The organism is Ruegeria sp. HKCCD7251, assembly GCF_013031165.1.
Lineage (GTDB): Bacteria > Pseudomonadota > Alphaproteobacteria > Rhodobacterales > Rhodobacteraceae > Ruegeria.
Genome location: NZ_WPZC01000006.1, coordinates 1 through 57,078, shown reverse-complemented (window position 1 = coordinate 57,078; position 57,078 = coordinate 1). Strand labels below are relative to the sequence as shown.

Annotated in this window: 52 protein-coding genes, 1 other RNA gene and 1 riboswitch (1 of these 54 only partly in view); of the genes, 35 read left to right on the top strand and 18 right to left on the bottom strand. The window is 57.9% G+C overall.

The features are described 5' to 3' along the window. Together xsc and GOX75_RS14925 are read right to left on the bottom strand one after the other, a co-directional pair. Window positions 1-29 carry the start of a sulfoacetaldehyde acetyltransferase gene (gene xsc, locus GOX75_RS14930; protein ID WP_171124675.1) on the bottom strand. Its footprint begins 1,750 nt before the window's first position, so the window shows 29 of its 1,779 coding nt (coding positions 1-29); the start codon lies at window positions 27-29; its stop codon lies beyond the left edge, outside the window. Between the two features lie 125 nt (window positions 30-154). Beyond that, entirely contained in the window at window positions 155-1,615 is a 1,461-nt protein-coding gene (locus GOX75_RS14925; RefSeq protein WP_171124379.1) for a PLP-dependent aminotransferase family protein, read from the bottom strand. 124 nt (window positions 1,616-1,739) lie between these two features. Between GOX75_RS14925 and GOX75_RS14920 the strand changes: the two genes are divergently transcribed. Both GOX75_RS14920 and GOX75_RS14915 read left to right on the top strand, forming a co-directional pair. Then, window positions 1,740-2,048, top strand: a complete 309-nt coding sequence (locus tag GOX75_RS14920) for a helix-turn-helix transcriptional regulator (RefSeq protein WP_171124377.1) — start codon at window positions 1,740-1,742, stop codon at window positions 2,046-2,048. Next, window positions 2,041-3,072, top strand: coding sequence for a permease (locus GOX75_RS14915; RefSeq protein WP_171124375.1), 1,032 nt, complete (start codon window positions 2,041-2,043; stop codon window positions 3,070-3,072). Before GOX75_RS14920 ends, GOX75_RS14915 begins: the two co-directional genes overlap by 8 nt. 82 nt (window positions 3,073-3,154) lie before the next feature. On the opposite strand, the gene GOX75_RS14910 is transcribed toward GOX75_RS14915, so the two are convergent. After that, window positions 3,155-3,544: a hypothetical protein gene (locus tag GOX75_RS14910; protein ID WP_171124372.1), complete on the bottom strand. Its 390-nt coding sequence runs from the start codon at window positions 3,542-3,544 to the stop codon at window positions 3,155-3,157. A 52-nt stretch (window positions 3,545-3,596) separates the two neighbouring features. Further along, window positions 3,597-4,358 carry a DUF1013 domain-containing protein gene (locus GOX75_RS14905; protein ID WP_171124370.1) on the bottom strand — a complete coding sequence of 254 codons (762 nt, stop codon included), beginning with the start codon at window positions 4,356-4,358 and terminating at the stop codon, window positions 3,597-3,599. A 130-nt stretch (window positions 4,359-4,488) separates the two neighbouring features. Between GOX75_RS14905 and GOX75_RS14900 the strand changes: the two genes are divergently transcribed. After that, window positions 4,489-5,130 carry a ribonuclease T2 gene (locus GOX75_RS14900; protein WP_171124368.1) on the top strand — a complete coding sequence of 214 codons (642 nt, stop codon included), beginning with the start codon at window positions 4,489-4,491 and terminating at the stop codon, window positions 5,128-5,130. On the opposite strand, the gene GOX75_RS14895 is transcribed toward GOX75_RS14900, so the two are convergent. Continuing rightward, window positions 5,127-5,615 carry a hypothetical protein gene (locus tag GOX75_RS14895; RefSeq protein ID WP_171124367.1) on the bottom strand — a complete coding sequence of 163 codons (489 nt, stop codon included), beginning with the start codon at window positions 5,613-5,615 and terminating at the stop codon, window positions 5,127-5,129. The two genes, GOX75_RS14900 and GOX75_RS14895, sit on opposite strands and share 4 nt — an antisense overlap. A gap of 100 nt (window positions 5,616-5,715) precedes the next feature. On the opposite strand from GOX75_RS14895, the gene GOX75_RS14890 reads away from it, so the two are divergent. Further along, window positions 5,716-6,237, top strand: a complete 522-nt coding sequence (locus tag GOX75_RS14890) for a hypothetical protein (protein WP_171124365.1) — start codon at window positions 5,716-5,718, stop codon at window positions 6,235-6,237. 34 nt (window positions 6,238-6,271) lie between these two features. Here GOX75_RS14890 and recR read toward each other — a convergent pair whose 3' ends face one another. The 3 genes from recR to GOX75_RS14875 all read right to left on the bottom strand — a co-directional run bounded on the left by recR (window position 6,272) and on the right by GOX75_RS14875 (window position 9,268). Then, complete coding sequence (recR, locus tag GOX75_RS14885) at window positions 6,272-6,865, bottom strand: recombination mediator RecR (protein ID WP_171124363.1); 594 nt, start codon at window positions 6,863-6,865, stop codon at window positions 6,272-6,274. Window positions 6,866-6,929: 64 nt separating this feature from the next. Then, window positions 6,930-7,274: a YbaB/EbfC family nucleoid-associated protein gene (locus GOX75_RS14880; RefSeq protein ID WP_170386032.1), complete on the bottom strand. Its 345-nt coding sequence runs from the start codon at window positions 7,272-7,274 to the stop codon at window positions 6,930-6,932. A gap of 233 nt (window positions 7,275-7,507) precedes the next feature. Next, a complete protein-coding gene (locus GOX75_RS14875) occupies window positions 7,508-9,268 on the bottom strand; it encodes a DNA polymerase III subunit gamma/tau (RefSeq protein ID WP_171124361.1) in 1,761 nt (586 codons plus the stop codon). A gap of 169 nt (window positions 9,269-9,437) precedes the next feature. Between GOX75_RS14875 and GOX75_RS14870 the strand changes: the two genes are divergently transcribed. After that, the gene (locus tag GOX75_RS14870) at window positions 9,438-9,935 is read left to right on the top strand and encodes a dual specificity protein phosphatase family protein (RefSeq protein ID WP_254428820.1); all 498 of its coding nucleotides are present in this window, start codon (window positions 9,438-9,440) and stop codon (window positions 9,933-9,935) included. A 2-nt stretch (window positions 9,936-9,937) separates the two neighbouring features. Here the strand turns inward: GOX75_RS14870 and GOX75_RS14865 are convergent, their stop codons facing one another. From GOX75_RS14865 to GOX75_RS14855, 3 genes are all read right to left on the bottom strand, one after another. Beyond that, the gene (locus GOX75_RS14865; protein WP_171124359.1) at window positions 9,938-10,345 is read right to left on the bottom strand and encodes a hypothetical protein; all 408 of its coding nucleotides are present in this window, start codon (window positions 10,343-10,345) and stop codon (window positions 9,938-9,940) included. A gap of 82 nt (window positions 10,346-10,427) precedes the next feature. After that, window positions 10,428-10,651: riboswitch (cobalamin riboswitch) on the bottom strand. Between the two features lie 119 nt (window positions 10,652-10,770). Next, an RNA gene (ffs, locus tag GOX75_RS14860) (signal recognition particle sRNA small type) lies at window positions 10,771-10,869 on the bottom strand. 39 nt (window positions 10,870-10,908) lie between these two features. Continuing rightward, on the bottom strand, window positions 10,909-12,753 hold the full coding sequence (locus GOX75_RS14855) for a bifunctional 2',3'-cyclic-nucleotide 2'-phosphodiesterase/3'-nucleotidase (RefSeq protein WP_171124357.1): 1,845 nt from the start codon (window positions 12,751-12,753) through the stop codon (window positions 10,909-10,911). Window positions 12,754-12,953: 200 nt separating this feature from the next. Between GOX75_RS14855 and nudC the strand changes: the two genes are divergently transcribed. Further along, window positions 12,954-13,934 carry an NAD(+) diphosphatase gene (nudC, locus tag GOX75_RS14850; protein ID WP_171124355.1) on the top strand — a complete coding sequence of 327 codons (981 nt, stop codon included), beginning with the start codon at window positions 12,954-12,956 and terminating at the stop codon, window positions 13,932-13,934. Between the two features lie 40 nt (window positions 13,935-13,974). Continuing rightward, a complete protein-coding gene (locus tag GOX75_RS14845) occupies window positions 13,975-14,442 on the top strand; it encodes an SRPBCC family protein (protein ID WP_171124353.1) in 468 nt (155 codons plus the stop codon). A 32-nt stretch (window positions 14,443-14,474) separates the two neighbouring features. Here the strand turns inward: GOX75_RS14845 and GOX75_RS14840 are convergent, their stop codons facing one another. After that, entirely contained in the window at window positions 14,475-15,308 is an 834-nt protein-coding gene (locus GOX75_RS14840) for a prephenate dehydratase (RefSeq protein ID WP_171124351.1), read from the bottom strand. Window positions 15,309-15,427: 119 nt separating this feature from the next. Here GOX75_RS14840 and GOX75_RS14835 point away from each other — a divergent pair, with 119 nt between their 5' ends. From GOX75_RS14835 to GOX75_RS14815, 5 genes are all read left to right on the top strand, one after another. After that, window positions 15,428-15,937 carry a cytochrome c family protein gene (locus GOX75_RS14835; protein ID WP_171124671.1) on the top strand — a complete coding sequence of 170 codons (510 nt, stop codon included), beginning with the start codon at window positions 15,428-15,430 and terminating at the stop codon, window positions 15,935-15,937. Window positions 15,938-16,110: 173 nt separating this feature from the next. Further along, window positions 16,111-18,021 (top strand): extracellular solute-binding protein, encoded by a 1,911-nt coding sequence (locus tag GOX75_RS14830; RefSeq protein WP_171124349.1) that lies wholly within the window; start codon window positions 16,111-16,113, stop codon window positions 18,019-18,021. A gap of 1 nt (window position 18,022) precedes the next feature. Beyond that, on the top strand, window positions 18,023-19,117 hold the full coding sequence (locus GOX75_RS14825) for a microcin C ABC transporter permease YejB (RefSeq protein ID WP_171124347.1): 1,095 nt from the start codon (window positions 18,023-18,025) through the stop codon (window positions 19,115-19,117). Then, window positions 19,118-20,224: an ABC transporter permease gene (locus tag GOX75_RS14820; RefSeq protein WP_171124345.1), complete on the top strand. Its 1,107-nt coding sequence runs from the start codon at window positions 19,118-19,120 to the stop codon at window positions 20,222-20,224. Further along, complete coding sequence (locus GOX75_RS14815) at window positions 20,221-21,798, top strand: ABC transporter ATP-binding protein (protein ID WP_171124344.1); 1,578 nt, start codon at window positions 20,221-20,223, stop codon at window positions 21,796-21,798. Before GOX75_RS14820 ends, GOX75_RS14815 begins: the two co-directional genes overlap by 4 nt. 19 nt (window positions 21,799-21,817) lie before the next feature. Here GOX75_RS14815 and GOX75_RS14810 read toward each other — a convergent pair whose 3' ends face one another. Both GOX75_RS14810 and hemN read right to left on the bottom strand, forming a co-directional pair. After that, window positions 21,818-23,746: an elongation factor G gene (locus GOX75_RS14810; RefSeq protein ID WP_171124342.1), complete on the bottom strand. Its 1,929-nt coding sequence runs from the start codon at window positions 23,744-23,746 to the stop codon at window positions 21,818-21,820. A gap of 205 nt (window positions 23,747-23,951) precedes the next feature. Beyond that, a complete protein-coding gene (hemN, locus tag GOX75_RS14805) occupies window positions 23,952-25,307 on the bottom strand; it encodes an oxygen-independent coproporphyrinogen III oxidase (RefSeq protein ID WP_171124339.1) in 1,356 nt (451 codons plus the stop codon). A gap of 61 nt (window positions 25,308-25,368) precedes the next feature. On the opposite strand from hemN, the gene fnrL reads away from it, so the two are divergent. Together fnrL and GOX75_RS14795 are read left to right on the top strand one after the other, a co-directional pair. Then, entirely contained in the window at window positions 25,369-26,112 is a 744-nt protein-coding gene (fnrL, locus tag GOX75_RS14800; RefSeq protein ID WP_171124337.1) for a transcriptional regulator FnrL, read from the top strand. A gap of 61 nt (window positions 26,113-26,173) precedes the next feature. Continuing rightward, window positions 26,174-26,428: a GlsB/YeaQ/YmgE family stress response membrane protein gene (locus GOX75_RS14795; RefSeq protein WP_171124335.1), complete on the top strand. Its 255-nt coding sequence runs from the start codon at window positions 26,174-26,176 to the stop codon at window positions 26,426-26,428. A 42-nt stretch (window positions 26,429-26,470) separates the two neighbouring features. Here GOX75_RS14795 and GOX75_RS14790 read toward each other — a convergent pair whose 3' ends face one another. Then, window positions 26,471-27,310, bottom strand: a complete 840-nt coding sequence (locus GOX75_RS14790; protein ID WP_171124333.1) for a universal stress protein — start codon at window positions 27,308-27,310, stop codon at window positions 26,471-26,473. A gap of 196 nt (window positions 27,311-27,506) precedes the next feature. Between GOX75_RS14790 and ccoN the strand changes: the two genes are divergently transcribed. The 11 genes from ccoN (at window position 27,507) to nusG (ending at window position 37,532) form a co-directional block, all read left to right on the top strand. Next, window positions 27,507-29,114, top strand: a complete 1,608-nt coding sequence (gene ccoN / locus GOX75_RS14785) for a cytochrome-c oxidase, cbb3-type subunit I (protein ID WP_171124330.1) — start codon at window positions 27,507-27,509, stop codon at window positions 29,112-29,114. Window positions 29,115-29,128: 14 nt separating this feature from the next. After that, window positions 29,129-29,857 carry a cytochrome-c oxidase, cbb3-type subunit II gene (ccoO, locus tag GOX75_RS14780; protein WP_171124328.1) on the top strand — a complete coding sequence of 243 codons (729 nt, stop codon included), beginning with the start codon at window positions 29,129-29,131 and terminating at the stop codon, window positions 29,855-29,857. Window positions 29,858-29,868: 11 nt separating this feature from the next. Further along, window positions 29,869-30,081, top strand: coding sequence for a cbb3-type cytochrome c oxidase subunit 3 (locus GOX75_RS14775; protein WP_171124326.1), 213 nt, complete (start codon window positions 29,869-29,871; stop codon window positions 30,079-30,081). Continuing rightward, window positions 30,078-30,941 (top strand): cytochrome-c oxidase, cbb3-type subunit III, encoded by an 864-nt coding sequence (ccoP, locus tag GOX75_RS14770; protein ID WP_171124325.1) that lies wholly within the window; start codon window positions 30,078-30,080, stop codon window positions 30,939-30,941. The genes GOX75_RS14775 and ccoP overlap by 4 nt, the downstream gene beginning before the upstream one ends. Before the next feature lie 383 nt (window positions 30,942-31,324). Next, entirely contained in the window at window positions 31,325-32,200 is an 876-nt protein-coding gene (locus tag GOX75_RS14765; protein WP_171124323.1) for a LysR family transcriptional regulator, read from the top strand. Window positions 32,201-32,300: 100 nt separating this feature from the next. Then, window positions 32,301-33,728 carry a cytochrome c oxidase accessory protein CcoG gene (gene ccoG, locus GOX75_RS14760; protein WP_171124321.1) on the top strand — a complete coding sequence of 476 codons (1,428 nt, stop codon included), beginning with the start codon at window positions 32,301-32,303 and terminating at the stop codon, window positions 33,726-33,728. Between the two features lie 2 nt (window positions 33,729-33,730). Further along, the gene (locus tag GOX75_RS14755) at window positions 33,731-34,189 is read left to right on the top strand and encodes a FixH family protein (protein WP_171124320.1); all 459 of its coding nucleotides are present in this window, start codon (window positions 33,731-33,733) and stop codon (window positions 34,187-34,189) included. A gap of 3 nt (window positions 34,190-34,192) precedes the next feature. Next, window positions 34,193-36,370, top strand: a complete 2,178-nt coding sequence (locus tag GOX75_RS14750) for a heavy metal translocating P-type ATPase (protein WP_171124318.1) — start codon at window positions 34,193-34,195, stop codon at window positions 36,368-36,370. Window positions 36,371-36,374: 4 nt separating this feature from the next. After that, window positions 36,375-36,533, top strand: coding sequence for a cbb3-type cytochrome oxidase assembly protein CcoS (ccoS, locus tag GOX75_RS14745; protein ID WP_171124316.1), 159 nt, complete (start codon window positions 36,375-36,377; stop codon window positions 36,531-36,533). Window positions 36,534-36,601: 68 nt separating this feature from the next. Continuing rightward, a complete protein-coding gene (secE, locus tag GOX75_RS14740) occupies window positions 36,602-36,799 on the top strand; it encodes a preprotein translocase subunit SecE (RefSeq protein WP_171124314.1) in 198 nt (65 codons plus the stop codon). Between the two features lie 199 nt (window positions 36,800-36,998). After that, window positions 36,999-37,532 carry a transcription termination/antitermination protein NusG gene (nusG, locus tag GOX75_RS14735; RefSeq protein WP_171124312.1) on the top strand — a complete coding sequence of 178 codons (534 nt, stop codon included), beginning with the start codon at window positions 36,999-37,001 and terminating at the stop codon, window positions 37,530-37,532. 128 nt (window positions 37,533-37,660) lie between these two features. Here the strand turns inward: nusG and gntH are convergent, their stop codons facing one another. Further along, window positions 37,661-38,917, bottom strand: coding sequence for a guanitoxin biosynthesis MBL fold metallo-hydrolase GntH (gene gntH / locus GOX75_RS14730; RefSeq protein ID WP_171124310.1), 1,257 nt, complete (start codon window positions 38,915-38,917; stop codon window positions 37,661-37,663). A 333-nt stretch (window positions 38,918-39,250) separates the two neighbouring features. Between gntH and rplK the strand changes: the two genes are divergently transcribed. After that, complete coding sequence (rplK, locus tag GOX75_RS14725) at window positions 39,251-39,700, top strand: 50S ribosomal protein L11 (protein ID WP_113791694.1); 450 nt, start codon at window positions 39,251-39,253, stop codon at window positions 39,698-39,700. A 1-nt stretch (window position 39,701) separates the two neighbouring features. Continuing rightward, complete coding sequence (gene rplA / locus GOX75_RS14720) at window positions 39,702-40,400, top strand: 50S ribosomal protein L1 (protein ID WP_171124308.1); 699 nt, start codon at window positions 39,702-39,704, stop codon at window positions 40,398-40,400. A gap of 70 nt (window positions 40,401-40,470) precedes the next feature. Here rplA and GOX75_RS14715 read toward each other — a convergent pair whose 3' ends face one another. Further along, a complete protein-coding gene (locus GOX75_RS14715) occupies window positions 40,471-41,448 on the bottom strand; it encodes a phosphotransferase (protein WP_171124307.1) in 978 nt (325 codons plus the stop codon). 452 nt (window positions 41,449-41,900) lie between these two features. Between GOX75_RS14715 and rplJ the strand changes: the two genes are divergently transcribed. From rplJ to GOX75_RS14690, 5 genes are all read left to right on the top strand, one after another. Continuing rightward, a complete protein-coding gene (rplJ, locus tag GOX75_RS14710; protein ID WP_171124304.1) occupies window positions 41,901-42,419 on the top strand; it encodes a 50S ribosomal protein L10 in 519 nt (172 codons plus the stop codon). 80 nt (window positions 42,420-42,499) lie between these two features. Beyond that, window positions 42,500-42,877 (top strand): 50S ribosomal protein L7/L12, encoded by a 378-nt coding sequence (rplL, locus tag GOX75_RS14705; protein WP_170485701.1) that lies wholly within the window; start codon window positions 42,500-42,502, stop codon window positions 42,875-42,877. Window positions 42,878-43,125: 248 nt separating this feature from the next. Continuing rightward, a complete protein-coding gene (gene rpoB / locus GOX75_RS14700) occupies window positions 43,126-47,262 on the top strand; it encodes a DNA-directed RNA polymerase subunit beta (protein WP_171124302.1) in 4,137 nt (1,378 codons plus the stop codon). A gap of 50 nt (window positions 47,263-47,312) precedes the next feature. Beyond that, window positions 47,313-51,554 carry a DNA-directed RNA polymerase subunit beta' gene (gene rpoC, locus GOX75_RS14695; RefSeq protein ID WP_171124300.1) on the top strand — a complete coding sequence of 1,414 codons (4,242 nt, stop codon included), beginning with the start codon at window positions 47,313-47,315 and terminating at the stop codon, window positions 51,552-51,554. Window positions 51,555-51,911: 357 nt separating this feature from the next. Then, window positions 51,912-52,799 (top strand): DMT family transporter, encoded by an 888-nt coding sequence (locus tag GOX75_RS14690; RefSeq protein ID WP_171124298.1) that lies wholly within the window; start codon window positions 51,912-51,914, stop codon window positions 52,797-52,799. Here GOX75_RS14690 and GOX75_RS14685 read toward each other — a convergent pair. Next, a complete protein-coding gene (locus tag GOX75_RS14685; RefSeq protein ID WP_171124297.1) occupies window positions 52,741-53,547 on the bottom strand; it encodes a putative rhamnosyl transferase in 807 nt (268 codons plus the stop codon). The genes GOX75_RS14690 and GOX75_RS14685 overlap by 59 nt on opposite strands. 398 nt (window positions 53,548-53,945) lie before the next feature. Between GOX75_RS14685 and rpsL the strand changes: the two genes are divergently transcribed. Genes rpsL through fusA form a run of 3 tightly spaced genes read left to right on the top strand, consistent with a single transcriptional unit; the run spans window position 53,946 to window position 56,939 of the window. After that, window positions 53,946-54,317: a 30S ribosomal protein S12 gene (rpsL, locus tag GOX75_RS14680; RefSeq protein WP_005621086.1), complete on the top strand. Its 372-nt coding sequence runs from the start codon at window positions 53,946-53,948 to the stop codon at window positions 54,315-54,317. Between the two features lie 15 nt (window positions 54,318-54,332). Next, window positions 54,333-54,803, top strand: a complete 471-nt coding sequence (gene rpsG / locus GOX75_RS14675) for a 30S ribosomal protein S7 (RefSeq protein WP_010441203.1) — start codon at window positions 54,333-54,335, stop codon at window positions 54,801-54,803. 18 nt (window positions 54,804-54,821) lie between these two features. Further along, window positions 54,822-56,939, top strand: a complete 2,118-nt coding sequence (gene fusA, locus GOX75_RS14670; RefSeq protein WP_171124295.1) for an elongation factor G — start codon at window positions 54,822-54,824, stop codon at window positions 56,937-56,939. Window positions 56,940-57,078 lie beyond the last annotated feature (139 nt).

Here is a 57,078-nt window from a genome sequence, read left to right as displayed (position 1 = left end):
ACAAAGGCCTCTTCCGTGGTCATTTTCATCTGAATGATCTCCGCGCATATGTGGAATGGCTGGGTCATTCGCCCCGCCTTTAGATATGGTTTTGACGGATGGGGAAGAGTGACGTTAGGGCCAGAATGCGCAGCGGAATAGGTCCAGTATTCCGCTAATAGTCGCGGATCGCCTCGGCGATGCGTTTTACGCCCGGTGCGATGCGATCCGGCGCGATTGAGGAATATCCCAGACGGTAGAAATTCCGGGGCCGATCGGGTTCGGAAAAGAATGGCGCGCCGGGTTCGATGTGGACGCTTTGGCCTTGCAGGGCCTTAGCCAGCCGGGTTGTGTCCACATGATCCGGTGCCGACATCCAGATTGATGAACCGCCCAGAACGCCGCGCCCGGCGACAGTCAGGCCATTCTGTTCGACGGCCTGATCTAGCGCCGTGCGCCGTTGGGCCAGCGCCTTGGACATCCGCCTGATCTGCGCGTCATAGTGGCCAAGCGACAGGAAATAGGCGGCCGTGCGCTGGATATGTCCTGGCGGGTGGCGCAAGACCAGTGATCGCAGGGCGCGGGCCTCGCGGATAAAAGGCTCGGACCCTACCATGTAGCCAAGGCGCAAGCCGGGAAAGAGCGATTTCGAGAAGCTGCCCACATAGATCACCCTCCCGTCCCGGTCCATCGACTTGAGCGCGGGCGAGGGCGCACCCAGAAAGGCCATCTCGAATTCATAGTCATCCTCGACCACCATCGCGTCCAATTCGCGGGCATGGGCCAGCAGAGCGGTGCGCCGGTCCACAGGCATGGTCGCGGTGGTCGGGCTTTGGTGGCTGGGGGTGGTAAAAATCACATCGGTCTGGTCGGGCAATGCCTCGGGTGGCAAGCCGTCGCGGTCCACGGCGACCGGGGCCACTTTGCAATCGGAATGGTTCAGCAGGTCGCGAAGGGCATAGTAGCACGGGTCTTCGATCACCGCCGTCCGGTTGCGGTTCAACAGAATGCGCGAGGCTAGCCAAAGCGCGTTTTGCGCGCCCATTGTAATCAGAATCTCTTCGGGTCGGGCTGCGATGCCGCGGCGGGGCAGGGTGTGGCGGGCGATGAACTCGACCAGCAGGGGGTCGTCCTGATCCACGTAATCCCCGGTCAGGGAATCGAAATCCTTATGTCCCAGCGCCCTGACCGCGCAAAGTCGCCAGTTGGCGTGGTCAAACAGCGACCGGTCGGCCTGACCATAGATGAACGGATAGCGGTAATCGCGCCAATCTGCGGGTTTGGTCAGGGTATCCCCGTCCGAAAAACGCCGGGCCAGCGCCGTGTTCCAATCGACCGTTTCATTTCCGCGCGGAGTGGGCGTGTATTTCGGCGGCACCGGCGCATTTTCCGACACATAATACCCCGACCGCCCTTTGGAGGTGAGGTAGTCATTGGCCAGCAACTCCGTATAGGCCAGCGTTACCGTGATCCGGCTGACCCCCAGATGTGCGGCCAGTTTGCGGGATGACGGCAGTTTCTCACCCACGTGGAAACGGCCCGACAGGATACCCTCGGCAATCATCTGCTGGATCTGCGCCTGCAGCGTGCCCTGACCGTTGAGTTCCAGAAAGAAAGTGTCGACCGAAATGCCCATAGGGCTTTATAGGGTGGACTTATGGGGTGAGCAATCTGGACTTACTGGTTTTTGATCATTTTCATTGACACCAGAAATCGACTCGCCTAAATAACTAGAAATCTAGTTTAATGGAGTACACGAAATGTGGGAAACCGCCGCTGCGGGATTTTCGGCCATGGGGTCCGAGGCCCGGTTGAAGGTTCTGAAAACTCTGGTCCGTGCAGGTGAAGCCGGGCTGACCGTTGGGGAAATACAGGAACGCACGGGTATCGCGCCTTCTACGCTGGCCCATCACCTGCGGTTTCTGGCAGCCGGAGGCGTGGTGCAGCAGGAAAAGATCGGGCGCACCACGATCAACCGCGCCAGCTATGACGAGTTGCGAAACCTGGCGCAGTTCATCCTGTCCGAGTGCTGCGTGGACGAAGAAGGAAAGGCCGCGAACGATGGCTGAACTGACAAAGAACCCGAAGATTTCGGGAAAAGCCGCGCTGGACGTGATTAAAACGCCTTGGGCTGTGATCGTTGCGATCTTGATTGCCGTGGCGGTTCTGGACCCCGGAAACTGGGCAGAGGTTGTCACATTCGCAGGCAAGGCCCTTGCCCACACCGGTCAATATATCTTGTTTGCCGTCCTGCTTCTGTCTTACCTGAAGGCGACAGGGGCCGAAGTCATGGTCGCGCGCGCCTTTGAGGGGCGCGAGACACGGATGATTTTCCTCGCCGCTCTGTTTGGTGGGTTGGCACCATTTTGTTCCTGCGAGGTGATCCCGTTTATCGCCGGTCTGCTGGCGCTGGGTGCGCCCTTGTCGGCGGTGATGGCGTTCTGGCTCAGCTCGCCTTTGATCGACCCGCCCACATTGCTGATCACCGCAGGTGCGTTGGGCTGGCCGTTCGCGATCGGTAAAGCCGTAGCCGCCGTTGCCTTGGGATTGTTCGGTGGTTTTGTCGTGCGCGGTCTGATGCGCAGCGGCGCATTCGCGCAACCGCTCCGGGAATACAAACCCGCTGGATGCTGCGGGTGCGGCCCAAAGCAAGACGACAAACCCGTCTGGCGGTTCTGGCAGCAGCCCGAGCGTCGTCAGCGCTTTCGCACCGAGTTTGTTCACAACGGTCTGTTCTTGCTGAAATGGCTGGCCCTTGCCTATGTCCTTGAGGCGCTGCTGGTCAGCTATGTGCCCGCCGATCTGATTGCCCGCGTGGTTGGTGGTGAGGGTGTCGTGCCCATCGTTATCGCAGCCCTGGTTGGAATGCCGGCCTACCTGAACTCATACGTCGCACCGCCGCTGCTGGCCGGTCTGACTGAACAAGGGATGAGCGTCGGTGCCGCCATGTCCTTCATGGTTGCAGGTGCGGTCAGTTCGATCCCGGCCATGGCAGCCGTCTGGTCGCTGGTCAAGCCGAAGGTGTTTGCGACCTATCTGGGGCTGGGCATAACCGGCGCCATTATCGCAGGGATCATCTTTCAGATGGTTTAGTGCGATTTGGGTGCCAAGCTGAACCCCAGACGCGTAAAAGGAAAAACCGCCCGGTGTTTTCTCACCGGACGGTTTCGCGTGATCAGCTTGCGTCGCAGTAGCGTGGCAGCTTGAAGCGGTATCGCGGTTCACCACTTTCGACATACACGCGTTTTTCTATGCAGGCGCTGTCGCCAACGGTCTGGGAAATCGGTGATTCTGTCGACGAGATCGACGTTGCAGACCCGTCCGGCAACCGTACCGAGGCAATGACCCCATTCTTGAGATCTCCGTTGATCGGCGTGGCAGACAGGACCGGAACCGTCATGAATGCTTCGTGTTCGTGGCGCCCGTCATCGTTGAGAAGCAATAGGGCCGCTGCAACGGCAACGACTCCGACACCTCCGAGCACAGCCAGACCCTTGGTTTTCATAAAAGCATAGATCGACACGGCACGGTGTGGACCAAATAGGGCAGACAAGACATTCAGCATGGGGGTACCGTCAAAAAAGCCCCGGCCTGTTCAGGCAGGGGCTGTCTGTAGATTAGGGGCGCAGATCGTCTTCGTCTTCATCCTCGGCCCCGCCTTTAGGCAGGTTGAAGAAGCTATCCGCGTCGATGACCGGTTCGTCGTCTTTTTCTTCGACCGGCTCGTCAGACAGCGAGAATGTCTCGAGGCCCTCGATGGCGGTCGGGATTTTTGGCGCGGAGTCCATTTCCAGCGACTGCTCGGTCGAAACCAGCTTGCGGCGTTCGTCATCGCTCATGACGCCACCTTCGGCGGCTTTCTTGGCGGCCGCCTTCTGCACGATCGCATCCAGTTCGGACTGTTTGCACAGGCCCAGGGCAACCGGGTCGATGGGTTGCATGTTGGCGATGTTCCAGTGGGTGCGCTCGCGGATCGACTGGATGGTGGGCTTGGTGGTGCCGACCAGCTTGGCGATCTGGCCGTCGCTCAGTTCAGGGTGGAACTTGACCAGCCATAGGATCGAGTTCGGACGGTCCTGACGCTTGGACAGCGGGGTGTAACGCGGGCCACGGCGCTTTTCCTCGCCTGCCGCAGCAGCGTTGAACTTAAGCTTGAGCTTGTGCAGCGGGTTGTTCTGCGCGGCGTCGATCTCGTCCTGGGTTAGTTGGTTATTGGCGATGGGGTCAAAGCCTTTGACGCCAGCGGCCACGTCGCCGTCGGCGATGCCCTGCACCTCAAGCTCGTGCATACCCACGAAATCCGCGATCTGCTTGAAGCTGATCGTGGTGTTGTCCACCAGCCATACGGCTGTTGCCTTGGCCATAAGCGGTTTTGCCATCAGCCCGTCTCCTTTAAATACATCTGTCCCGTCGCCGGAATTCGGCGGCCCCGTGGTCTTGGGGCAGGTTTCCGTTGTCGGGGAACTTGGCCCGTATATAGTCGCGCAAGGTCAAGAAGGGAAGAGGCGAATGCGCCAAGGGATTCTGGGGCTGTTATTATGCGTTCTGAGTGCGGCGACGGTGCTGGCCGAGGGCGAAAAGGCAGGGGAATTCGACTATTATGTTCTGTCCCTCAGTTGGTCGCCCAACTGGTGCGCGCGTGAAGGGGATGCGCGTAGCTCGGATCAATGCGATGCGCGTCACGATCATGGTTGGATCCTGCACGGGTTGTGGCCTCAGTTTCATCAGGGCTGGCCGTCCTATTGCCGAACCGCCGTGGCGCCACCCACCCGTCGTATGACGCGGGAAATGGCGGATATTCAGGGCACGTCCGGTTTGGCGTGGCACCAGTGGAAGAAACACGGAACCTGCTCGGGCCTGTCCGCGCCGGACTATTTCGCGCTGTCGCGCCAAGCATATCAGCAAGTCGCGCGGCCCGAGGTCTTTCGCAAACTGGATGCCGCCGTCAAACTGCCGGCTTCGGTGGTTGAGGAGGCGTTTCTGAAAGCTAATCCGGGACTAAAACCGGACATGATCACCATCACCTGCAAACAAGGGTACATTGAAGAAGTCCGTTTGTGCCTGTCGCGCGATCTTAAACCCGTTCCTTGCGGCCGGGACGTGATCCGCGATTGTGCAGCCAAGGACGCTCTGTTCGATCCGATTCGCTAGAGTTTCTTGTTCTGACAGTCGCGCGCGTATTCCAGCGCCTTGGCCGTGCCCTTCAGGTCTATGGCCATGACAGTTTCCCCTGCCGGATTGTAAACGGTCATCGTGCGGTTCTGAGCGATCGCATTCACAAAGTTCCGGTCGGTGAAAAACACGGTCGCACCCGGCACGCGGTCCAATTTGAACCCCGTGGCCGTGGCATCAAAACTTTTGCCATCCAGTTCGAACCGGATGGGATAGCTTTGGCCCTGTTCGATGTCGCCCCACGCCTTGTTGAAAACCGTAAAATACCCGCGATTGTTCAGCGCGTCGTAACCGATCCGAACCACCGAGAGGTCTTCATACACCGTCTGGATCAAGCACCCGTTGCCAAGCGCAGGGTCCATCATGATGTTCCAACCCTCGGCAAAGCCTTTGTCGACGAGTTCCTGCGACCAGGCGACGGTTGCTGTGAAGGCGGCGAGGGTAAGGGCGAGAAGGCGGGTCACTAAACAACTCTACAGTTAACGTGGCACAGTTGAGGTTAGTGACTTTTTATTGAATTACAAAGACATAATTTCTTTGTGTGGAATAAGGTAATTGGGAGCAATGAAACTACTGCTCGCCTTTTTTTGCAGTGCTTTTGCATACGCTGCAACGGCGCTTATCTTGTTCGGAAATGTTCTTCAGCCAATTGCATATGTAACATTTTGGAGCGATCGATTGGGCGCCCCTTTTTGGCCGTTTCTCGTGTTCTTTGGCGGTTTTTTGGGTTTATCGGTCAGTGCGTTCTTTAGCAGGTTAAATTTCGAAGCCCATATCACTCTGCCGGTGTTCATTGTCTTGGCCATGAGCCTATCAAGCGTCTTTGTCGGATCTTATGCAAGCGTCCTGCGCGCTAGATCGATCAACGTTTTTGATGCGGATGCGGAGTTCAGAAACTCATTCTTTCAGACGCTTCGAAATGCGCCAAGAGAGTTTCAGTTCTATTTGCATGCGGCTGCGCTTAAGGACTGCGTTCCTTATGCTTGGAGCTACCGAACCATGTCGTTTTACCAACTGCCAAACAACATCGCAGTCAATGTTTTGCCGCACGAATGGGTGGTACAATGTGGAATCACAAGAGACTAGCCGGAGCATTTGTCACCCGGAACTTTTGGTAAGATCAAAGTTCTTTCCGCGCCCGCAGCGCCGCTGTAATCGTCCCGTCATCCAGATAATCCAGCTCTCCGCCAATCGGCACGCCCTGCGCCAGAGAGGTCAGTCGGACCTGCCTCTCTAGCTGATCGGCGATGTAATGCGCTGTTGTCTGGCCATCGACTGTGGCGTTCAGGGCGAGGATGACCTCGGTAACTCCTTCGGCGACCACCCGGTCCTTGAGGCGCGGAATGCGCAGCTCGTCCGGGCCGACGCCGTCCAGTGCCGACAATGTGCCGCCCAGCACGTGATAGCGGCCTTTGAACACGCCCGCGCGCTCCATCGCCCAAAGGTCGGCGACGTCTTCGACCACGCAAAGCTCACCAGTCGCGCGGGCCTCGCTGTCGCAGATATCGCAGATATCGGTGGTGCCGACGTTGCCACAGTTCAGGCATTCGCGGGCGGTGATGGCGACCTGTTGCATGGCGTCTGACAGGGGCGTCAGCAGCAGGGCACGCTTGCGGATCAGGTGCAGCACTGCGCGGCGGGCCGAGCGCGGACCCAGACCCGGCAGCTTGGCCAACAGGTCGATCAGGTTGTCGATGTCGCTGTTCGAACTCACTGAGCGCGCTCCTGCAAATGGGCCGGGCATGCGCGCCCGGCCTGTGTTTCGTCAGGAATGTCTATCAGAAAGGCAGCTTGATGTCTGCGGGCAGGCCCATGCTTTCGGTGAGCTTTGCCATTTCTTCCTGCGACCGCTCTGCGGCTTTGGTCTGTGCGTCCTTGATGGCAGCAAGGATCAGGTCCTCGACCACTTCCTTGTCGTCGCCATTGAAGATCGACGGGTCGATGTCCAGACCTTTCAGCTCGCCTTTTGCAGTTGCGGTGGCCTTGACCAGCCCGGCACCAGATTCGCCGACAACCATGATGGTGTTCAGTTCTTCCTGCATGTCGGTCATCTTGGTCTGCAAATCCTGTGCGGATTTCATCATCTTGGCCATGTCGCCCAGACCGCCGAGTCCTTTGAGCATCGTGTTTCTCCTGTAAGTCCGTTTGAAGCCTAAATACGGACGGCACCCGCGCGGCACAAGGGCCGTGGGGCTCCCGCCTGTCGTCAAGGTCTTTGGCAAGACCTTTCCTCCCGTTGGGCCCGGCAGCGCGGGCCTTGCCCACGCTGCCGGGCCCAAGTCCGCTCAGGGCTGTCGGCGTCAGCCGATGGTCCGTCGCGGGTGCGGGAGTATTTCGGGTTTTTTACGCGAAGGGTTCAGTCCTCTTCGAACGGGTCCCATTCGTCTTCGACTTCGGGCAAGGCTTCGGTTTCGACCTTTGCGGCGCGTTCCTCGGGCGTTTCGATCCTTTTGATCCGAGCCTTGGGGAATTGTTTCAGCACCGCCTGAACCAGCGGATGCTGCTCGGCCTCAGCGCGCAGGGCGAGGTCTGCCGCGTCCCTGACTTCGGCAATTGTCGCCATGTCGCCGTCCGATACGACCGATACCGCCCAACGATTTCCGGTCCAGCGTTGCAACGCTGACCCCAGTCGTTGCGCCAAATCCGTCGGAGCGCTGTCGGCCGGAGTAAATTCGATCCGCCCCGGCTGGTACGAAACCAGACGCACGCCGTTTTCAACCTCGACCAGCAGTTTCACATCCCGGTTTGTGCGGATCAGTTCAACCACATGTTCGAATGTCGGATACCGGGCCAGAGCGGTCTGTGTGTCCCGCGCCAAAGCCGCGCTGGGTGCGCCCGCGCCACCACCCGCTGGCGCCGCGTAGGATTGTGCCGCTGGCGCATGTGCCTGAACGGTGCCCTGTGTCGGCGCTGACATTCCACCGCCGGGCCCGCCGTTCGGGGCAGGGGGCGGGGCGTCCTGAAGACGTCTGATCAGCTCTTCCGGGGTGGGCAGGTCGGCGACATGGGTCAGCCGGATGATAGCCATTTCTGCGGACATCATGGCATTGGGCGCTGCCGAAACTTCTTCGAGTGCTTTCAGCAACATCTGCCACATCCGGGTCAGAATGCGCATGGGAAGGGCCTCGGCCATCTGGACGCCCCGGGCGCGTTCGTCAGGCGAGACTGTCGGATCTTCGGCTGCGTCCGGCGTAATCTTGACCACCGAGACCCAATGCGTGATCTCGGCCAGATCGCGCAGTACGGCCAGCGGGTCGGCACCTTCGGCATATTGACCGCCAAGCTCCGTCAACGCTCCGGCGGTATCGCCGCGCAGGATCATGTCCATCAGGTCCAGCACACGCCCGCGATCAGCCAACCCCAGCATGGCCCGCACCTGATCCGCGCTGGTTTCCCCGGCACCATGCGAAATGGCTTGATCCAGCAGCGAGGTCGCATCCCGGGCCGAACCTTCCGCCGCACGAGTGATCAGCGCCAAGGCGTCCTCGGCAATCTGAGCGTTCTCGGCAGTTGCGATTTTTTTCAGCAGGCCGATCATGTCCTCGGGTTCGATCCGGCGCAGGTCGAAGCGTTGACACCGCGACAGGACCGTCACCGGAACCTTGCGGATTTCGGTTGTGGCAAAGATGAACTTCACATGCTCAGGCGGTTCTTCAAGGGTTTTGAGCAAAGCGTTGAACGCGCTGTTCGACAGCATGTGAACTTCGTCGATGATGTATATCTTGTAGCGCGCACTGGCGGCACGATAGCGGACGCTTTCGATGATCTCGCGAATGTCGTTCACACCGGTGCGGCTTGCGGCGTCCATCTCCATTACGTCGACATGGCGGCCCTCCATGATGGCCACGCAGTGTTCGCACTGGCCGCAGGGTTCGATTGTCGCTTTGCCTTCACTGTCTGGTCCGATGCAGTTCATGCCCTTGGCAATGATCCGCGCGGTGGTGGTTTTGCCGGTACCGCGAATGCCGGTCATGACAAAGGCCTGCGCTATCCGGTCGGCCTCGAACGCGTTTTTCAGGGTGCGTACCATGGCGTCCTGGCCCACGAGGTCGGCAAAAGTTTCAGGACGGTATTTGCGGGCGAGCACCTGATAGGCGGGGCTTGGTGTTTCGGTCATGTCTGCTCTGTCGGATTCGTATCAGCTTTGCAGCGTAGTGACCCCTGCCGCTCACGTCCACCGCAGGGAGCGATGAAATTCGATTTGGATTACTGCGGCACATTGGATACAGGTTCGGGTGGGCGTGTATCGGCTTGCCCAGCCATTTCCTTCGGGCAGAGTGCGCACCTTGGACAGGTTTGAAATTTACTCAATGCCGGTTCGGTCCGGTCTGTTGGGCTTGGCGCAAATGCCAGGTCGGCACGGCGACTTTGCCGGGGATCTTGAGCGGATCATGCAATGGCGGCCGGCAATGGTCATTTCGATGACCACTTCCAATGAGTTGGAGGCCGTAGGAGCGCACCATCTCGGGCGCGACCTGCAGAGCCGCGCAATCACTTGGGTTCATCTTCCGGTGCAGGATTTTGGCGCACCGTCATCGAACGTAAGGTGTGATTGGCCAAACGCCAGCACCGATGCACACCGCGTCCTGTCTGCGGGTGGACGGGTCTTGGTTCATTGCCGGGGCGGATGCGGGCGGTCCGGCATGATTGTGTTGCGCTTGCTGGTCGAAGGCGGTGAAGCCCCGGATAAGGCACTGCGCCGGTTGCGCGCGGTCCGGCCGTGCGCCGTCGAAACCGACGCGCAGATGGCTTGGGCCACGGCACCGGCATCAACCGGGCTTTGACGTCACGCCATGGCTGGTTGTGGGTCACCAGCCGCGGGACGCAGTCCCAAGGTTGTAACCTCGAGCATTGCGCAGGGCATATCGGACAGCGTTCCGGTTGACATGGCCGACAGGCTGGTCCCGAACATCATGTCGGCGTAATCGTCCAGCTTTGTTGTCGGGGTTTCCGAGGCCGTTCCACAATACACCCTGATCAGATCTGAATGGGCGCGAAACCGCGCTGTGCACCCTTCTGCGCAATGCGAAAGCTCTCCGCTGCCTTCGACCTCGAACTCTTTGGTTGTGACAGGCTGCGCTGTTGCTATCGCGTCCGCCATGGCACGTGCCATCCTTGCCAAGGCCGGACACGGTTTGCCGGTTTTCTGACAAATCGTTGCAGAAAACTCGTGCGTTTTTGTCTTCCAGATCATTGTGCGCCCTCCGCGCGATGGACGGGGGGCGTGGGTCAGGTCGCTTTGTGCGGCTTTGACCTGCCCGGACACCCCGCCCGAGTTTCGGTTTCAGTCAGATGGCAGGTCTCCTGACTTGCGGGTCATCGCTTTGCCAACCTTCCCAGCCGTTGGGCCAGTGGTGTCTCGGCATTGCTCACCGCTTACAGTTGCGGGGGCAGTCGCGGCATTGGTCCGTTTCGGCATCGCCGGGGCAGGACCGCACCGTGTTCCCTTTTCATCCCTTCCCGGTAAGCCGGGTCGAGAACCATCAAGTCATCGCTATCCGGTGAAATCGGTCCGAGTCAAGCGGGCTTTGTCACCGCTTTAGACGCAGGGTTGTCTTCCCGATAGGGCGGCGGGCTTGTTCATGCCGGATCGCGGAATAGCCTTAAGCATGTGGGGGGAAGTGAGAGGTTGGACATCGACCCAAGCGGGGCTCGTTGTGGCTGCTTCCTTCCGGACCTGACCAGGTTGGCGAGGCGCTCGCCCGCGCCAACCTCTCAGGGGTGGATATATGCATTTCGTTTGCGGATGACAACCCGTCACAGCGTAAGCCGGATTAGTAAAAAACCATCGTCATCGCGCCCAATGACTGACGGGTTATACGTCTGCAATTCAGCTAAATGGTGCTGCGCCTTGGGACTGGTTCTGAGAATCGCAAACGCCCCGGAGAGCGGTCTGAGTGTGAATGGCCGCGGCGCATCCGCCAACGGATCCGCGGGAAGGCGGCCCGCGACATAATCCCGAACAATGCATTGGATCGACAAAACTGGTAATGGAATCTGCCTTGCGGTGTCTACGAAGGGGAAATGCCCACCTCCGCTGGCCCGGTAGTTGTTGAGGGCAACAACAAAGGATTGCTGATCGTCGATAGGGTGCTCGGCAAGGCGAATATTCTTGACGCGGTTATGCGATGAATTCGTCAAATTGCCGCCCGCGTCGAACCGCGCGGGCATACCAAGGTCGATCTGGTAGCTAAGGCCGTGCAGGATATCAAAATTGTAACCGGCGCGCGCGGAATTCCGCAGGTCGATTCGTTGACCTGCGTGCATTTGATTGAGCACGCCAGCCGACATCTCAAGCCAGTCTCTAATCTGCGCGCCCGAAACCACGACGGCCTGCATTTCGTTTGGAAAGATGTTCAGGTCGTCGACATGGCGAAGCCGGATTTGACCCGCCGGAACGTCGGTAAAGGATCGTGGCCCTGCGCGCCCTCCGAATTTCGAGGGCGATACGGCTGAAAGAACCGGTAGGCCCTCGTGCGATGTTCCTTTTAGGAAGGGGCGCAACGCGGCGGCTTGCGCTGCCGCGACCAGCGCAAGCCCCCTGTCCGGCGCACAGAAGCTGAAATAACTGTGCAAATTTTGACGCGTTTCGCCGACAGGCTTGGCCGAGTGCAACCGTGTCTCTTTATGTGCTTGTGCGAACAGACGCTTCACATCAGCGTCCTCTTCCGTCGGGGCCGCGGGCGTCGCTGGTGAAACAGAATGCAGTTCCACATGTTGGTTCCCAATCGACCACCCGCCCGCGTCTTTTTGGTGCAACGTCAGGTCAATGATGCCCAGATGCGAACCGGCCGCGCCCGGCATCACAACCGGTTTTCCGTGAACAAGACCGTGTTGTGGGTCGACATGCTCCAGACTCTGATGAGCAGAGCCGGGCAGGGTCAAGTGGGAATGCCCAGCAATGATCGCATCAATTCCGGGCACCGCTGCCAGGGGGATAGCCGCATTCTCAAGATTGGGCGCGGGTGCAGCGGCGCCAAGCCCTGTATGGGCAAGTGCCACAATCAGATCGCATCCCCCGGATCGCAATTCCCGCGTTTTTCGATGGGCGCACGTCAGGATGTCCTCTACCGAAACGGCACCTTGCAGGCGGTGCGCTTCCCACTTGGCTGTCTGCGGCGGGAGGACAGAGAACACACCGATTTTCAAAACCAGATCTTGCCCCTGCATTTTGATGTTCCGGTCAAGAATCGTATGCGCCTGCCAGCTTGCCGGGCGGTCGGCTCTGGTGGCATTGCTGCAAATGACCGGGCACGTGGCTTGGGCGACTATGCGGTCCAATACCTCAAGCCCGAACCCAAAGTCATGGTTTCCCAATCCAACGGCGTCATAACCAAGGTCATCAAAGGCTTGCATCAGGATGTGACGGCTGTCGGTCTGCGCCACTGCCCTTTCACCAATGGGCGCACCTTGAAGGGCGTCACCATTGTCAAACAGCAAGACAAGGTGCCCTTGAGACTGGGCCTGCGTTCGGGCCGCTTTGATCAGACTTGCGGTTCTGCTCAGGCCGATCGAAGGGTCAGGAGTGTCCGCATAATAGTCGAATCCGGTCAAATTCATGTGCAGATCGGTTGTCGCCAATATCCGGATCTGCGCTGTCATTAAGGAAGAGGGAGGTTTCACTACTCTACTTTTGGCAGTTTATTATTAATCAATTTCAACAAAAAGCGTATCAGGTGCAAATTTCAAGGTCAGGCTAAGGCTTTTCAGCGGCGCAGGAACTTTTTCATAAGAAGCTGAAAAGCCATTGCAACGTCGTGCCTGCCATGGCAGCCCTGTGCGGAAAATCCGAAGGAACTGCAATGAAAAACGCGGAACATGTGACGTTTGGTGGCTCTGGCCTGGATCGTGCGGCGCATATTCGCGCAGACGCAGATGAGATCGCGCTGGCGCGCGCGAATCCCGAGGCACGGTGCATTTTGCTGTGGCGTGGCAAGCTGTTGGTTCAGGGGGAGGCGCTGGACCGACTGGGTTTCATCCCAACGACGCATCAACTGGTGAACAACGGACCCGGCGGTATCACGGATGAGCCGATATTTTTGGGCTTGTCCGACGGCGCGCCCGTGTTTGCCGTCGATATTTCGAACTGGGCCGCCGATGATCTGGATATCTCGCAGGTCGGCGGTTTCTTTGACAGGTCCGAGCAGCAGCATCCCGGTCTGCCCAATGGGTTCGTTTTTGCCGAACTGCGCCGCATTATGACCCGCCTGTCCCCGCGTGACGCAGAATTGGCGGCCTCGGCCAAGGCTGTGATTGGCTGGCACGAAACGCATCGGTTTTGTGCCCGGTGCGGCGCGGCCAGCGAAATGACGCAGGCCGGATGGCAGCGTAGCTGCCCTAGTTGCGGAGGGCACCATTTTCCACGCACAGATCCGGTTGTCATCATGCTGATCACACACGGAGAAACGGTTCTGGTCGGTCGATCACCGGGCTGGCCCGAGGGGATGTATTCGCTGCTTGCCGGGTTTGTCGAACCGGGTGAGACACTGGAAGCCGCCGTCAGGCGCGAAGTCATGGAAGAGGCGGGCGTGCCTGTTGGCCGGGTCTCTTACCTGTCCAGCCAGCCTTGGCCATTTCCCGCGTCGCTGATGTTTGGCTGCGCGGGTGAGGCGCTGTCCAAAGAGATCAAAATTGATCCGGTTGAGATTGAAGACGCGATGTGGGTCAGCAAGTCAGAGATGATGCAGGCCTTCGCAGGCGAACACCCAAACCTTTTGCCTGCGCGTAAAGGTGCTATTGCACATTTCCTTTTGCAAAACTGGCTTGCGGACACGCTGGACTGACAAAATACTGGGCTGACAAGTAAGAGAGCCGCGAACAGAAATGCAATTCACTGCGCGTGAAGATATCCAAGCCCCGATCAACGCCGTGTTTGAGATGGTCACTGATTTTGAGCGTTTTGAACGAATGGCGATGCGCCGGGGAATCGAAGTGCGGCGCCTGACCGGCCATATGGGCGTGGTCCCCGGAACAACCTGGACAACGGAATTCAGGCTGCGTGGCAAACCGCGGCAGGTCGAGATCGTGATGGCCGAATGCGATCCGCCATCACAGATGCGGTTCGAGGCGACGGGAAAAGGACTGAACGGCACGACGACCGTCGAGTTTATGGCCTTGTCGCAGCGCCGCACTCGGCTGGAAGTGGACATGTCACTCGCGGCCAAGTCGCTGCCTGCCCGGCTTTTCCTGCAATCCCTCCGGCTGGGTCAAAACCGGTTCCGGCGTCGGTTTCAGGCGCGCCTAAGCGAATTCGCCAGAGAGATGGAAGAACGACATCAGCATGGCATCTGACAGGATTTGGCAGGCGCCGCTGGAAAAAGCTGCTAGCCGCGCGGCTGGGCAGCCGGGTAGACGCCCAGAATCTCAACATTGGTGGTAAAGTGCTCCAGCTCTTCCATCGCCAGTTTTACATTCCGGTCTTCCGGGTGTCCGACGATGTCCGCGTAGAATTGCGTGGCGGTGAATGATCCATCCACCATGTAACTTTCAAGTTTGGTCATGTTGATGCCATTGGTCGCGAATCCGCCCATCGCCTTGTACAGCGCCGCAGGAATATTGCGCACCTGAAAGACAAAGCTGGTGATCATGCCGTGTTCGCCACGCCGGGACATATCCGCCTGACGCGACATGACCAGAAACCGGGTGGTGTTGTTGTCGCGATCTTCAATGTGTCGGGCCATGACGTTCAGGCCGTAAATTTCGCCAGCCAGTTCACTGGCCAGCGCCGCCGAATGCAGATCGCCCTGCTCTGAAACTTCGCGGGCGGCGCGGGCATTGTCCGGGCTGACGCGGCCTTTGATTCCGTGCTTCTTCAGGAACTCTGCACATTGCGGCAGCAAAACCAGATGAGAGTGCGCCTCGGTAATATCTTCAAGCTTGGCGCCCGGAACGGTCAGTAGATTGATGTGAACCCGGACAAATGCCTCGTCAATGATGTGCAGGCCGCTATGGGGCAGCAGACGGTGTATATCGGCGACGCGGCCATAGGTCGTGTTTTCCACCGGCAGCATCGCCAGATCAGCTTCACCTGATCGGACCGATTCGATCACATCCTCGAATGTGCGGCAGGGCAGGGCCTCCATGTCGGGGCGGGCATTGCGGCAGGCCTCGTGACTATAGGCGCCGGGTTCTCCCTGAAATGCGATACGTTTGGTCATTTGGTCGATTCCGTGCAACAAGTTCTTGAATTGGGCGTTTAGTCGCGGTGTCTATACCTTGCCTCTTGCTAGGGGAAGCCTTAGACACCCCGCAGACAGCTGAAATGGACTCGCGATCAATGTTCGACACGATGACAGTTACCAAGGCCGCCGCAGGCCTGTTTGGCACCTTTCTGGTGCTGCTTCTGGCCAAATGGGGTGCCGAAGCTCTTTACCACGCCGATGGGCATGGCGAGACAGCCGCATATATCATCGAAACCGAAAGCGCGGGTGAAAGCGCTGACGGCGAAGAGGTGGTTTTCGAAGATATGCTGGCCGCCGCTGACCCCGAAAAGGGCGCCAGAGTTTTCCGCAAGTGCACCGCGTGTCACAAGCTGGAAGACGGCGCGAACGGCACCGGCCCCTACCTGTACGGTGTAGTTGACCGCCCGGTCGCCTCGGCAAACGGTTTCACAAGCTACTCGGCTGCCATGCAGGCCCATGGCGGAAACTGGACACCCGAAGCGCTGGATGCCTTCCTGGAGCGCCCAAGCGCGTATATCTCGGGCACTTCCATGAGCTTTGCCGGCCTGAAAAAGCCGCAAGAGCGCGCCGACCTGATTGCTTATCTGCAGACAATCGGCAACTGATCCGATACTCGGTTTTACCGATTTTCAAAGCCGCTGCTTCCCGCAGCGGCTTTATTTTTGTTTAAGAAGAACTTCACAAAGCGTTCACGCATTCTAAACTTGCATATGACAGCGCTGGTCTTTTAGCTGGCGCTTACAAGGTTAAAGAAGTCAACGAACCAGAGGATGAGCATATGAAACCCCTGCCGCCTGCACCGCGCGTAACGACTGTTCGGCCTTGGGCAGCCTTTATGGGAATTGCCGCGGCGCTCATGCTTGGGGTTGGTGACAAAGCTGTTGCCGCCGAGGAAAACGTCACCCGCAGCCACGGCTATTCCTACTTTGGAAACCTCGACTATCCCGCTGACTATCCGCACCTGAACTATGTGAACCCCGATGCCCCAAAGGGCGGAGAGTTGTCGCTTGCTGGATCAGGTACATTCGATTCTCTGAACCCGTACTCGCGCAAAGGCCGGGCCGGGGCGCTTACGACGCTGCAATACGACTCGTTGATCGACAGTACTTCGGACAGCGTCGGGCAATATTACGGTTTGCTCGCGGAAAGCATGGAATACGACGAAGGCCGCAATTATGTGATTTTCCACATGCGCCCCGAGGCGACGTTTTGGGACGGAACGCCGGTCACGGCCGAGGATGTGGTCTATAGCCATCGCCTGTTTATCGAACAGGGTCTGCCATCCTATGCGCAGGCGGTTGGGCGGATGGTTACCGGGGCTGAGGCGCTGGATGACCACACAGTCAAGTTCACCTTCAGCCCCGACGTGACAAGACGGGGGTTGATTGAAACTGTCGGATCAACGCCAGTTTTCTCAAAAGCGTGGTTCGAAGGGGACGAGAGCAGGCGTCTGGATGAACCCCGGCTTGAGGTGGCGGTGGGCTCGGGGCCGTACAAACTTGACAGCTACGACATCAATCGCCGCATCGTTTACAAGCTTCGGGACGATTATTGGGCGAAAGATCTGCCGATCAATGTGGGCCGCAACAATTATGGCACCATACGGGTCGAGTATTTCGCCGACCAGACCGCCGCCTTCGAAGGGTTCAAGGCGGGTGAGTATACCATGCGTATCGAAAGCGACCCAAAACTCTGGGCCTCTAGCTACGACTTTCCAAAACTAAGCGCAGGCTCGGTCGTGCGGGATGAGATCACCGATGGCAGCCCACCGACACCATCGGGCTTTGTCTTCAACCTCGGCAAGCCCCAATTCGCGGATAAAAACGTGCGCAAGGCTTTGGCGCTGGCGTTCAATTTCGAATGGGCCAATGAATCACTGATGTTCGGATTAAATACTCCCCGGAACTCTTTTGTTCAGGGCACGCATCTAGAAGCCACCGGCGCGCCGGAAGGTGCTGAACTGGCGTTTCTGGAGTCGCTGGGTGATGTGGTCCCAGCAGATGTTCTGAGCGAACCGGCCCTGTTGACGCACGAGTCCAACCCGGCGCGGTTGAACGATCGCCGCAACCTGCGCAAGGCGTCGAAACTTCTGGATGAGGCCGGGTGGCCGGTGGGCGATGGAAATCTGCGTCGCAATGCGGCAGGTGAAACCCTGAAGGTGAACATTCCCTATGCGTCCAGTATTCCAACCTCGACCGCGACGATGATCGAAACCTTTGTGCAGAACCTGCAGTCGATCGGCGTTGACGCTTCGGCGGAAAAGGTGGACCCGTCTCAGTTCACCTTGCGCAGGCGCGAGCGGGATTACGATATGGTGTATTCCAATCGGTATGGATCATTCCTGTCGACCGGTGGCGGTTTGAGCCAGATGTATGGTTCGGAAGAGGCAGCGTTCAGCCTGTTCAACCCCGCCGGACTTGCCAGCCCGCTGGTGGATGCCGTGATCGAAGCCTCTTTTGACACCACAAATCAGGCGGAACAGGACGCGGCGCTTATGGCGCTGGATCGTGTGTTGCGGTATGAGTTCTTCATCATCTCCGATGGATATGTGGCGGACTACTGGACGGCCTATTACGACATGTATGAGTACCCCGAAAACCTGCCGCCATTTACGCTTGGCTATCTCGATCTTTGGTGGGTCAACCCCGAGAAAGAGGCTGCATTAAAGGCGAAGGGCGCGCTGCGGTAACATGGGCGCATATATACTAAGACGCCTGTTGCTGGTTATTCCCACGCTTCTGGGCATTATGATCGTCAACTTCACACTGGTTCAGTTTGTACCGGGTGGACCGATCGAACAGATTATCGCGCAGATCGAAGGCCAAGGCGACGTTTTTGCAGGCTTCGCCGGTGCCGGAGATGCCGGTGCCGCCGCCGAACCCGCCGGAGGCTCGTTTGACGACAAATACGTCGGCGCCCGAGGATTGCCGCCGGAATTCATTGCAGAGCTGGAAAAAGAGTTCGGGTTCGACAAGCCGCCGCTGGAACGGTTCCTGTCCATGATGGGCAACTACCTGACACTGGACTTTGGCGAGAGCTATTTCCGGTCGATCAGCGTTATTGATCTGGTCCTCGAAAAAATGCCTGTCTCGATCTCGCTGGGTCTGTGGTCGACGCTGATTGCTTATCTGGTGTCGATCCCGCTGGGCATTCGCAAGGCAATCAAGGATGGCTCGACCTTCGATACCTGGACAAGCGGAACGATCATCGTGGCTTATGCCATTCCCGGTTTCCTGTTCGCAATCCTGTTGCTGGTGCTGTTTGCTGGTGGGTCATATTGGCAGATTTTCCCGTTGCGGGGGCTGACATCGGACAATTGGGACAGCCTTAGCCTGATGAGAAAAATTGCGGATTATTTCTGGCACATCACTTTGCCGATTATCGCGCTGACCATCTCGGCCTTTGCGACCCTGACGCTGCTGACCAAGAATTCGTTCCTGGACGAGATCAAGAAACAGTACGTGATGACAGCCCGCGCCAAGGGCTTGAGCGAAGGCAAGGTGCTGTACGGTCACGTGTTCCGCAACGCCATGCTGATCGTGATCGCCGGGTTCCCTGCTGTGTTCATCGGCGTGTTCTTTGGCGGGTCGATCATTATCGAAACGATCTTCTCGCTGGATGGGTTGGGCCGATTGGGGTTCGAGGCCGCCGTTGCGCGCGATTACCCGGTGATCTTTGGCACGCTGTTTATCTTTGGCCTGATGGGTCTGGTTGTCGGCATCATCAGTGATCTGATGTATGTGCTGGTCGACCCGCGCATCGACTTCGAAAAGCGGGAGGGGTAGATGGCGCTTTCTCCGCTGAACCAACGTCGCTGGCGCAATTTTCGGCGTAATGGCCGCGCATTCTGGTCGCTGATCATTTTTTCGATCCTGTTTGGCCTGTCGCTCTTTGCCGAATTCATCGCCAATGACAAACCGATCCTCGTGAAATACCGGGGCGAGTTTTACACGCCCGTCTTCAACTTCTATGCCGAAACCGAATTTGGGGGCGACTTCCAGACCGAAGCGATCTATCGCGATCCCGAGGTGCGCTGCCTGATCGACAGCGGCGGGTTGGAGCAATGTTTTGACGACCCCGAGGGCATTATCGAGCAGATCGACGCCGGTACGTTCCAAGCCGAAGGGTTCGAGCACGGATGGGCCATCTGGCCCCTGATCCCCTATTCCTTCAACACCAGCGTTGACCGGCCGGGTGCCGCGCCGCTGCCGCCAAATGGCCAGAACCTTCTGGGCACGGACGACACCAAGCGCGATGTGCTGGCGCGGGTGATTTACGGATTCCGGCTGTCGATCCTGTTCACCCTGATGGTTACCGGCGTTGCCAGCCTGATCGGGATTTTCGCCGGAGCCATTCAGGGGTTCTTTGGCGGATGGCTGGACCTGATCTTCCAGCGGATCATCGAGATATGGTCCGCGACCCCCTCGCTTTACGTGATCATCATCATGTTTGCCATTCTGGGCCGAAGTTTCTGGTTGCTGGTTGCGTTGATGATCCTGTTTAGCTGGACAGGGCTGGTTGGGGTTGTCCGGGCCGAATTCCTGCGGGCCCGGAACCTTGAATATGTGCGCGCGGCGCGGGCGCTGGGCGTGGGCAACATGACCATCATGTTCCGGCACATGCTGCCGAATGCGATGGTCGCGACGCTGACCTTCATGCCGTTTATCGTCACGGGAACCATTGGCGGTCTGGCTTCATTGGATTTCCTTGGCTTTGGCCTGCCATCCTCGGCCCCCTCGCTGGGTGAACTGACCTTGCAGGCGAAACAGAACCTGCAGGCACCGTGGCTGGCCTTCACCGCCTTTTTCACCTTTGCCATCATGCTGTCGTTGCTGGTCTTCATTTTTGAAGGCGTGCGCGATGCGTTTGATCCCAGAAAGACCTTCTCATGAGCCTTTTGGATGTGAACAACCTCAAGGTCTCGTTCAAACAGGACGGGCAGGTCAGCGCGGCGGTGAAAGGGGTTTCGTTCACCGTCGATCGTGGTGAAACGGTAGCTCTGGTAGGTGAGTCCGGGTCGGGAAAATCCGTTACGGCCTTGTCGACAGTGTCGCTGCTGGGCGACAGCGCGATCGTCGAAGGCTCGGTTCGCTATGACGGGAATGAGATGATCGGCGCGTCCGAGGACAGGTTGATGGATGTGCGCGGCAACGACATCAGCTTTATCTTCCAAGAGCCGATGACCTCGCTCAACCCGCTGCACACGATCCAGAAACAGATGGCTGAGTCTCTGGCCCTGCATCAGGGCTTGACCGGTGATGCGGCGCGTGACCGAATTGTCGAGCTGCTGACAAAGGTTGGTATTCGCGACCCGCAGGATCGACTGGACAGCTATCCGCACCAATTGTCGGGCGGGCAGCGCCAGCGCGTGATGATCGCGATGGCGCTGGCCAACAAGCCCGACATTCTGATCGCGGATGAACCGACAACGGCGCTGGACGTCACTATTCAGGCACAGATCCTGGAACTGCTGGCCGAGTTGCAGAAATCCGAAAACATGGGAATGCTGTTCATTACCCATGACCTTGGCATTGTACGCCGGATTGCGGACCGTGTGTGCGTGATGAAGGATGGTGAAATCGTCGAAACCGGCCCGACGATCGCGATTTTCGACAACCCACAACACCCTTATACGCGCAAGCTGCTGGCGGCCGAGCCGTCCGGTCACCCGCAAGCGGTGGCGGCAGACGCAGAAGAAGTCGCGCGAACAGATCATCTTAAGGTTTGGTTTCCAATCCAGCGCGGGTTCCTGAAGCGGACGGTGGGACACGTCAAGGCGGTCAACGATGCCACGCTTAGCGTGCGGGCGGGTGAGACGTTGGGAATTGTGGGCGAAAGTGGTTCGGGCAAGACAACGCTGGCTTTGGCGATCATGCGCCTGATTGCGTCCGAGGGTGGCATCACCTTCCGCGATCAGGATGTCCGGCGTTGGTCCACGCGAGAACTGCGGCGCCTGCGCAAGGACATGCAGATCGTGTTTCAGGACCCGTTCGGTAGCCTGAGCCCGCGTATGACGTGCCAGCAGATCATTGCCGAAGGTTTGGCAATTCACAAAGTCGACCCGCACCGCGCCCCGCGTGAACTGGTGACTGAGGTGATGACGGAAGTGGGGCTGGATCCGGCTGCAATGGACCGGTACCCGCACGAGTTTTCAGGCGGTCAGCGTCAGCGGATCGCCATCGCGCGTGCGATGGTGTTGCGGCCCAAGTTGCTGGTTCTGGATGAACCGACCAGTGCGCTGGACATGACGGTGCAGGTTCAAATCGTCGACTTGCTGCGTGACCTGCAGAAGAAATACGGTTTGGCCTACCTGTTCATCAGCCACGATCTGAAGGTCGTGCGCGCCATGTCCCATAACGTTATCGTTATGCGAAACGGTGATGTGGTTGAAATGGGCACGGCCGAGGATTTGTTTGAGAACGCCCAGACAGACTACACCCGTGAATTGATCGCAGCGGCAGGCTGAAGCCCGCCCTACAATTTGCTCAGGCGCTGGCTTTTTCCTTATCCACCGGTTTTGGCACCGGGCCGCGCAGTTCTTCATAGTGATCAAAGCTCAGCTTGACCCAGCCGGTGCCGCGTGTCGCGCTGGCCAGACTGCGGTGCAGTTCATCCTCGGCTACTGCCGGTAGTTGCGCGTTGAAAATCTCCCAGCCTGAGGCGTTGGGATTGCCCTCAAAGCCCAGAACCTGACCCTGAAGCGAGCTGATCGTGGGAACAAGGTCGCCCACGAAATCCGAAGGCAGGTGAATCTCGGCATTTAGGATCGGCTGCAGCACCACGGGCTTGGCCTGTGGCAGCGCTTCTCGCACGGCGTTTTTTCCGGCGGTGCGGAAGGCATAATCCGAGCTGTCTACGTTGTGATGCTTGCCGTCGCTCAGCGTGATTTTCACATCGACAACCGGGAACCCCTCGGGACCCTGTTCAAGCGCGTCCTTGGCCCCATGTTCGACCGAGGGGATATAGTTGCGCGGCACCGCACCGCCCTTGACCACCTCTTCGAACTGGAACCCCGATCCGCGTGGCATGGGCGCAACCGAGATCACGACATCGGCGAATTGCCCGGCCCCGCCGGACTGTTTGCGATGGCGATGGCGATGTTCAATAGGTGTACGTATGGTTTCCCGATATGCGGTTTCAACCGGATCGGCGACGATCTCGATCCCGAAGTCTTCGGCCAGTTTCGCGCTGACACGGCGCATATGCTGCGGACCCTGCGATCCCAGAACTGAATGACCGCTAAGTTCGTCCTGTTCCATGTGTAGGCCCGGGTCAATCTCAACCAGCCGGGTCAGGGCATTGGACAAACGCACATCGTCGCGTTCATGCGCGGGTGAGACCACCTGACGGTGAGCCGCCGGATGGGATAAGGCCCACTCGGGCAACGGCGTGGCCTCTTTGCTGTCATAGAGATTGCCGGGGTTCAGGTGATCAGATTTGACCGCCAACCCGATTTGACCCGCGCCCAGCTTGTCGATCTGGGTTTTTGCATCCAGTCCCGTCAGATTGCCAACGGTTTCACCTCCCAGCGGCTCATGGGCTTTTACGCCGTCGCCCAGTCCGCGTAGGACAATGATCTTGCCGATATGTTTTTTCACATCGGCAAACCCGGCGATCGCGCGGGCGTTTTCGGCGGCTTCGTCGCGTCCGGCTGCGATGTCAAACTCGGGCGCTTCATGCCGCAGGGCTTTCATCAGGCGTGTCAGGCCGTTTCCATGGCTGGCGGACCCCATACAGGCCGGGATAAGCTGATGGTTCTGCAGCACCTGCGCGGCAAGGTCATAAATCTCGGCGCTGGGGGGCTGTTTGTCTTCGATCAGTTGCTCGAGCAGGTTGTCATCAAAGTCGGACAGAGTTTCCAAAAGCTCGGTTCGGGCTTCTTGTTCACGGTCTTCCACAGATTGGGGCAACTCGATCAGGTTGGAAGGTTTCCCCTCCTGGTATTTCCAGGCCCGTTCCGAAATCAGATCGACCGCGCCAACGATGGAGTCTCCATCACGGATGGGCACTTGCCGCAACGCGATGTGATGAACGCAATAGGTCTGTAGTGCCGCGATGATATCCCGAATGCGTCCATTCGGGCTGTCCATCCGGTTGATGAACAGGAAGCAGGGAATTCCGGCCTCTTCTACCAATCTCAGATAAGGGGCGCACAGAACGGCTGCGTCCGGGTCCGGGGGCACAACCACAACAGCCGCGTCGGAAATGGCCATCGCCGGGCCGACATAGCCCAGGTTATCCCCGCCGCCATCCACGTCAACGGCGCACCATTGCTCGCCCAAATAAGAAAAACCGTGCAAATGCACGGTTCCGGACACGTCGAATGTGGTGGGTCGACCGTCGAGGCGGCTGATGGCCTCGACCAGGGTTGTCTTGCCCGACTGACTGGGGCCGAGGACGGTGAAAACGCGCATGAGTGCTGTCCCTCTTTCAGGTTGCAGTAATACCTGCACGAAAAGGACCGTCCCACGCGGATGCGTCGGCAAGAACTGTCTGCGAATTCACCTGCCTCAGGGTGCGGATCGCACACCCCAAGTGTGGAGAAAATCGGATACCTGCGTCAAGCCCCCGCGCGAATGTTACGATGGCAGGCCGCAGGATCAGCGCAAATGCAAGACGTCAGATCGCCGAGCTGTGGCCAGCTTTGCTCAGGTCATAGGCGTCGAAACTACGAGCAATCATCCGGGTCAGGGCGCGGGCCTCGGGTGGAATAAACAGCCCTTCGTCGGTGACGCGCAACAGGTTGTCGAACGCGGCATTGGCCGTTTGGAACATCTGATTCAGTTCAGTGGCCGAGACTTCGTGATCGCGCAGGATCTCCGCCGAATTGATCTGAAAGTCGCACATCAGCGCTTCGATCAAACGCGCTCGCAGAACATCCTGCCCCTTGAACATATGCCCGCGGGACGTCGAGAAGCGCCCTTCGCGGATTGCTTTTGTGTGGGCCGACGTCGCGGGTGCGTTCTGGGCATAGCCTTGTGGAAAGCGTGAGATCGAACTGGCCCCGACTCCGATCAACACTTCGGCCTGATCGTCAGTATATCCCTGGAAATTTCGCTTGAGCCGCCCTGCTTTCAAGGCATGGGTCAGACCGTCATCCTGCGTGGCGAAGTGGTCGATTCCGATTTCCGCGTAGTTGTCCCACATGAAAAGGCGGCGAGCCGTGTCGAAAAGATCCAGCCGCTGTTCCGGCGTGGGCAGAGCATCTGACGGGATCAGCTGCTGTCGCTTGGCCATCCATGGCACATGGGCGTATCCATAAAGCGCCACCCGGTCCGGGTTAAGAGACAGAAGCTTCTGCACGCTTTCGGTCATTCGTGTTTTGGTCTGATGCGGCAAGCCATACAGGATGTCTGCATTCAGGCTGGAAATCCCACGGGCGCGGATCATATCGACCGCGTTGCGCGTGGTGTCATAGCTTTGAATCCGGCCAATGGTTTTCTGGATTTCATCGTCGAAGTCCTGAACCCCGATCGAGGCCCGGTTCATACCCGCCTCGGCCAATGCATTCAGCCGATCTGCGTCAATTTCGTTCGGGTCGATCTCGACCGAGAATTCCGCGTCAGCACCCAAGGGAACCACATCCAGAATATGAGCCGCGAGATTTCTCATCAGATCCGGGTTCAGCAAGGTGGGCGTACCGCCGCCCCAATGCAGGCGCGACAGTGTCACCCCTTGGGGCAGGCGTTCGGCCAGCAGATCCAGCTCGGACTTCAACACGTCCACATAGGCAATGACCGGATTGTCGGTCTGGGTTCCTTGCGTGCGGCAGGCACAGAACCAGCAAAGCCTGCGGCAGAACGGAACATGGATGTACAAAGAGATGGCGCTGCCGGGCTTAATCTTGGAAATCCAGTCGCCATAACGATTTTCCCCCACGTCATTGTTGAAGTGGGGGGCGGTTGGATAGCTTGTGTAACGCGGTACTTTCGCGTCAAATAGTCCAAGCTGTGCCAGTTGTGGTTTAACAATCATGGCGATACCGTTAGAGGACGGCTCGCAAATAAACCTTGATAGAGATCAAGTGGAAACCAGCATGACACCGATGTTCAAGATCGACCATACCAATTGTGCCGACTGCCCCATTCGACATCGGGCGGTGTGTGCGCATTGCGATGCCAATGAGTTGGAAAAGCTTGAAGGCATTAAGTATTACCGCAGTTTCGAGGCCGGTCAGACAATCCTGTGGTCTGGGGATCAGATGAATTTCGTGGGTTCGGTCGTGTCGGGTATCGCGTCTTTGACGCAAACGATGGAAGACGGCCGTACTCAGATGGTCGGTCTATTGCTGCCCAGCGATTTTGTGGGGCGCCCCGGTCGCGAATCGGCGCCCTACGACGTGCAGGCTACGACAGATCTGGTGATGTGCTGCTTTCGCAAGAAGCCCTTCGAAGAGATGATTAAGGAAACCCCGCATATCGCCCATCGCCTGCTGCAGATGACGTTGGATGAACTGGATGCAGCACGTGAATGGATGTTGGTGCTAGGGCGTAAGACCGCCCGTGAAAAGATTGCCAGCCTGTTGTCCATCATCGCCCGTCGGGACGCCTCAATCAGCCACGAGGGGAACGCCGGCCCGATCGTCTTTGATTTGCCTCTGACCCGCGAGGCGATGGCGGACTACCTTGGTTTGACTTTGGAGACGGTCAGCCGCCAGATTTCGGCGCTGAAACGGGACGGCGTCATTACCCTTGAGGGCAAGCGTCACGTGACCATCCCCGATATGGGACGTCTGATGGAAGAAGCTGGTGACGATTCAGACGGTGGTTTTCTGGTCTGACGTGACCTGACGCAGTAGTCGTGGTTTAGTGGCCTGAGTGCAGTCAATTCAGGAGCAAACCATGGAATTCAGTAGCCTTCTCGCCATGATCTTCATTGGCGCCATTGCCGGTTGGCTTTCCGGCAAGATCATGGAAGGCCGGGGCTTCGGTCTGTTTGGAAACATAATTGTCGGTGTCGTCGGCGCGTTTCTGGCGGGAACGGTCTTTCCGGCGCTTGGCTTTTCGGTCGGGGGCGGCCTGTTCTCGTCAATATTCTTTGCCACAATCGGCGCAGTCATTCTGCTGTTCCTGATCGGCCTTGTAAGACGAGGGTAAAAAACCGCCCTTATTAGGGGCGGTTTTACTAACTTACCGGCTTTAATGCGCCAGAAATACGGGAACCGGGGATTGTTCCAGCATGTTCCGAGTGGCGCCGCCCAGAATGGCTTCGCGGAATCTCGAATGCCCGTAGGCGCCCATGACAATCATGTCAGCTTCAGTGTCCGAGGCGTGGCGATTCAGGATGTCTGACACGCGTGTCATCGTTTTGCTGAGAACGTCGATTTCGCACTTTACTCCGTGCCGTGCCAGCATTTGCGACAGCATCCCCCCTGGATCGGACCGATCCGGCCCGTGGCGGGGTGGGTCGATCACGACGATCCGCACAAGCTCGGCTTGTTGCAGGAAGGGCAGGGCGCGGCGTATGGCGCGCATGGCCTCAACGCTTTCGTTCCAGCCGATCAGAATCGTCCCCGGTCGTTCGAACGGCTTTGCGTTCTCCGGGGTGATAAGCACGGGCGCGTGTCCCTCGAACATCGCGGCTTCGACTATGGGTTCGCATTCTGCGCCCCGATTTTCGCCATAGGGCTGGGGCAGAACAACCAAATCCGAAAACCGCGCGCGATGGGCGACATGACGTCCAATATCGGCGATCTGAGCCACGCCACTTTCGGCAGACCACCGAACACCGGATTTCCCCAGAACCGCGTTGGCATATTCCAGCACTTCTTCTGCTTCGGCGTTGGCGCGGCTTAGAGTTTCTTGCAGGATCAACGCATTTGCGCCGGCATAGTAATACCCTGTCTGACTACGATCCACGCCCAGACACAGCGCCTCGGCATGGGCATCCTGTGCCAAAGCAAGTGCCGCCATCTGCGCAAGGGCCGCATTCGATTGCGTGGAATCTGTCATCACAGTGAGAAGAGATTTGTAAGCCATTTTTGACCTCTTACCTTCGAACCGTTGTAAGCTGCGACTTTCCAGCCCAGTCGTTTCTTTAGGATTGTCATAGTATTCAGCGTCCTGTCTTGACACAGATCAAAGCAGTTAAAGCGGCTGTCCGACAAAAGAACAGCCAGTCAAAAAGGTTCTGCGATATAAGAGAATCGCGCAGAGCATGGCAAAGGGACGCAATATGTCAAATTACATCAAGCTGATCGTGCTTGGTCTGATCGTGGTTTTTGCCGCGATCGGGACAAATTATGCACGCGATTTGGCGTATCAGGTGCATGCAATTCTGGTGATGCTGATCGCCGGCGGATTGTTCATCTGGACGCTTAGAAACACCGATGAGCCAGATATCCTCGTGGACCACTCGGCCGAGTATATGGACGGCGTGATCCGCTATGGCGTTATCGCGACTGCCTTCTGGGGCGTGATCGGGTTCATCGCCGGAACATTCATCGCCTTTCAATTGGCCTTTCCCGCGCTGAACTTTGAATGGGCGCAGGGCTATCTGAACTTTGGTCGGTTGCGTCCACTGCATACATCTGCGGTGATTTTCGCCTTTGGCGGCAACGCGTTGATTGCGACCTCGTTCTACGTGGTACAGCGCACCAGCGCTGCGCGTCTTTGGGGCGGCAATTTGGCGTGGTTCGTGTTCTGGGGTTATCAGCTGTTCATCGTGCTGGCGGCGACCGGCTATGTTCTGGGTGGCACGCAATCCAAGGAATATGCCGAACCCGAATGGTATGTTGACTTGTGGTTGACTATCGTCTGGGTCGCGTATCTGGCCGTTTTCCTGGGCACAGTCATTAAACGGAAAGAGCCGCATATCTATGTGGCCAACTGGTTTTACCTAGCCTTTATCGTCACCGTTGCGATGCTGCACGTGGTCAACAACCTGACCATCCCGGTCAGCATCTGGGGATCTAAATCCGTCATCGTCTGGTCGGGCGTGCAAGACGCTATGATCCAGTGGTGGTACGGCCACAACGCCGTGGGCTTCTTCCTGACTGCGGGTTTCCTGGGCATGATGTATTACTTCATCCCGAAACAGGCGGAACGTCCGGTATTCTCGTACAAGCTGTCGATCATCCACTTCTGGGCCCTGATCTTCCTGTATATCTGGGCCGGTCCGCACCACCTGCACTATACCGCGCTGCCTGACTGGGCTTCGACGCTGGGTATGGTGTTCTCGGTCGTGCTGTGGATGCCTTCGTGGGGTGGTATGATCAACGGTCTGATGACCCTGTCGGGCGCATGGGATAAACTGCGCACTGACCCGATCATTCGCATGATGGTCATCTCGGTCGGTTTCTATGGCATGTCCACCTTCGAAGGCCCGATGATGTCGATTCGTGCCGTGAACAGCCTGTCTCACTATACTGACTGGACCATTGGTCACGTACACTCGGGCGCGTTGGGCTGGAACGGTATGATCACCTTTGGCGCGCTGTATTACCTGGTGCCTGTCCTGTGGAAGCGTGAGCGTTTGTACTCGCTGCAAATGGTTAGCTGGCACTTCTGGCTCGCTACGATCGGCATCGTTCTCTATGCCGCGTCGATGTGGGTCACCGGTATCATGGAGGGCCTGATGTGGCGCGAAGTGGATGCCAACGGCTTCTTGGTGAACTCGTTCGCTGACACCGTGGCTGCCAAGTTCCCCATGTATGTGGTGCGTGCCTTGGGTGGCGTGATGTTCGTCGCTGGTGCCGTGATCATGTGCTACAACCTGTGGATGACTGTGCGGAAAGCGCCGGCCAAAGAGGCCAGCCTGTCCGTCGCGGTCCCGGCTGAATAAGGAGGGCCGGAGCAATGGCAATTCTCGACAAACATAAGATCCTCGAGACCAACGCGACCCTCCTGCTGGTGTTCAGCTTTCTGGTCGTGACCATCGGTGGCATCGTGCAGATCACCCCGCTGTTCTATCTTGAGAACACCATCGAGAAGGTGGAGGGGATGCGCCCCTACACCCCCCTCGAAATGGCAGGGCGTGAAATCTACATCCGCGAAGGCTGCTATGTCTGCCACAGCCAGATGATCCGCCCCATGCGGGACGAGGTCGAACGGTACGGGCACTATTCGCTGGCGGCCGAGTCGATGTATGACCACCCGTTCCAGTGGGGGTCGAAACGCACCGGGCCTGATTTGGCCCGTGTGGGTGGCCGTTACTCGGACCAGTGGCATGTGGACCACCTGCGTGATCCGCAGTCGGTTGTGCCGGAATCGGTGATGCCAAAATACGGTTTCCTCGAGCATCGCAAGTTGGACGGCAAGTATATCGGTGACATCATGAAGGCGAACGCCCTTGTCGGCACGCCCTACACCGAAGAAATGCTGGCCAATGCCGAGGCTGACTTCCGTGCGCAGGCTGATCCCGACAGCGACTATGACGGGCTGCTGGAGCGCTATGGCGACAAGGTCAGCGTGCGCAACTTCGACGGTCAGCCCGAGTTGACCGAAGCGGACGCGATGGTGGCTTATCTTCAGATGCTGGGCACGCTGGTCGACTTCTCGACCTTCACCCCGGACCCAAGCCGCTAAAGGAGGGTGTGATGGAAGAGTATACACTCCTCAGGCAGTTCGCGGATAGCTGGATGTTGTTGCTGTTGTTCGCATTCTTCGTTGGCATCGTGATCTGGGTTTTCCGCCCCGGTGCCAGCAAGGAATACAAGGACACCGCCAATATCCCCTTCCGGCATGCAGACGCACCAGCGCCCCTGCAGGGCGACGATAAACCCGCCACACCCAAGGAGGCGCGGCCATGAGCAAGACATCTGATAAACTGCCGGGTGATCCGAACACCACGGGTCACAGCTGGGACGGTATCGAAGAGTTTGACAACCCGATGCCCCGCTGGTGGCTGTGGACCTTCTACGTCACGATTATCTGGGGCGTGATCTACACGATCATGTATCCGGCGTGGCCGTTGGTTCAATCAGCGACCGCTGGTGTTCTTGGCTGGTCGTCTCGTGAGCTGGTGCAGGAAGAGATGGTTGCCTTCCAGGAGGCCAACGCACCTTGGAATGCCAAGCTGGTGGAAACGTCGCTTGAGGACATCTCGAAAGACCCTGAGCTGCAGCAATTCGCGGTAAACTCGGGCGGCGCGGTATTCCGTACCTGGTGTGCGCAGTGCCACGGTTCAGGCGCGCAGGGTGCACCCGGCTTCCCGAACCTGCTGGATGATGCGTGGCTGTGGGGCGGAACGCTCGAAGATATCGAGTTCACCATTGCCCACGGTATTCGGAACGAAGAAAGCGACGACGCGCGCTATTCCGAGATGCCGGCCTTTGGAGAGCTTCTTGAGAAAGAAGAGATCACGCAGGTCGTTCAGTACGTCATGTCCCTGACCAACGCGCAGACCGATGACGCCGCAGCGCAAGCGGGCAAGGTTGTTTTCGAAGACAACTGTGCCGCTTGTCATGGCGAAGACGGCACGGGCGATGTGTTCCAGGGTGCGCCGAACCTGACCGATGCGATCTGGCTCTATGGTGGCAGCGAAGAAGCTCTGACCCAGACAGTCACTTACAGTCGCTTCGGCGTGATGCCCGCTTGGGAAAACCGCCTGACTGAGGCGCAAATCCGCGCTGTGACTGCCTATGTCCACCAGTTGGGTGGTGGTCAGTAAGGTTTGAAGAATACCTTCGGACGGTTGGCCGCCCGAAGGTTGAGGCACCGGCTGTTCCATCTGTTCGCGCGTTTCCTGAACAGCCGGTGCTAATTTCACAGATTACTAATCCCGAATGATGAGGTCCAGATGCACCTTTTTGTGCGCTGGGCCTTTTCTTTTCCAATGATCATGTGCTGGCCAGTGTTTTGGCCGTGACCCCAGGCGGGGCTTGTCGGTACGTTCATCGCGATCTCTGGTGTGAGTGGCGATCATGAAGCTTTTTGCAAGGATTGAGAGCATTTTGCCTCTCCTTTTTGTAAACTGAGAATGCAGAAAAGATTGAACTTCTGACTGAAAAATGCGACTCAATTCCAATTCTCTTGTGTAAGTAAGGCTTACAAATGGATTGGATGAAAATGCCACCTCTGGCCTCGCTTCGGGCATTTTCCGCTTTTGCCGAGGCCGAGAATATTGTTCAGGCAGGTGCGGCGTTGAACGTTAGTCACGCAGCCATCAGTCAGCAATTGCGGGTTTTGGAAAAGCACCTAGGCGTATCGCTGTTGGACCGATCAGGGAAATCCATGACCCTGACCCCTGAGGGGGAAAAGCTGGCGCGCGCAACTCATCTGGGATTTGGCACAATCGGGGCCGCGGTCGCAGCCCTGATGCAAACGGATCAGGACCGCCCTGTCCACGTCTCTCTGACCCCCTCGTTCGCAGCGTCCTGGCTGATGCCGCGCTTGCCTGCCTTTCAAGCAGAATTCCCAGATATTCCCTTGGCTTTGGACCCGACGCCGAAACTGGTCAACCCAAGCCCCGGAGGTGTGGATGTTGCGATCCGTTATGGCGGCGGTGATTGGTCTGGCATTGCCTCGGACCTGTTGTTGAGCAGCCCCATCGTGATCGTCGCGGCGCGGTCCCTTTTGGGCGGTCGTTCTGATTGGACGCCGCAGGAATTGAGCCAGCTCCCTTGGCTGGAAGAGCTGGGGACGACCGAAGCCACAACATGGCTGGCGCGGCATGGCGTTGAACACGGTCCACGCGCGGGTCGGATCGCCTTGCCTGGAAACCTCTTGCTGGACGCGTTGCGCGCCGGGCAGGGCGTAACCGTCACGGCGCGGCATTTTGTCGAAGCCGACATTGCGTCGGGGCAGCTTGTCGAACTGTTTTGCGAGCCACAAAATAGCGGGTATCATATTGTAACGGGTGATTTTCCACTTCGCCCTGCTACCAAGATTTTTGTCCGTTGGCTTCGGTCGCAGTCCGGGGCGCTGTGACAAAAGGTGTCTGTACGATGCTCTTTTGACCCATGTCAAAGAGACTACCTTTGTGATCTGGAACAAGACGCGAAAAAATAGCTACATCTGGAGCCATCCCGTGAGCGATTCCGACCCCGCCCCCAGCCTTTACGCCGCAAGGGAGCCTATCTTTCCCCGGCGCGTATCCGGGCCATTTCGTAACCTGAAATGGATCATTATGGCCGTCACGCTGGGCATTTATTACGTGACGCCTTGGATCAGATGGGACCGCGGGCCCAGCCTGCCGGATCAGGCGGTGCTGTTGGATTTGGCGAATCGTCGTTTCTATTTCTTTTGGATCGAGATTTGGCCGCATGAGTTCTACTTTGTCGCAGGTCTATTGATCATGGCCGGGTTGGGGTTGTTCCTGTTCACTTCGGCATTGGGTCGCGTCTGGTGTGGTTATGCCTGCCCGCAGACCGTGTGGACGGATCTGTATATTCTGGTTGAACGCTGGATTGAGGGCGACCGAAACGCGCGCTTGCGCCTGCATCGGCAGGAAAAACTGGACTTCCGCAAGGCGCGGTTGCGCGTGACGAAGTGGACCGTCTGGTTGCTGATCGGTCTGGCCACTGGTGGGGCGTGGGTGTTTTACTTTGCCGACGCGCCGACGCTTTTGCGTGATCTGGTGACGGGCAACGCCCACCCCGTGGCCTATACTACGATGTTGATCCTGACCGGTACGACTTTCCTGTTCGGCGGGTTCGCGCGCGAACAAATCTGTATCTATGCTTGCCCCTGGCCACGTATTCAGGCGGCGATGATGGACGAGGATACTCTGGTTGTTGGCTACCGCGAATGGCGGGGTGAGCCGCGCGGCAAAGGCAAGCGTACTGCGGATTCCGAATTGGGGGATTGCATCGACTGTATGGCCTGCGTGAATGTCTGCCCCGTCGGGATCGACATCCGCGACGGGCAACAACTTGAATGCATCACATGCGCGTTGTGCATCGACGCCTGTGATGACATGATGGCCAAGATCGGCAAACCGCGCGGTCTGATCGACTATATGGCGCTGAGCGATGAAACGCGCGAGCGTGCGGGTGAGCCGCCTCGGAACGTCTGGAAGCACATTCTGCGTCCCCGGACGATCATGTATACAGGGATGTGGGCTGCGGTTGGCTTTGCGTTGTTGTTTGCGCTGTTTATCCGGCCCGATATTGATCTGACGGTGGCGCCCGTTCGGAACCCGACCTTCGTGACCCTGTCCGATGGCACGATCCGCAACACCTATGACGTGCGCCTGCGCAACAAACATGGTGAGGAACGGCCGTTCAAGCTGACGCTTGCGGGGGATCCGGCCATGCAGGTACAGATCGAAGGCAATGACGGTGACACTGTCATTGTCGCTGCGGATACGGCACAATTGACGCGCGTCTATATCGTGGCCTCCGGTGGCACCGGCCCGGCGTCAACTGACGTTACTCCGGTGCGCATCTGGGTCGAAGACCTGCAAAGCGGAGAGCGTGCCTACAAGGACACCACCTTTAACGGGCAAGGGAAGTGAACATGGCCGAACGCAAATTCACCGGCAAACATGCACTGGCCGTCTTCGTGGCCGCATTTGGCGTGATCATCGCGGTAAATCTTGTGCTGGCCTACAGCGCGGTGAAAACTTTTCCGGGGCTCGAGGTCAAAAACTCTTACGTCGCCAGCCAAGAGTTCAACGAGCGTTTGCAGGAACAACAGGCGTTGGGATGGGATATCCGTGCTGAATTGTCTGGGGGGCTGTTGATTCTGCATATTACAGACCAGACCGGCACCCCTGTCGAAGTGGCCGAGTTGCAGGCTGTCGTTGGACGGGCCACGCATGTTAAAGAAGATTTCACACCGGATTTCATTTTTGATGGTACCGCTTACGCCACGCCCGCGTCACTGGGCAAGGGAAACTGGAATATCCGTTTGATCGCAAAGGATCATAGCGGGGCAGAGTTCGCTCAGCGCGTGCCGCTGTACGTAAAGGGATAGGGAATGACGGCGCAGCTTACATCAGGCACGGCCGCCTGCCCGGGTTGCATTGCAAGCCCGGCGGAGCCCGCGCGCCCAATCCCCGAAGATGTGCAGATTGCGCTGTCACTGCCGGGCATCCATTGCTCGGCCTGTATCGCCACGGTCGAGCGCGAGCTTAACGCCCATCCCGGCGTGGAAGACGCGCGGGTCAACCTGACCCTGAAACGAGCCATGATCAAAGCCGCGCCAGAATTGCGCGCTGCTGACCTGATTTCGGTACTGGAGCGCGTGGGCTATGAGGCGCATGAGCTTGATCCCGGTGCCCTATCCGCCACACAGTCCGACAAGGCGGGGCGCGACCTGTTGATGCGACTGGCGGTGGCCGGATTTGCCTCGATGAACGTGATGCTCTTGTCGGTTTCGGTCTGGGCTGGTGCCACAGACGCGACGCGGGACATGTTCCACTGGATTTCGGCCGCGATCGCGCTGCCTGCGATTGGCTTTGCGGCGCAACCCTTCTTTTCGAATGCGTGGTCGGCTTTGCGGGTTCGCCGCCTGAACATGGATGTGCCGATCGTGCTGGCTATCCTTTTGGCGCTGGTTACTTCGCTTTGGGAAACCGCGCTCAGCGGTAAGCACGCCTATTTCGACGCCGCCCTTACGCTGACCTTTTTCCTGCTGGCTGGTCGCTATCTGGACTATCGCACCCGCGCTGCTGCCCGATCCGCGGCAGAAGAGCTGACCGCGCTCGAAGTCCCCCGGGCTATCCGCTTGTTGGATGGGGCCGAGGAAGAGGTTGCTGTTGCCACGCTGAACGTCGGCGATCTGATCCTTGTCCGCCCCGGTGGACGAATGCCGGTGGATGGAGAGATTGTCTCGGGCCAGTCGGAACTCGACCGGTCCTTGCTGACCGGAGAAACCCTGCCGGTGTTCGCCGAGGCGGGCGTTACGGTCAGCGCCGGTGAGGTGAACCTGACCGGCCCCCTGACCATCCGCGCGACGGCGGTGGGTGAGGACACCTCGTTGCATCGTATGGCCGATCTGGTGGCCATCGCGGAATCGGGGCGCTCGCGCTATACCTCGCTGGCCGACAAGGCGGCCAAGCTTTATGCGCCCGGTGTGCATATCCTGTCGGCGCTCAGCTTTCTGGGGTGGTATATCTATTCCGGCGACGTGCGAACAGCGCTGAATATCGCCGCCGCCGTGCTGATCATCACCTGCCCTTGCGCGCTGGGTCTGGCCGTGCCAGCGGTGACCACTGCGGCCTCGGGGCGGTTGTTCCGCAAGGGGATGCTGATCAAACACGCCACCGCGCTGGAACGTCTGGCCGAGGTCGATACGGTCGTTTTCGACAAGACCGGCACGCTGACTTCGGGTACGCCCGAGTTGACCAATCTGGGCGATCATTCCCGTGCTGATCTTGAGATTGCGCTGGCGCTGGCCGAGGCATCCTCGCACCCTTTGTCAGTTGCTTTGACACAGGCCGCGCGCGAGGCCGGGATCAAACCCGCCACCCTGGACGACATCACCGAGGTTCCGGGATTCGGCACCGAAGGCACTTCCCAAGGCCAGCGTGTCCGCCTTGGGCGGGCTGCGTGGACCGGCGCTGAAGAGTGCGACCAGACCGCCGCGTGGCTCTCTGTTGAAGGGCAGGCACCTGAGGCCTTCCTGTTCTCGGACAGCCTGCGAACCGGTGCTGCCGAGGCGGTGCAAGCGTTCCGCGACGCGGGTAAAGAGGTCATCCTGATTTCGGGCGATACGCAGGGCGCGGTTCAGGCGCTGGCGGATAAGCTGGGCATCCAGAATTGGATCGCGCAGGCTCTGCCGCAGGACAAGGCCAAGCATGTCGAGGCGCTGCGCGATCAGGGTCACCACGTGCTGATGGTGGGCGACGGGCTGAACGACACGGCGGCACTCGCGGCGGCGCATGTGTCGATTTCCCCGGCCTCGGCTTTGGATGCGGCGCGGGTGGCCTCGGACATCGTGCTGCTGGGCAATGACCTGTCGCCGATCTTTGACGCCTGTGATACGGCGGTCAAGGCGACGAAACGGATTCGCGAAAACTTTCGCATTGCCACTGTCTATAATATTATCGCGGTGCCGCTGGCAGTGGCCGGCCTGGCCACGCCCCTGATTGCGGCGCTGGCGATGTCGACCTCGTCGATCACTGTATCTTTGAATGCGCTACGGGTACGATAAAGCGATGGAAGTTCTGGCCTATCTGATACCGATTTCCCTGTTTCTGGGCGGGGTTGGGCTGGTGGCATTTGTCTACACGGTGCGATCAAACCAATATGACGATCCCGAAGGCGACGCCCGCCGTATCCTCAACGATGAATGGGACGACAAGCCCAAGCCCTGACAGCCCTTGAAATCGCCGCAATGCCCGGTTATGTCCGGCCTATCCGCTAGCAGAGAGATCCAAGCCAAATGGCCACCACAAACCCGATCCAGTTTATTCAGCAAGTCCGCGCCGAGGTTGCAAAGGTCGTCTGGCCGACGCGCCGTGAGGTTCTGCTGACCACGGTCATGGTGTTCATCATGGCGGCCCTGACCGCCGTGTTCTTTGCGCTGGTCGATCTTGGTATTCGCGGCGGTCTGCAACTGATCCTGGGCGCGTTCGGGTAAACCCGTTCAGGCGCGTGGAAACGCGGCTTGCCCCTTGCACCGAGCGCGATGTCAGAGTAGTGACGCGGGACTATTCGGAATGGGCGTGCGGCGATTCGGGCTGCGCGCCGCTTTTTATTCCGGGTCACGTGATGGAAATTCAATGACGGCTGCGTCTGATTGACTGGATGCGCCGAAAGTAAACAAGGACGACAGGTTCATGGCGAAACGGTGGTACTCGGTCAGCGTTCTTTCGAATTTCGAAAAGAAGATCGCAGAGCAGATCCGCACGTCGGTGGCTGAACAGGGCCTTGAGGACGACATCGACGAAGTACTGGTGCCCACCGAAGAGGTGATCGAAGTGCGCCGGGGCAAGAAAGTCACGACCGAACGCCGCTTTATGCCCGGTTACGTACTGGTGCATATGGAGATGTCGGATCAGGGCTATCACCTTGTGAACTCGATCAACCGCGTTACCGGCTTTCTGGGCCCGCAAGGCCGCCCGATGCCGATGCGCGACGCTGAGGTGAACCAGATCCTCAACCGCGTTCAGGAAGGCGAAGAAGCGCCGAAACTGATGATAAGCTTCGAGGTCGGCGAAAAGGTCAAAGTCAACGACGGCCCGTTCGAGGATTTCGATGGCATGGTCGAAGGCGTGGACGACGAGAACCAGAAGCTGAAAGTTTCGGTTTCGATCTTTGGTCGCGAGACTCCGGTCGAGCTGGACTTCACGCAGGTGACCAAGCAGGCCTAAATTAGCGCTTTGCGAGTATGTTAACACCGCGCCGTCTCAGACGGTGCGGTGTTTTCGTATTCTCTTGCGCCTTGATGTCGAAACGCCAGCAAAGCGAAGGCGGGCCCCAAACAGGCCCGCTCAGCCTATTAGTTTTTGAAGGGAAGGCTGGTATAGGCGCCGACTTCGTCGTTTCCTGTGCGTTCGTTGAAATCATTGATCATGTCATTTGTGGCTTCGGCCGCGCCGAGATCGATGCTTTCAAGATCAAATTCAGAGAACGGGAACTCTGCAGCAGAGTCAGGTGGTTGCTTTGCCATCTGGACGGGCGCAGGGAAAGACTCTTCGTTGGGCACACCTTGGCGTGTTCGAATGCTATCCTTTGTTACATTCCAAGTCATAAAGTCGGCTGCCAAATCCAAGGGGCCATCATAGGTTTCCCGGATTGCTGAATAGACGGCCAACGCAATGTCGTGATCGTTTTGGAAGTGATAGCAAACGGCCAGCCGAGGTTCGGTTTCCGACATGATCTTACCGAACGCTTGCGCGGCGGTGTGTCCCTGAGAGCCGACAAATATGGCTTCCGATGGTTCAAAGCCGTATTTTTCGATCATGAATTCTGGTGGGGTGAAACACTCGTGGATGGCAAGATCCACACCGGCGGCATGTTCTCTCCACCAGCGCGTTGGCAGCGTATCGGATGAAAACGCAAATCTGAGGCCATTCCATTCCAACAGAAAACTAACCGATTGTTCACCATGAATCGCGGGCAGAGTCCTAACTTGAACACCGTTTTCATCAAAGATGACGTTGTTTACAGCTTTCCAATCGAATTCATTTACCTCTAACTGCAACCCACGCGGATCAACTGCCGCGCCCCTGGTTGCTTCTTCCCAGGCCCACATCTTCATCATATGGTCAGCCCAGGCTTTTGTTCCCCATTCGGGCTTGATCCCCTCAGGCCCCCAAAGGCGAACGGGTGTCAGACGGTTGTTTACGGGGCCAGTAAAGTAGAAGGCCGGAAAATCGCCTGCGTGATCAAGGTGCAAGTGGCCCAGAAACACTTTGTCTAGCTGATCCAACGGTATCCCAAGCGCCATGATACGCTCATACGAGCCTTCGCCCATGTCAAAGATGAACTTTTCGCCGTTGCCCAGCTCAACAAGAAAACACGCCGCAGCCTGCTTGAGGCGTGGCTGGGGCATTCCGGTTCCACACGCGATGACGCGCATTTCGTCAGGAACCAGAGTTTCCGTTCCGGGATAATAGACGGTCTGGTTCGGGTAAGGTTCAGTTCTGGACCACTCCGAAGGTTCTTTGTTCTGCGCATCGGCAGTCATCGCAGTGGCTGCAACAAGCCCAGCGCCCAGCACAATTGCAGGTGCAATAAGTCTGGAAAGCGTCATAAAAAGTCCTCCCTCAACGATTTCGCCGAATCAGCGCAAAGATTCGCCTCATACAAGGTTCGCAATTTTTGAATGCGTCTGGCAAGGTTGCTTAATCTTTGGCAGATCGGAGCAGTTGCACGAGTTGTGATCGGGGTTAGCTTACTAGGGCGAAAGCTTATCTGTTGGTGGGTTTGCACCCCTTGCCAACCCCCACATTCCGCTGTAAACGCCGCCTCTATCGTCTTCGGGCGAGATTCTCTCGTGGGAGGTTGCTGGGATCGCGATCCCGGATCGGACCACGCAACATAATCTGGGTGAAACGCGTTTCGCCCGAGTTGAAAGGAAAACCAAATGGCCAAGAAGCTTGCTGGTACAATGAAACTGCAGGTTCCTGCAGGTCAGGCAAACCCGTCGCCGCCAGTTGGCCCGGCGCTGGGTCAGCGCGGCATCAACATCATGGAATTCTGCAAGGCGTTCAACGCCAAGACCGCAGACATGGAGCAAGGCGCCCCTTGCCCGACCGTGATTACCTATTATCAGGACAAGTCCTTCACCATGGACATCAAGACGCCGCCCGCGTCTTATTACCTGAAAAAAGCGGCTGGTCTGAAGCCGGTTGGCAAGCGTAACCGCCCCCGTGGCGCGGAAAACCCAGGTCGTGAGACCGTGGCAACCGTGACCACCAAGCAGGTTCGCGAAATCGCCGAAGCCAAAATGAAAGATCTGAACGCCAACGACGTCGAAGGCGCAATGCAGATCATCCTGGGCTCGGCCCGCTCTATGGGCATCGAGGTGAAGTAAGATGGCAAAACTTGGTAAACGTACCCGCGCTGCGCGCGAAGCTGTCGCTGGCAAGGAAAACCTGTCGATCGAAGAAGCCGTTGCTCTGGTAAAAGGCAACGCGACCTCGAAATTCGACGAGACCATCGAAATCGCTCTGAACCTCGGCGTTGACACCCGTCACGCAGACCAGATGGTTCGTGGCGTTGTCGGCCTGCCCAATGGCACCGGCAAAGCGATGCGCGTCGCTGTATTCGCTCGTGGCCCGAAGGCGGACGAAGCGAAAGAAGCAGGCGCGGATATCGTTGGCGCAGAAGACCTGATGGAAACCATTCAGGGCGGCACCATCGAATTCGATCGTTGCATTGCCACCCCGGACATGATGCCGATCGTTGGCCGTCTGGGCAAAGTTCTGGGCCCCCGCAACCTGATGCCGAACCCCAAGGTTGGCACTGTGACCATGGACGTGAAAGCGGCCGTGGAAGCAGCCAAGGGCGGTGAAGTTCAGTTCAAGGCGGAAAAAGGCGGCGTTGTGCACGCTGGCGTTGGCAAAGCGTCGTTCGACGAAGCCAAGCTGGTTGAAAACGTCCGTGCCTTTGTCTCGGCTGTTGCCAAGGCCAAGCCGTCGGGCGCCAAAGGCACCTACATGAAGAAAATCGCGCTGAGCTCGACCATGGGCCCGGGTGTGACTCTGGATGTGGCGGCTGCTGCGGGCGAATAAGCCTTAACGCGAAGCAAAAAAGTATTGAGCCCGGGCAGTGCAAACTGTTCGGGCTTTTTCGTTCCATAGTCTAGTTTGCCGTGCCAAAGGCGATATCCAGCCGCATTTCCAGACGCGTGCGCCGAAATTTCTCGAACGCGCTGCAGGTAAAGTCAGTGCGCCAATAGTCCAGCCAGTCTTTGAGCAATCGGCAACGAATGCAGAAATCGAGGATATCGGTGTCAATCGGCAGGCGGTAGCGGCGCAGGAACATTTGCTTATTTCGCCGCAGAATGCCGCTCTGATCCACCGCGCTGGCTGGACCATCCCGAAAGATATCAGCCTTGAGAAAGTCGACGATATCGTAGACGGCCAGTTTTTCGCATACCTCAGTAAAGTCCAGACCGTGAGTTTTGCCTAGTCCGATAATCAGGTTCTGCCCGTGAAAATCACCGTGTGAAAAGACCCTCAGGTCCTCGATCCCCTTAAGGCGTTCGCCGTCGGTCACCATAGCATCAATCATTTTCCGGCTTTTCTGCGCGATGTCATCCGGGACCATCGCCGCAAGATCGCAAATGCTGTCAATCATCCATTTCGGCCGGAACCCATAGTTGACGGGCGCCAGGCGGCTGTGAAAGTCACTGAGCCAGGACCCCGCCCGACGATAAACCTGCACCACTTGGTTATCGTCCTTGCTGTTATAAATCAGATCAACGGCAGTGGGCCTGTCGATGAACTCTGTGACCAGAAAGGCCCCTCCGGGCGATATGTAGACAGGCTGCACGACACGGGACGAGTCTGTGCGTTCAAAGTATCGGGACAGGTCAACCAATAACTCGAATTCGTCTTTCAGTCGACCGGTCGCCGGAGACTCGGTGTCGATCTTGAGGGCGAAGGATCCCGCTGTCGAGCGCAGAACCAGAACGGCCCGAGACTCTGCGAAGGCGTGCGACCGGTAGATACAGTCATACTGTGTCACTGGGGCGTGCAGGACCGCATTGGAAAACTCGACAATAAATGCGGTGACCCGGTCATGTTCTTGATCCGAGAGCGGAAGAGAAGTAGCCAACGGGCCATGTCCTTGGTGATGTGCCTTTCACCGGACTGGAACGCAGCGGGATTTGCGTGTCAACGGCAAGAAATAGGTTTTGTTGCCGGTTGGCGGAAAACGCTATGAAATCCGTACAGTTGGATGGGTTCTGGTGGGTTCGAACTGGGGTGCAAAATGGCGTGGCCAAATTCGCAATTTACCCCTTGGAAACCCCATCCAACTGCCCTAATAAGACTTGCGGAGTAAAGCGTGCGATTCGTCGTGCGCTTTATTTCGTTTCGTCCAAGACGGTGGGTGGTGCCATTCGGCCCCTTAATCTCCTGCCTGAGACGGGTAAGACCAAAGAATTCTGAGGGTCGCGATCCTCGGGCGCATTTTGGCCAATCCCGTAACAACGGACCTGAACGCCGGGGTTTCACCCTCGGCAAATATGAGCCGGGATGTCCAACATCCCAAACTTGGAGAGAACTGTGGATAGAGCCCAGAAAGAGAAAGTGGTCGAGGAACTCGGCCAAATCTTCGAAAGCTCTGGCGTCGTAGTGGTAGCCCATTACGCCGGTCTGACAGTTGCCGAGATGCAGGACCTTCGCGCACGTGCTCGTGACGCGGGTGGTGCCGTGCGTGTTGCCAAGAACAGGCTTGCCAAAATCGCCCTCGACGGAAAGCCATGTGAAAGCATTGGTGACCTGCTGACGGGTATGACCGTTCTGACCTATTCCGAGGACCCCGTGGCAGCAGCCAAGGTGGCCGAGGACTTCGCCAAAGAGAACCAAAAGTTCGAAATTCTTGGCGGTGCAATGGGCGAGAACGCTCTGGACCGGGCTGGTGTTACAGCCGTGTCGAAAATGCCGTCGCGTGAAGAGCTTATTGCTACGATCGCTGGTATGCTTGGCGCGCCTGCTTCGAACATCGCCGGTGCAATTGGCGCACCTGCAAGCGACATCGCAAGCATCCTTTCCACCATCGAAGAGAAGGCGGAAGCTGCGTAAGCGGTTGGCACTGAATGATCTGCGTGGGGTGAATACCCTGACGTTGGAACACACACTGTAAAACGGAAAGAGCTAATACAATGGCTGATCTGAAAGCACTGGCAGAAAGCATCGTGGGTCTGACCCTGCTGGAAGCACAAGAACTGAAAACCATCCTCAAAGACGAGTACGGCATCGAGCCCGCAGCTGGCGGCGCCGTAATGGTCGCAGGTGCAGCTGGCGACGCCGGCGGTGCAGCTGCTGAGGAAAAAACCGAATTCGACGTCGTTCTGAAGAACGCCGGCGCTTCGAAAATCAACGTCATCAAAGAAGTTCGCGGCATCACCGGCCTTGGCCTGAAAGAAGCCAAGGAACTGGTCGAGGCCGGCGGCAAGATCAAAGAAGGCGTGGACAAAGCAGAAGCCGAAGAGATCAAAGGCAAGCTGGAAGCAGCTGGCGCCGAGGTCGAACTGGCCTAAGTCAGTCCAATGGCGCATCGCTGATGCGTCGAAAATTTGGCTGGGTCCGGAGAAATCCGGGTCCAGCCGAACCTGTCTTAGAAAGGGCCTCAACTTTGGGGCGTTTTCTAAGACGCGGTTCTTGGATCGGGAGGCTGCCTTCGGGACGGTGGCCATGAATTGATCCGGACGTGTCGTCTCGAATGTGCAAGATGCCGGGGCCCGACGGTGTCTTTGCCCGCTGAGAACATCGAAAGGTGACATCTGACATGGCTCAAACGTTCCTTGGCCAGAAACGTCTTCGTAAATATTACGGCAAAATCCGTGAAGTTTTGGAAATGCCGAACCTCATTGAGGTCCAGAAATCTTCTTATGATCTTTTCCTACGCTCCGGCGATGCAGAGCAGCCCACTGACGGCGAAGGCATCAAAGGCGTGTTCCAGTCGGTTTTCCCGATCAAGGATTTCAACGAAACCTCTGTTCTGGAGTTCGTGAAATACGATCTGGAAAAACCCAAATATGACGTCGAAGAGTGCATGCAGCGCGACATGACCTACAGCGCGCCGCTGAAGGTGACTCTGCGTCTGATCGTGTTTGATGTCGATGAGGACACCGGCGCGAAATCGGTCAAGGACATCAAGGAACAGGACGTGTTCATGGGCGACATGCCCCTGATGACGCCGAACGGTACGTTCATCGTGAACGGTACCGAGCGTGTGATCGTCAGCCAGATGCACCGTTCGCCCGGTGTGTTCTTTGACCACGACAAGGGCAAGACCCACTCGTCCGGTAAACTGTTGTTTGCCTGCCGCATAATCCCGTATCGCGGCAGCTGGCTGGACTTTGAGTTCGACGCCAAGGACATCGTGTTCGCCCGCATCGACCGCCGTCGCAAACTGCCTGTGACCACCCTGCTTTATGCGCTGGGTCTGGACCAGGAAGCCATCATGGACGCGTATTACGAGACCGTGTCCTACAAGCTGGACAAGAAGAAGGGATGGGTCACACCGTTCTTCCCCGAGCGCGTGCGTGGTACCCGTCCGACATATGATCTGATCGACGCGAAATCCGGCGAAGTGATTGCCGAAGCGGGCAAGAAAGTCACCCCGCGTGCGGTCAAGAAACTGATCGACGAAGGCACTGTCACCGACCTGTTGGTTCCGTTTGACCACATCGTCGGCAAGTTTGTCGCCAAGGACATCATCAACGAAGAAAACGGCGCGATCTATGTCGAGGCCGGTGATGAGCTGACCCTGGAATATGACAAGGACGGCGATCTGATCGGTGGTTCTGTCAAAGAACTGATGGATGCGGGCATCACCGATATTCCGGTTCTGGACATCGACAACGTCAACGTTGGCCCCTACATGCGCAACACCATGGCTCAGGACAAGAACCTGAACCGTGAAAGCGCTCTGATGGACATCTACCGCGTCATGCGCCCGGGTGAGCCGCCCACCGTCGAAGCGGCCTCGGCCCTGTTCGACACGTTGTTCTTCGACAGCGAGCGCTATGACCTGTCTGCCGTTGGTCGCGTGAAGATGAACATGCGTTTGGCTCTGGACGCGCCGGACACCCTGCGCACCCTGCGCCGCGAAGACATCGTGGCCTGCATCAAGGCGCTGGTGGAACTGCGCGACGGCAAAGGCGACGTGGACGATATCGACCACCTCGGCAACCGTCGTGTGCGTTCGGTCGGCGAACTGATGGAAAACCAGTACCGCGTTGGCCTGCTGCGCATGGAGCGCGCGATCAAAGAGCGTATGTCGTCGGTCGAGATTGACACCGTCATGCCGCAAGACTTGATCAACGCGAAACCGGCTGCGGCTGCCGTCCGCGAATTCTTCGGCTCGTCGCAGCTGTCGCAGTTCATGGACCAGACCAACCCGCTGTCGGAAGTCACCCACAAACGCCGCCTCTCGGCGCTTGGCCCCGGTGGTCTGACGCGTGAGCGTGCGGGCTTTGAGGTGCGTGACGTACACCCGACCCACTACGGCCGGATGTGCCCGATTGAAACGCCTGAAGGTCCGAACATCGGTCTGATCAACTCGCTGGCCACCTTCGCCCGCGTGAACAAGTATGGCTTCATCGAAACACCGTATCGCGTCGTCAAAGACGCCGAGGTGACCGATGAGGTTCACTACATGTCCGCGACCGAGGAAATGCGTCACACTGTGGCGCAGGCGAACGCGACGCTGGATGCCGATGGCAAGTTCATCAACGATCTGGTCTCGACCCGTCAGGCGGGTGACTACACTCTTGCCCCGCGTGAGAATGTTGACCTGATCGACGTGTCGCCGAAACAGCTGGTCTCGGTCGCTGCATCGCTGATCCCGTTCCTTGAAAATGACGACGCCAACCGCGCTCTGATGGGCTCGAACATGCAGCGTCAGGCGGTTCCGCTGCTGCGCGCCGAAGCGCCGCTGGTCGGTACCGGCATCGAGGAAAAGGTTGCGATCGACTCGGGCGCTGCAATTCAGGCGAAACGCGCCGGTATCATCGACCAGGTCGATGCCCAGCGTATCGTTATCCGCGCCACCGAAGATCTGGAACTGGGCGACGCTGGCGTAGACATCTATCGTCTGCGCAAGTTCCAGCGTTCGAACCAGAACACCTGCATCAACCAGCGTCCGCTGATCAAGGTGGGTGACACCGTCCAGAAGGGCGAAGTCATTGCCGATGGTCCGTCGACCGATATGGGTGAACTGGCCCTTGGTAAGAACGTGGTCGTCGCGTTCATGCCGTGGAACGGTTACAACTACGAAGACTCGATCCTGATCTCGGAACGTATCGCGCGTGATGACGTCTTTACCTCAGTCCATATCGAGGAATTCGAAGTCGCCGCCCGTGACACCAAGCTGGGCCCGGAAGAGATTACCCGCGACATCCCGAACGTCGGTGAAGAAGCGCTGCGCAACCTCGACGAGGCGGGCATCGTTTACATCGGCGCGGATGTTGAGCCGGGCGATATTCTGGTCGGCAAGATCACTCCGAAGGGCGAAAGCCCGATGACCCCGGAAGAAAAGCTGCTGCGCGCCATCTTTGGTGAGAAAGCATCTGACGTGCGCGACACCTCGCTGCGCGTGAAGCCGGGCGATTACGGTACGGTCGTTGAGGTCCGCGTCTTCAACCGTCACGGAGTCGAAAAAGACGAGCGTGCGTTGCAGATCGAGCGCGAGGAAGTCGAACGCCTGGCCCGTGACCGGGACGACGAGCTGGCGATCCTTGACCGCAACATCTATGCGCGTCTGCAAGGTCTGATCCTTGGTAAAACCGCTGTCAAAGGCCCGAAAGGCGTCAAGGCAGGGTCGGTGATCACCGAGGATCTGCTGGAAACCCTGACCCGTGGTCAGTGGTGGCAGCTGGCGCTGGAAGGCGAGCAGGACGCACAGATCGTCGAGGCCCTGAATGAGCAGTACGAAGTGCAAAAGCGTGCTCTGGACGCCCGTTTCGAGGACAAGGTCGAGAAAGTCCGCCGTGGCGATGACCTGCCCCCGGGTGTGATGAAGATGGTCAAAGTCTTCATCGCCGTGAAGCGCAAGCTGCAGCCGGGCGACAAGATGGCCGGTCGTCACGGGAACAAAGGTGTGATCTCCAAGGTTGTTCCGATGGAAGACATGCCGTTCCTGGCCGATGGTACCCCGGTTGACTTCTGTCTGAACCCGCTGGGTGTGCCTTCGCGTATGAACGTAGGTCAGATCCTTGAAACCCACATGGGTTGGGCCGCGCGCGGTCTGGGTTTGAACATCGACGACGCTCTGGGTGAGTACCGCCGGTCCGGCGACCTGACCCCGGTGCGCGAAGCGATGAAGCTGGCCTATGGCGAAGATGTCTACGAAGAAGGCATCACCGGTCTGGACGAGGATGGCCTGATCGAGGCTGCGGGTAACGTGACCCGCGGTGTTCCGATCGCAACCCCGGTCTTCGACGGTGCCAAAGAGGCTGACGTCAACGACGCGCTGGTGCGTGCGGGCTTCTCGGAAAGCGGTCAGTCGGTTCTGTTCGACGGTCGTACCGGTGAGCAATTCGCACGTCCGGTGACCGTGGGCATCAAGTACTTGCTGAAACTGCACCACCTTGTGGACGACAAGATCCACGCGCGTTCGACCGGGCCCTACAGCCTGGTTACTCAGCAGCCGCTGGGTGGTAAGGCGCAGTTCGGTGGTCAGCGCTTTGGTGAGATGGAGGTCTGGGCTCTGGAAGCTTACGGCGCCGCCTACACCCTGCAGGAGATGCTCACCGTGAAATCGGATGACGTCGCCGGCCGGACCAAGGTCTATGAGTCGATCGTCAAGGGCGAGGATAACTTTGAAGCGGGCGTACCGGAATCATTCAACGTTCTGGTTAAAGAAGTCCGTGGCCTCGGCCTGAATATGGAACTCCTGGATGCGGAGGTTGAGGAGTAAGGGCGCTGCCCTTTCTCCCGTCCCCCCTTCCGCAAGATTTGAGGTAACAAATGAACCAGGAAATCACCAACAACCCGTTCAACCCGCTGACGCCCCCGAAGGTCTTTGACGAGATCAAGGTCTCACTGGCGTCGCCCGAGCGGATCCTGTCTTGGTCCTATGGCGAGATCAAGAAACCCGAAACCATCAACTACCGGACGTTCAAGCCCGAGCGTGACGGCCTGTTCTGCGCGCGTATCTTTGGCCCGATCAAAGATTACGAATGTCTGTGCGGCAAATATAAGCGGATGAAGTATCGCGGCGTTGTCTGCGAGAAATGCGGTGTGGAAGTCACCCTGCAGAAAGTCCGCCGCGAGCGTATGGGCCATATCGAACTGGCTGCGCCCGTTGCACATATCTGGTTCCTGAAATCGCTGCCGTCCCGCATCGGTCTGATGCTGGACATGACGCTGCGCGATCTGGAACGCGTTCTGTACTTTGAAAACTACGTCGTCATCGAGCCCGGTCTGACCGACCTGACCTACGGCCAGATGCTGACCGAAGAAGAGTACATGGACGCGCAGGATGCCTATGGAATGGACGCGTTCACCGCGAATATCGGTGCCGAAGCTATCCGTGAGATGCTGGCCCAGATCGATCTGGAAGCCGAAGCCGAGCAGCTGCGCGCTGATCTGGCCGAAGCAACCGGCGAACTTAAGCCCAAGAAGATCATCAAGCGCCTGAAGGTTGTTGAATCCTTCCTCGAGTCGGGCAACCGGCCCGAATGGATGGTGATGACCGTGATCCCGGTCATTCCGCCGGAACTGCGTCCGCTGGTTCCGCTGGATGGTGGCCGTTTCGCGACTTCGGATCTGAACGATCTGTATCGCCGTGTCATCAACCGGAACAACCGTCTGAAGCGCCTGATCGAGCTGCGCGCGCCTGACATCATCGTCCGCAACGAAAAGCGGATGTTGCAGGAATCCGTGGATGCTTTGTTCGACAATGGCCGTCGTGGCCGCGTGATCACCGGCGCCAACAAGCGTCCGCTGAAATCGCTGTCTGACATGCTGAAAGGCAAGCAGGGTCGCTTCCGTCAGAACCTTCTGGGTAAGCGCGTCGACTTCTCGGGCCGTTCGGTCATTGTGACCGGCCCGGAACTCAAGCTGCACCAGTGTGGCCTGCCCAAGAAGATGGCGTTGGAGCTGTTCAAGCCGTTCATCTACTCGCGCCTTGAAGCCAAGGGTCTGTCTTCGACCGTGAAACAGGCGAAGAAACTGGTTGAGAAAGAGCGTCCCGAAGTGTGGGATATCCTCGACGAAGTGATCCGCGAACACCCTGTCATGCTGAACCGTGCGCCTACGCTGCACCGTCTTGGCATTCAGGCGTTCGAACCGGTTCTGATCGAAGGCAAAGCCATCCAGTTGCACCCGCTGGTCTGTTCGGCCTTTAACGCCGACTTCGATGGTGACCAGATGGCGGTTCACGTGCCTCTGAGCCTTGAGGCGCAGTTGGAAGCCCGTGTTCTGATGATGTCAACGAACAACGTTCTGTCGCCTGCAAACGGCGCACCGATCATCGTTCCGTCGCAGGATATGATCCTGGGCCTCTACTATGTGACCCTGGAACGCGAAGGCATGCCGGGTGAAGGCAAGGTCTTTGGTTCGATCGAAGAAGTTCAGCACGCGCTGGACGCCGGTGAAGTGCACCTGCACACCAAGATCACCGCGCGGATCACGCAGATCGACGACGAAGGCAACGAAGTTCAGAAGCGTTACGAGACCACTCCGGGCCGTCTGCGTCTGGGTGCGTTGCTGCCGATGAACAACAAAGCGCCGTTCGAGCTGGTCAACCGCCTGCTTCGGAAGAAAGAAGTGCAGCAGGTGATCGACACCGTCTACCGTTACTGCGGTCAGAAAGAGTCGGTTATCTTCTGTGACCAGATCATGTCGATGGGCTTCAAAGAAGCGTTCAAGGCGGGCATCTCGTTCGGTAAGGACGACATGGTCATTCCGAGCGATAAGTGGGGCATCGTCGATGACACCCGCGATCAGGTGAAAGACTTTGAACAGCAGTACATGGACGGCCTGATCACTCAGGGCGAAAAGTACAACAAAGTTGTCGATGCCTGGTCGAAGTGTAACGACCGGGTGACCGACGCGATGATGAGCACAATCTCATCCTCGGATCGGGCAGAGGATGGGTCTGAACAAGAACCCAACTCGGTCTACATGATGGCACACTCGGGTGCGCGTGGCTCGGTCACTCAGATGAAACAGCTGGGTGGTATGCGCGGCCTGATGGCCAAGCCGAACGGCGACATCATCGAAACGCCGATCATCTCGAACTTTAAAGAAGGTCTGACCGTTCTCGAGTACTTCAACTCGACCCACGGTGCCCGTAAAGGTCTGTCGGATACCGCTCTGAAGACGGCGAACTCGGGTTACCTGACCCGTCGTCTGGTGGACGTGGCGCAAGACTGTATCGTTCGTGAGATCGACTGTGGCACCGAGCGTGCGATCACTGCCGAAGCAGCCGTGAACGATGGTGAGGTTGTCGCCTCGCTGGCCGAACGCGTGCTGGGCCGTGTGGCCGCAGACGATGTTCTGCGTCCGGGCACCGATGAGGTGATCGTGGCAGCCGGGCAGCTGATCGACGAACGTATGGCTGACACCATTGACGAAGCTGGCGTTGCCTCGATGCGCATCCGCTCGCCTCTGACCTGTGAGTCCGAGGAAGGCGTTTGTGCAACCTGCTACGGTCGTGACCTGGCTCGCGGTACCATGGTGAACACGGGTGAAGCTGTTGGCATCATCGCCGCGCAGTCGATCGGTGAACCCGGTACACAGCTGACCATGCGGACCTTCCACATCGGTGGTGTTGCGCAAGGTGGTCAGCAGTCGTTCCAGGAAGCCAACCAGGAAGGCGTTGTCGCGTTCGAAAACCCGCAGATTCTGGTCAATGCCGCAGGCGAAAGCCTGGTCATGGGCCGGAACATGAAGCTGGTGATCAACGACGAACACGGCGAAGAGCGTGCCAGCTTCAAGCTGGGCTATGGCTCCAAGCTGTTCGTCAAGGATGGCGCAACCGTTGCCCGTGGCGACAAGCTGTTCGAGTGGGATCCCTACACCCTGCCGATCATCGCCGAGAAAGCCGGTACTGCGAAATACGTTGACCTTGTTTCGGGCCTTGCTGTCCGCGACGAGACCGACGAAGCAACCGGTATGACCCAGAAGATCGTGATCGACTGGCGCGCCGCCCCTAAAGGCAGCGACCTCAAGCCCGAGATCATTCTGGTCGGTGAAGATGGCGAGCCGGTCCGCAACGACGCGGGCAACCCGGTTCACTATCCGATGTCGGTGGATGCGATCCTGTCAGTTGAAGACGGTCAGCAAATCGAAGCTGGTGACGTTGTCGCGCGTATCCCGCGTGAAGGTGCCAAGACCAAGGACATCACCGGTGGTCTGCCGCGTGTGGCCGAACTGTTCGAAGCCCGCCGTCCGAAAGATCACGCGATCATCGCAGAAGCCGATGGTTACGTACGCTTTGGCCGCGACTACAAGAACAAGCGCCGCATCAGCATCGAACCGGCTGACGAGTCCATGGAGACCATCGAATACATGGTACCCAAGGGCAAGCACATCCCGGTCGCCGAAGGGGATTTCATCCAGAAGGGTGAATACCTGATGGACGGTAATCCGGCTCCGCATGACATCCTGTCCATCATGGGTGTCGAAGCGCTGGCGGATTACATGATCGACGAGGTGCAGGACGTCTATCGCTTGCAGGGCGTGAAGATCAACGACAAGCACATCGAGGTCATCGTGCGCCAGATGCTGCAGAAGTGGGAGATCCTGGATTCAGGCGACACCACCCTGCTGAAAGGCGAACATGTCGACAAGCAAGAGTTCGACGCAGCCAACGAGAAGACCATCGCGCGCGGTGGTCGTCCGGCACAGGGCGAGCCGATCCTTCTGGGGATCACCAAAGCCTCGCTGCAAACGCGTTCGTTCATCTCGGCGGCGTCGTTCCAGGAAACCACCCGTGTGCTGACCGAAGCGTCGGTTCAGGGCAAGAAAGACAAACTGGTTGGCCTGAAAGAGAACGTCATCGTCGGTCGTCTGATCCCCGCCGGTACCGGTGGTGCGACACAAGCCGTGCGTCAGGTTGCGCAATCGCGTGACAACGTGGTCATCGAAGCCCGCCGGGAAGAGGCCGAAGCCGCCGCTGCCCTTGCCGCTCCGGTCATTGACGACGACATGGTTGGTGATGAGCTGGACGTGGTGGTCGACACTCCGGAAAGCCGCGAATAAGCGAACCTTTAGAACAATGAACAGGCCCTGCGGAAACGTGGGGCCTTTTCTTTTGGTCAAAGCCGTCGCCTTCGCCGGATGATGGGTGCCAAGCGCTGAGGGTTAAGACCAGAAAATCGAGCGCGAATACATTAAACGCACCTTTTGCCGATACGCTATGGATTGGTGGTGATGCAGTTATTGCCTGAAACGTTGAGGGTCTTTCTCGAAAATAGTCTCGGAAAAATAGTAATCTCAAAAATAATTTTTAATTTCAGTATTTTATACAAAATGACAATTTTGCGTTTCGGGGTCGAGTATTGACTTGTCATGCTTCGTCCGCGCGAATGTGCGGGACGATATTCGAGTTTTGTTTCAATGACCCCAAACATGAAAGGCGCCCTGTTGATGATGGGCAGCATGGCTGCGTTTACCATCAACGATACCTTGGTAAAGGTTGCAGGGGCCGAGGTTCCTTTGTTTCAGATGGTGGCAATGCGGGGTGTTCTGGCGACGGCACTTGTTTTCCTGCTGGTTCGCCATTTTGGGGCCCTGCATCTGAATTTTCCGCGCCATGACAAATGGCTTGTCGCCGCGCGATGCCTGGCCGAACTGTCGGCCACATTCTTCTTTTTGACGGCGCTTCTGCACATGCCGCTGGCGAATGTGACGGCAGTCCTTCAGGCCTTGCCGTTGACTGTAACACTGGGGGCTGCGCTGTTTTTCCGCGAATATATCGGTTGGCGACGGGTCGCTGCGATCGGGATGGGCTTTGTCGGCATGTTGTTGATCGTGCGGCCCGGCCCCGAGGGTTTTAGCGTTTTCTCAATTTATGCGCTGATTGCGGTGGCTTCGGTGACTGCACGGGACTTGATCACACGACGCATGTCCAGCCATGTGCCTTCGCTTGTTGTGACACTCGCAACGACTGTGACGATTACGTTGGCTGCAAGTGTCGCCACGTTTGTAACGGGATGGCAGCCCGTGCCGACCGAGGCGGGCATTTTGGTCGCCTCCGCCGCCGTGTTTGTTCTGATGGGATACCTGTTCAGCGTTATGGTGATGCGCGAAGGGGATGTGGGTTTTATCGCACCTTTCCGCTATTCCAGCCTGATCTGGGCACTGGGGCTGGGTTGGGTGGTGTTCGGTGACTGGCCGGACGCAATTACAATGCTGGGCGCAGAGCTTGTCGTTGGCGCGGGTCTGTTTACGCTGTTCCGTGAACGCGCCGGACAACGTCCTGTTCAATCGCGAAACGCGCGATAAACTCGCCTTCCTGTTCCGGGGTAAGGGGCAGTAACTCGGCGCTGTTCTTGCGGGCGTGGGGTGAGTCGTTGAACTGGTTCAGTGTGCGTACCCACATTGGCGCATCAGGATAGCTGATCACCGGCATGAAATTCCCCATCCGGTAATGAGAGAAATTCATGATCGTCAGGTCACACCCGCCGCGCACATACATGCCCAAACCCACACCGAGCAAAGGCTGAAACTTCGGCGCTGCCAAAATCCCATTGGGACCGAACCGTGCAAGAAATCCGCTGTTGTAGTCGATTGCGACAGCTTTATTTTTTTCAATCAGCCCTTTGCCGTCCTGCAGGGCAATTCGCAGCCGTTCGACGAAATCAACGGATACTGCATCGTCGTCGTCATGACGGAATTGCAGACAAGGCGCATCGGGGTTTTCACGTGCGGCGTTCAGAACCTCTTTCATGACGAGGCGCTGTCGCTTGGGCTCTCGGGCGATGATCCTGATTTGCTTCATACCCGTCGTCAAATCGTGAAGCCGGTCAAAGGCAGGCTTGGGCAGGCAATCACCTATCACGACCAGCAGTTGAAAATCCTCGTCGGTCTGTTCTTTGAAACAGGGCAGGGTGGTTGTTTCGAACAGGCGAAACCGCTCTTCCAGACGAGCGGGGTTATAGAGATAGGCGCGGCGCTCTTCGATCGTTTCATGTTCGATCTGAAAGCCGCCATAAGCAGGGTAAGAAAAGCGGCACAAGCCGATAACTTGCATGTTTCATCCATGAGGCGGGGCGTTGCCGGGGACTATGCCCACACGACCCGAAACTCGCAACGCCTGATGTGCTGGAAGTGCTGGGCAAACTGCGATAATTCAAGGCGAAGCCGTCAGTCGGGCACCAGATCAGGTGTGCTGTTGACACTTGGGCCGACTCCCCCTATTACGCGCGTCATCTCGGTACCGGGGGCCGCCCCATAACCGATTTCAGTAATGAACTGGTCAAGGCCCGGACAATTTTGCAGTTCGCGCCCTCTGATAACCAACCGCGACGTTCACCTCGGAATGGGAACGCTCGCGGGTTTTGCGCTTGTGGACGCATGAGTGCAGCAAAGTTTAACCGCACGCAATGCGCGTGCATGTCATGTGTGTTGCAAAACGGGGAAGAAACCGGAATGCCAACTATTCAACAGCTGATCCGCAAGCCGCGGCAGCCCAAAGTAAAACGCTCGAAGTCCATGCACCTGGAGCAGTGCCCGCAGAAACGCGGCGTCTGCACACGTGTGTATACCACCACACCGAAAAAGCCGAACTCGGCTATGCGTAAGGTTGCCAAGGTGCGCCTGACCAACGGGTTCGAGGTCATCTCGTACATCCCCGGTGAAAGCCACAACCTGCAAGAACACTCGGTTGTTCTGATCCGTGGCGGCCGTGTGAAAGACCTTCCCGGTGTGCGTTACCACATTCTACGCGGTGTTCTGGATACTCAGGGCGTCAAAGATCGTAAGCAACGTCGTTCGAAATACGGCGCGAAGCGTCCCAAGTAAGAAGGAGAGGCTGATATGTCACGTCGTCACGCCGCCGAAAAACGCGAAGTCCTGCCTGACGCCAAATTTGGCGACAAGGTTCTGACCAAATTCATGAACAACCTGATGATCGACGGCAAGAAGTCGGTCGCAGAGCGCATCGTTTACAACGCGTTTGACCGCGTCGAGAACAAGGTAAAGCGCGCACCGGTCGAAGTGTTCCACGAAGCGCTCGACAACATCAAACCGTCGGTCGAGGTTCGCTCGCGCCGGGTTGGTGGTGCAACCTATCAGGTTCCGGTCGAAGTCCGCCCCGAACGCCGCGAAGCACTGGCCATCCGTTGGCTAATCACCGCTGCGCGCGGCCGCAACGAAAACACCATGGAAGAACGCCTCGCCGGCGAGCTGCTGGACGCTGTACAGTCCCGCGGTACCGCCGTGAAGAAGCGCGAAGACACCCACAAGATGGCCGAGGCGAACAAAGCCTTCAGCCACTACCGTTGGTAATCCAGAGGCTTATCAAAAATGGCACGCGAATATCCGCTCGAACTATACCGTAACTTCGGTATCATGGCGCACATCGACGCAGGTAAGACCACCTGCTCGGAGCGTATCCTGTATTACACTGGTAAATCCCACAACATCGGTGAGGTGCACGATGGTGCAGCCACCATGGACTGGATGGAGCAGGAGCAGGAACGCGGCATCACCATCACTTCGGCTGCGACTACCACTTTCTGGGAGCGCACCGAAGACGGTAAAACCGCCGATACCCCCAAGCACCGCCTGAACATCATCGACACCCCCGGCCACGTTGACTTCACCATCGAAGTTGAACGTTCGCTGGCGGTTCTCGACGGTGCCGTCTGCGTTCTGGACGCAAACGCCGGTGTTGAGCCCCAGACCGAAACCGTGTGGCGTCAGGCTGACCGCTACAAGGTTCCGCGTATGGTTTTCGTCAACAAGATGGACAAGATCGGCGCAGACTTCTTCAACTGCGTTCGCATGATCGAAGACCGCACCGGTGCACGCGCTGTTCCGGTTGGCATTCCGATCGGCGCCGAGTCCGAGCTGGAAGGTCTGATCGACCTGGTCACCATGGAAGAATGGCTGTGGCAAGGTGAAGATCTGGGCGCAAGCTGGATCAAAGCTCCGATCCGCGACAGCCTGAAAGACATGGCTGACGAATGGCGCGGCAAGATGATCGAAGCGGCCGTCGAAATGGACGACGACGCGATGATGGAATACCTGGAAGGCAATGAGCCCGACGTTGAGACCCTGCGCGCCCTGCTGCGTAAAGGGACCCTGGACATCGCGTTTGTTCCGGTTCTGGGTGGTTCGGCGTTCAAGAACAAAGGTGTTCAGCCGCTGCTGAACGCTGTGATCGACTATCTGCCCAGCCCGCTGGACGTTGTTGATTACATGGGCTTCGCCCCCGGCGACGAAAACGAAGAGCGTAACATTGCACGTCGTGCAGACGACGACATGGCGTTCTCGGGTCTGGCGTTCAAAATCATGAACGACCCCTTCGTTGGCTCGCTGACCTTCACCCGGATCTACTCGGGCACCATGAACAAGGGTGACTCGATCCTGAACTCGACCAAAGGTAAGAAAGAGCGCATCGGTCGTATGATGATGATGCACTCGAACAACCGGGAAGAGATCGAAGAAGCGTTTGCAGGCGACATCATCGCGCTGGCGGGTCTGAAAGACACCACCACCGGTGACACACTGTGTGACGCGAAAGAGCCGGTGGTTCTGGAAACCATGACCTTCCCCGATCCGGTGATCGAAATCGCGGTCGAGCCCAAAACCAAGGGCGACCAAGAGAAGATGTCTCAGGGTCTGGCCCGTCTGGCCGCCGAAGACCCGTCCTTCCGTGTGGAAACTGATCTGGAATCGGGTCAGACCATCATGAAGGGTATGGGCGAACTTCACCTGGACATCCTGGTTGACCGTCTGAAGCGCGAGTTCAAGGTTGAAGCGAACATTGGTGCGCCGCAGGTGGCCTATCGTGAGACCATCTCGATGCCGGTCGAGCACACCTACACCCACAAGAAACAGTCGGGTGGTTCGGGTCAGTTCGGTGAAGTTAAGCTGGAAATCCAGCCGACCGAACCGGGCGAAGGTTATTCGTTCGAAAGCCGCATCGTTGGTGGTGCCGTTCCGAAGGAATACATTCCGGGCGTTGAAAAAGGCATCAACTCGGTCATGGATAGCGGCCCGCTGGCTGGTTTCCCCGTGATCGACTTCAAGGTTGCCCTGCTGGACGGTAAGTTCCACGACGTTGACTCGAGCGTTCTGGCGTTCGAAATCGCGGCCCGTATGTGTATGCGTGAAGGCATGCGCAAAGCTGGCGCGAAACTGCTGGAACCGATCATGAAGGTCGAAGTGATCACACCGGAAGAATATACCGGCGGTATCATCGGCGACCTGACCTCGCGTCGCGGCCAGGTGTCTGGTCAGGAACCGCGCGGCAACGCGATCGCGATCGACGCGTTCGTTCCGCTGGCGAACATGTTCGGCTACATCAACACCCTGCGTTCGATGTCGTCGGGCCGTGCCCAGTTCACCATGCAGTTCGACCACTACGATCCGGTTCCGCAGAACATCTCGGACGAGATTCAGGCGAAATACGCATAAGACGGTGCGCCGGGCTAAGGCCCGGCCTACCAAATACCCGTAGGCCGGGCTTTAGCCCGGCACCCGCAAATTAAGGAGGCCATCATGGCAAAGGAAAAGTTTGAGCGTACAAAACCGCACGTCAACATCGGCACGATTG

Bases quoted from the DNA above. Each gene is read 5' to 3' on its own strand.
- GOX75_RS14925 (WP_171124379.1), bottom strand. From the start codon at position 1,615: ATGGGCATTTCGGTCGACACTTTCTTTCTGGAACTCAACGGTCAGGGC.
- GOX75_RS14920 (WP_171124377.1), top strand. From the start codon at position 1,740: ATGTGGGAAACCGCCGCTGCGGGATTTTCGGCCATGGGGTCCGAGGCC.
- GOX75_RS14915 (WP_171124375.1), top strand. From the start codon at position 2,041: ATGGCTGAACTGACAAAGAACCCGAAGATTTCGGGAAAAGCCGCGCTG.
- GOX75_RS14910 (WP_171124372.1), bottom strand. From the start codon at position 3,544: ATGCTGAATGTCTTGTCTGCCCTATTTGGTCCACACCGTGCCGTGTCG.
- GOX75_RS14905 (WP_171124370.1), bottom strand. From the start codon at position 4,358: ATGGCAAAACCGCTTATGGCCAAGGCAACAGCCGTATGGCTGGTGGAC.
- GOX75_RS14900 (WP_171124368.1), top strand. From the start codon at position 4,489: ATGCGCCAAGGGATTCTGGGGCTGTTATTATGCGTTCTGAGTGCGGCG.
- GOX75_RS14890 (WP_171124365.1), top strand. From the start codon at position 5,716: ATGAAACTACTGCTCGCCTTTTTTTGCAGTGCTTTTGCATACGCTGCA.
- GOX75_RS14880 (WP_170386032.1), bottom strand. From the start codon at position 7,274: ATGCTCAAAGGACTCGGCGGTCTGGGCGACATGGCCAAGATGATGAAA.
- GOX75_RS14875 (WP_171124361.1), bottom strand. From the start codon at position 9,268: ATGACCGAAACACCAAGCCCCGCCTATCAGGTGCTCGCCCGCAAATAC.
- GOX75_RS14865 (WP_171124359.1), bottom strand. From the start codon at position 10,345: ATGATCTGGAAGACAAAAACGCACGAGTTTTCTGCAACGATTTGTCAG.
- GOX75_RS14855 (WP_171124357.1), bottom strand. From the start codon at position 12,753: ATGACAGCGCAGATCCGGATATTGGCGACAACCGATCTGCACATGAAT.
- nudC (WP_171124355.1), top strand. From the start codon at position 12,954: ATGAAAAACGCGGAACATGTGACGTTTGGTGGCTCTGGCCTGGATCGT.
- GOX75_RS14845 (WP_171124353.1), top strand. From the start codon at position 13,975: ATGCAATTCACTGCGCGTGAAGATATCCAAGCCCCGATCAACGCCGTG.
- GOX75_RS14840 (WP_171124351.1), bottom strand. From the start codon at position 15,308: ATGACCAAACGTATCGCATTTCAGGGAGAACCCGGCGCCTATAGTCAC.
- GOX75_RS14835 (WP_171124671.1), top strand. From the start codon at position 15,428: ATGTTCGACACGATGACAGTTACCAAGGCCGCCGCAGGCCTGTTTGGC.
- GOX75_RS14830 (WP_171124349.1), top strand. From the start codon at position 16,111: ATGAAACCCCTGCCGCCTGCACCGCGCGTAACGACTGTTCGGCCTTGG.
- GOX75_RS14825 (WP_171124347.1), top strand. From the start codon at position 18,023: ATGGGCGCATATATACTAAGACGCCTGTTGCTGGTTATTCCCACGCTT.
- GOX75_RS14820 (WP_171124345.1), top strand. From the start codon at position 19,118: ATGGCGCTTTCTCCGCTGAACCAACGTCGCTGGCGCAATTTTCGGCGT.
- GOX75_RS14815 (WP_171124344.1), top strand. From the start codon at position 20,221: ATGAGCCTTTTGGATGTGAACAACCTCAAGGTCTCGTTCAAACAGGAC.
- GOX75_RS14810 (WP_171124342.1), bottom strand. From the start codon at position 23,746: ATGCGCGTTTTCACCGTCCTCGGCCCCAGTCAGTCGGGCAAGACAACC.
- hemN (WP_171124339.1), bottom strand. From the start codon at position 25,307: ATGATTGTTAAACCACAACTGGCACAGCTTGGACTATTTGACGCGAAA.
- fnrL (WP_171124337.1), top strand. From the start codon at position 25,369: ATGACACCGATGTTCAAGATCGACCATACCAATTGTGCCGACTGCCCC.
- GOX75_RS14795 (WP_171124335.1), top strand. From the start codon at position 26,174: ATGGAATTCAGTAGCCTTCTCGCCATGATCTTCATTGGCGCCATTGCC.
- GOX75_RS14790 (WP_171124333.1), bottom strand. From the start codon at position 27,310: ATGGCTTACAAATCTCTTCTCACTGTGATGACAGATTCCACGCAATCG.
- ccoN (WP_171124330.1), top strand. From the start codon at position 27,507: ATGTCAAATTACATCAAGCTGATCGTGCTTGGTCTGATCGTGGTTTTT.
- ccoO (WP_171124328.1), top strand. From the start codon at position 29,129: ATGGCAATTCTCGACAAACATAAGATCCTCGAGACCAACGCGACCCTC.
- GOX75_RS14775 (WP_171124326.1), top strand. From the start codon at position 29,869: ATGGAAGAGTATACACTCCTCAGGCAGTTCGCGGATAGCTGGATGTTG.
- ccoP (WP_171124325.1), top strand. From the start codon at position 30,078: ATGAGCAAGACATCTGATAAACTGCCGGGTGATCCGAACACCACGGGT.
- GOX75_RS14765 (WP_171124323.1), top strand. From the start codon at position 31,325: ATGGATTGGATGAAAATGCCACCTCTGGCCTCGCTTCGGGCATTTTCC.
- GOX75_RS14755 (WP_171124320.1), top strand. From the start codon at position 33,731: ATGGCCGAACGCAAATTCACCGGCAAACATGCACTGGCCGTCTTCGTG.
- GOX75_RS14750 (WP_171124318.1), top strand. From the start codon at position 34,193: ATGACGGCGCAGCTTACATCAGGCACGGCCGCCTGCCCGGGTTGCATT.
- ccoS (WP_171124316.1), top strand. From the start codon at position 36,375: ATGGAAGTTCTGGCCTATCTGATACCGATTTCCCTGTTTCTGGGCGGG.
- secE (WP_171124314.1), top strand. From the start codon at position 36,602: ATGGCCACCACAAACCCGATCCAGTTTATTCAGCAAGTCCGCGCCGAG.
- nusG (WP_171124312.1), top strand. From the start codon at position 36,999: ATGGCGAAACGGTGGTACTCGGTCAGCGTTCTTTCGAATTTCGAAAAG.
- gntH (WP_171124310.1), bottom strand. From the start codon at position 38,917: ATGACGCTTTCCAGACTTATTGCACCTGCAATTGTGCTGGGCGCTGGG.
- rplK (WP_113791694.1), top strand. From the start codon at position 39,251: ATGGCCAAGAAGCTTGCTGGTACAATGAAACTGCAGGTTCCTGCAGGT.
- rplA (WP_171124308.1), top strand. From the start codon at position 39,702: ATGGCAAAACTTGGTAAACGTACCCGCGCTGCGCGCGAAGCTGTCGCT.
- rplL (WP_170485701.1), top strand. From the start codon at position 42,500: ATGGCTGATCTGAAAGCACTGGCAGAAAGCATCGTGGGTCTGACCCTG.
- rpoB (WP_171124302.1), top strand. From the start codon at position 43,126: ATGGCTCAAACGTTCCTTGGCCAGAAACGTCTTCGTAAATATTACGGC.
- rpoC (WP_171124300.1), top strand. From the start codon at position 47,313: ATGAACCAGGAAATCACCAACAACCCGTTCAACCCGCTGACGCCCCCG.
- GOX75_RS14690 (WP_171124298.1), top strand. From the start codon at position 51,912: ATGACCCCAAACATGAAAGGCGCCCTGTTGATGATGGGCAGCATGGCT.
- GOX75_RS14685 (WP_171124297.1), bottom strand. From the start codon at position 53,547: ATGCAAGTTATCGGCTTGTGCCGCTTTTCTTACCCTGCTTATGGCGGC.
- rpsL (WP_005621086.1), top strand. From the start codon at position 53,946: ATGCCAACTATTCAACAGCTGATCCGCAAGCCGCGGCAGCCCAAAGTA.
- rpsG (WP_010441203.1), top strand. From the start codon at position 54,333: ATGTCACGTCGTCACGCCGCCGAAAAACGCGAAGTCCTGCCTGACGCC.
- fusA (WP_171124295.1), top strand. From the start codon at position 54,822: ATGGCACGCGAATATCCGCTCGAACTATACCGTAACTTCGGTATCATG.